This window comes from Streptomyces sp. NRRL S-87 (genome assembly GCF_000719335.1).
Taxonomy (GTDB): Bacteria; Actinomycetota; Actinomycetes; order Streptomycetales; family Streptomycetaceae; genus Streptomyces.
Genome location: NZ_JOGB01000069.1, coordinates 1 through 55,687, shown reverse-complemented (window position 1 = coordinate 55,687; position 55,687 = coordinate 1). Strand labels below are relative to the sequence as shown.

At 73.4% G+C, this 55,687-nt stretch carries 42 protein-coding genes and 4 pseudogenes; 23 read left to right on the top strand and 23 right to left on the bottom strand.

All coding sequences use genetic code 11. From position 1 onward, the window contains the following. Positions 1–163 precede the first annotated feature (163 nt). Positions 164–1,396: a glycoside hydrolase family 6 protein gene (locus IF43_RS0131010; protein ID WP_037890789.1), complete on the top strand. Its 1,233-nt coding sequence runs from the start codon at positions 164–166 to the stop codon at positions 1,394–1,396. 73 nt (positions 1,397–1,469) lie between these two features. Continuing rightward, a complete protein-coding gene (locus IF43_RS0131005; RefSeq protein ID WP_030208415.1) occupies positions 1,470–1,982 on the top strand; it encodes a hypothetical protein in 513 nt (170 codons plus the stop codon). A 148-nt stretch (positions 1,983–2,130) separates the two neighbouring features. Here IF43_RS0131005 and IF43_RS0131000 read toward each other — a convergent pair whose 3' ends face one another. Continuing rightward, on the bottom strand, positions 2,131–4,422 hold the full coding sequence (locus tag IF43_RS0131000; protein ID WP_030208411.1) for a geosmin synthase: 2,292 nt from the start codon (positions 4,420–4,422) through the stop codon (positions 2,131–2,133). A gap of 161 nt (positions 4,423–4,583) precedes the next feature. Beyond that, entirely contained in the window at positions 4,584–8,192 is a 3,609-nt protein-coding gene (gene cobN / locus IF43_RS0130995) for a cobaltochelatase subunit CobN (protein WP_030208408.1), read from the bottom strand. A 358-nt stretch (positions 8,193–8,550) separates the two neighbouring features. Between cobN and cobG the strand changes: the two genes are divergently transcribed. From cobG to IF43_RS0130975, 4 genes are all read left to right on the top strand, one after another. Next, positions 8,551–9,954: a precorrin-3B synthase gene (gene cobG, locus IF43_RS0130990; RefSeq protein ID WP_234332598.1), complete on the top strand. Its 1,404-nt coding sequence runs from the start codon at positions 8,551–8,553 to the stop codon at positions 9,952–9,954. A 24-nt stretch (positions 9,955–9,978) separates the two neighbouring features. Further along, complete coding sequence (locus tag IF43_RS0130985) at positions 9,979–10,626, top strand: precorrin-8X methylmutase (RefSeq protein WP_030208405.1); 648 nt, start codon at positions 9,979–9,981, stop codon at positions 10,624–10,626. Then, positions 10,623–12,221: a precorrin-2 C(20)-methyltransferase gene (locus IF43_RS0130980; protein WP_078910592.1), complete on the top strand. Its 1,599-nt coding sequence runs from the start codon at positions 10,623–10,625 to the stop codon at positions 12,219–12,221. Before IF43_RS0130985 ends, IF43_RS0130980 begins: the two co-directional genes overlap by 4 nt. Positions 12,222–12,868: 647 nt before the next feature. Then, positions 12,869–13,438: a hypothetical protein gene (locus IF43_RS0130975; RefSeq protein ID WP_158939588.1), complete on the top strand. Its 570-nt coding sequence runs from the start codon at positions 12,869–12,871 to the stop codon at positions 13,436–13,438. A 771-nt stretch (positions 13,439–14,209) separates the two neighbouring features. Here the strand turns inward: IF43_RS0130975 and IF43_RS0130970 are convergent. The 5 genes from IF43_RS0130970 to IF43_RS0130945 form a co-directional block, all read right to left on the bottom strand. Further along, complete coding sequence (locus IF43_RS0130970; protein WP_030208398.1) at positions 14,210–14,566, bottom strand: carboxymuconolactone decarboxylase family protein; 357 nt, start codon at positions 14,564–14,566, stop codon at positions 14,210–14,212. A 301-nt stretch (positions 14,567–14,867) separates the two neighbouring features. Beyond that, positions 14,868–15,641: a cobalt-precorrin-6A reductase gene (locus IF43_RS0130965; RefSeq protein WP_030208396.1), complete on the bottom strand. Its 774-nt coding sequence runs from the start codon at positions 15,639–15,641 to the stop codon at positions 14,868–14,870. Then, a complete protein-coding gene (cobM, locus tag IF43_RS0130960; RefSeq protein ID WP_030208395.1) occupies positions 15,631–16,380 on the bottom strand; it encodes a precorrin-4 C(11)-methyltransferase in 750 nt (249 codons plus the stop codon). Before cobM ends, IF43_RS0130965 begins: the two co-directional genes overlap by 11 nt. Then, the gene (locus IF43_RS0130955; protein WP_030208393.1) at positions 16,377–17,654 is read right to left on the bottom strand and encodes a bifunctional cobalt-precorrin-7 (C(5))-methyltransferase/cobalt-precorrin-6B (C(15))-methyltransferase; all 1,278 of its coding nucleotides are present in this window, start codon (positions 17,652–17,654) and stop codon (positions 16,377–16,379) included. Before IF43_RS0130955 ends, cobM begins: the two co-directional genes overlap by 4 nt. Before the next feature lie 218 nt (positions 17,655–17,872). Continuing rightward, entirely contained in the window at positions 17,873–18,346 is a 474-nt protein-coding gene (locus IF43_RS0130945; protein WP_030208390.1) for a MarR family winged helix-turn-helix transcriptional regulator, read from the bottom strand. A gap of 132 nt (positions 18,347–18,478) precedes the next feature. Between IF43_RS0130945 and IF43_RS43200 the strand changes: the two are divergent. Both IF43_RS43200 and IF43_RS43195 read left to right on the top strand, forming a co-directional pair. Continuing rightward, positions 18,479–19,624, top strand: a pseudogene (locus IF43_RS43200) (MFS transporter); the annotation flags it as partial. Positions 19,625–19,639: 15 nt separating this feature from the next. Next, a complete protein-coding gene (locus tag IF43_RS43195; protein WP_234332600.1) occupies positions 19,640–20,623 on the top strand; it encodes a phosphatidylinositol-specific phospholipase C domain-containing protein in 984 nt (327 codons plus the stop codon). Positions 20,624–20,666: 43 nt separating this feature from the next. On the opposite strand, the gene IF43_RS0130935 is transcribed toward IF43_RS43195, so the two are convergent. From IF43_RS0130935 to IF43_RS0130915, 5 genes are all read right to left on the bottom strand, one after another. Continuing rightward, positions 20,667–21,593, bottom strand: coding sequence for an AEC family transporter (locus IF43_RS0130935; protein WP_030208386.1), 927 nt, complete (start codon positions 21,591–21,593; stop codon positions 20,667–20,669). Positions 21,594–21,681: 88 nt separating this feature from the next. Next, positions 21,682–22,362, bottom strand: coding sequence for a hypothetical protein (locus IF43_RS0130930; protein ID WP_030208383.1), 681 nt, complete (start codon positions 22,360–22,362; stop codon positions 21,682–21,684). 252 nt (positions 22,363–22,614) lie between these two features. After that, the gene (locus IF43_RS0130925) at positions 22,615–25,116 is read right to left on the bottom strand and encodes a SpoIIE family protein phosphatase (RefSeq protein ID WP_078910589.1); all 2,502 of its coding nucleotides are present in this window, start codon (positions 25,114–25,116) and stop codon (positions 22,615–22,617) included. Then, positions 25,113–27,698, bottom strand: coding sequence for a SpoIIE family protein phosphatase (locus IF43_RS0130920; RefSeq protein WP_078910595.1), 2,586 nt, complete (start codon positions 27,696–27,698; stop codon positions 25,113–25,115). The genes IF43_RS0130925 and IF43_RS0130920 overlap by 4 nt, the downstream gene beginning before the upstream one ends. Before the next feature lie 162 nt (positions 27,699–27,860). Continuing rightward, on the bottom strand, positions 27,861–28,673 hold the full coding sequence (locus IF43_RS0130915; protein WP_234332599.1) for a S1 family peptidase: 813 nt from the start codon (positions 28,671–28,673) through the stop codon (positions 27,861–27,863). A gap of 304 nt (positions 28,674–28,977) precedes the next feature. Between IF43_RS0130915 and IF43_RS0130910 the strand changes: the two genes are divergently transcribed. The 9 genes from IF43_RS0130910 (at position 28,978) to IF43_RS0130870 (ending at position 39,003) form a co-directional block, all read left to right on the top strand. Then, positions 28,978–29,712, top strand: a complete 735-nt coding sequence (locus tag IF43_RS0130910; RefSeq protein ID WP_051796496.1) for an RNA polymerase sigma factor — start codon at positions 28,978–28,980, stop codon at positions 29,710–29,712. After that, positions 29,709–30,683 carry a hypothetical protein gene (locus IF43_RS38450; protein WP_158939586.1) on the top strand — a complete coding sequence of 325 codons (975 nt, stop codon included), beginning with the start codon at positions 29,709–29,711 and terminating at the stop codon, positions 30,681–30,683. Before IF43_RS0130910 ends, IF43_RS38450 begins: the two co-directional genes overlap by 4 nt. Before the next feature lie 159 nt (positions 30,684–30,842). Beyond that, positions 30,843–31,601 (top strand): hypothetical protein, encoded by a 759-nt coding sequence (locus IF43_RS0130900; RefSeq protein WP_030208363.1) that lies wholly within the window; start codon positions 30,843–30,845, stop codon positions 31,599–31,601. 206 nt (positions 31,602–31,807) lie between these two features. After that, entirely contained in the window at positions 31,808–34,015 is a 2,208-nt protein-coding gene (locus tag IF43_RS0130895; RefSeq protein WP_234332597.1) for a bifunctional polysaccharide deacetylase/glycosyltransferase family 2 protein, read from the top strand. Positions 34,016–34,374: 359 nt separating this feature from the next. Then, complete coding sequence (locus IF43_RS41845; protein WP_158939584.1) at positions 34,375–34,482, top strand: keywimysin-related RiPP; 108 nt, start codon at positions 34,375–34,377, stop codon at positions 34,480–34,482. Positions 34,483–34,596: 114 nt separating this feature from the next. Beyond that, positions 34,597–36,471: a lasso peptide isopeptide bond-forming cyclase gene (locus tag IF43_RS0130885; RefSeq protein ID WP_037890783.1), complete on the top strand. Its 1,875-nt coding sequence runs from the start codon at positions 34,597–34,599 to the stop codon at positions 36,469–36,471. Between the two features lie 4 nt (positions 36,472–36,475). Further along, positions 36,476–36,733, top strand: coding sequence for a lasso peptide biosynthesis PqqD family chaperone (locus IF43_RS0130880; protein ID WP_030208356.1), 258 nt, complete (start codon positions 36,476–36,478; stop codon positions 36,731–36,733). Positions 36,734–36,767: 34 nt separating this feature from the next. Then, the gene (locus tag IF43_RS0130875) at positions 36,768–37,184 is read left to right on the top strand and encodes a lasso peptide biosynthesis B2 protein (RefSeq protein ID WP_030208353.1); all 417 of its coding nucleotides are present in this window, start codon (positions 36,768–36,770) and stop codon (positions 37,182–37,184) included. 58 nt (positions 37,185–37,242) lie between these two features. Continuing rightward, the gene (locus IF43_RS0130870; RefSeq protein WP_078910594.1) at positions 37,243–39,003 is read left to right on the top strand and encodes an ABC transporter ATP-binding protein; all 1,761 of its coding nucleotides are present in this window, start codon (positions 37,243–37,245) and stop codon (positions 39,001–39,003) included. 94 nt (positions 39,004–39,097) lie between these two features. On the opposite strand, the gene IF43_RS0130865 is transcribed toward IF43_RS0130870, so the two are convergent. Next, entirely contained in the window at positions 39,098–39,760 is a 663-nt protein-coding gene (locus IF43_RS0130865; protein ID WP_030208348.1) for a response regulator transcription factor, read from the bottom strand. Next, positions 39,757–40,890, bottom strand: a complete 1,134-nt coding sequence (locus tag IF43_RS0130860) for a sensor histidine kinase (RefSeq protein WP_030208346.1) — start codon at positions 40,888–40,890, stop codon at positions 39,757–39,759. The genes IF43_RS0130865 and IF43_RS0130860 overlap by 4 nt, the downstream gene beginning before the upstream one ends. A gap of 224 nt (positions 40,891–41,114) precedes the next feature. Between IF43_RS0130860 and IF43_RS0130855 the strand changes: the two genes are divergently transcribed. Then, the gene (locus tag IF43_RS0130855; protein ID WP_051796491.1) at positions 41,115–41,561 is read left to right on the top strand and encodes a DUF6223 family protein; all 447 of its coding nucleotides are present in this window, start codon (positions 41,115–41,117) and stop codon (positions 41,559–41,561) included. A 3-nt stretch (positions 41,562–41,564) separates the two neighbouring features. Here the strand turns inward: IF43_RS0130855 and IF43_RS43190 are convergent. The 3 genes and pseudogenes from IF43_RS43190 to IF43_RS0130845 all read right to left on the bottom strand — a co-directional run. Next, positions 41,565–41,722 (bottom strand): annotated as a pseudogene (locus tag IF43_RS43190) (CorA family divalent cation transporter); the annotation flags it as partial. A gap of 399 nt (positions 41,723–42,121) precedes the next feature. Then, positions 42,122–42,793, bottom strand: a complete 672-nt coding sequence (locus tag IF43_RS0130850) for a hypothetical protein (RefSeq protein ID WP_030208342.1) — start codon at positions 42,791–42,793, stop codon at positions 42,122–42,124. 200 nt (positions 42,794–42,993) lie between these two features. Then, positions 42,994–43,221, bottom strand: a pseudogene (locus IF43_RS0130845) (CorA family divalent cation transporter); the annotation flags it as partial. 860 nt (positions 43,222–44,081) lie between these two features. On the opposite strand from IF43_RS0130845, the gene IF43_RS0130840 reads away from it, so the two are divergent. The 4 genes from IF43_RS0130840 to IF43_RS0130825 all read left to right on the top strand — a co-directional run bounded on the left by IF43_RS0130840 (position 44,082) and on the right by IF43_RS0130825 (position 49,738). Next, on the top strand, positions 44,082–45,320 hold the full coding sequence (locus IF43_RS0130840; RefSeq protein ID WP_030208340.1) for a helix-turn-helix transcriptional regulator: 1,239 nt from the start codon (positions 44,082–44,084) through the stop codon (positions 45,318–45,320). A 316-nt stretch (positions 45,321–45,636) separates the two neighbouring features. Beyond that, entirely contained in the window at positions 45,637–46,431 is a 795-nt protein-coding gene (locus tag IF43_RS0130835; protein ID WP_030208338.1) for a toll/interleukin-1 receptor domain-containing protein, read from the top strand. Further along, positions 46,428–48,407, top strand: a complete 1,980-nt coding sequence (locus IF43_RS0130830) for a hypothetical protein (RefSeq protein ID WP_030208334.1) — start codon at positions 46,428–46,430, stop codon at positions 48,405–48,407. The genes IF43_RS0130835 and IF43_RS0130830 overlap by 4 nt, the downstream gene beginning before the upstream one ends. Continuing rightward, a complete protein-coding gene (locus tag IF43_RS0130825) occupies positions 48,404–49,738 on the top strand; it encodes a hypothetical protein (protein WP_030208331.1) in 1,335 nt (444 codons plus the stop codon). The genes IF43_RS0130830 and IF43_RS0130825 overlap by 4 nt, the downstream gene beginning before the upstream one ends. 218 nt (positions 49,739–49,956) lie before the next feature. On the opposite strand, the pseudogene IF43_RS40015 reads toward IF43_RS0130825, so the two are convergent. Next, positions 49,957–50,777, bottom strand: a pseudogene (locus tag IF43_RS40015) (serine hydrolase domain-containing protein). 195 nt (positions 50,778–50,972) lie between these two features. On the opposite strand from IF43_RS40015, the gene IF43_RS0130810 reads away from it, so the two are divergent. Then, positions 50,973–51,995: a phosphotransferase gene (locus tag IF43_RS0130810; protein WP_234332596.1), complete on the top strand. Its 1,023-nt coding sequence runs from the start codon at positions 50,973–50,975 to the stop codon at positions 51,993–51,995. Here IF43_RS0130810 and IF43_RS42245 read toward each other — a convergent pair. From IF43_RS42245 to IF43_RS0130785, 5 genes are all read right to left on the bottom strand, one after another. Next, a complete protein-coding gene (locus IF43_RS42245) occupies positions 51,992–52,174 on the bottom strand; it encodes a hypothetical protein (protein ID WP_030208322.1) in 183 nt (60 codons plus the stop codon). The genes IF43_RS0130810 and IF43_RS42245 overlap by 4 nt on opposite strands. A 944-nt stretch (positions 52,175–53,118) precedes the next feature. Beyond that, positions 53,119–53,355, bottom strand: a complete 237-nt coding sequence (locus tag IF43_RS0130800) for a hypothetical protein (RefSeq protein ID WP_030208319.1) — start codon at positions 53,353–53,355, stop codon at positions 53,119–53,121. 46 nt (positions 53,356–53,401) lie between these two features. Continuing rightward, positions 53,402–53,602, bottom strand: coding sequence for a hypothetical protein (locus IF43_RS38440; RefSeq protein ID WP_030208315.1), 201 nt, complete (start codon positions 53,600–53,602; stop codon positions 53,402–53,404). A gap of 172 nt (positions 53,603–53,774) precedes the next feature. Beyond that, entirely contained in the window at positions 53,775–54,305 is a 531-nt protein-coding gene (locus tag IF43_RS0130790; protein WP_030208311.1) for a hypothetical protein, read from the bottom strand. A gap of 327 nt (positions 54,306–54,632) precedes the next feature. Then, positions 54,633–55,687: magnesium and cobalt transport protein CorA (locus IF43_RS0130785; RefSeq protein ID WP_030208308.1), on the bottom strand; the 1,055-nt coding region annotated here is incomplete at its 5' end.

Genomic DNA, 55,687 nt, shown 5'->3' with positions numbered 1-55,687 from the left:
CCGCACGCACGCCCACCCCCCACGCAGGCCCTCCCTCCCTGCACCTCCCTGCACCTCCCTGCACCTCCCTGCACCCCCCCACCAACCCACAAGGGTTGCCCCCTTGAGCCGCTCGGGTAACGACGCTTGCGCGCGGGCCGTCCGCTCGGCCACCGTACGGCCCGTGCACCGCCGAACCCTCGCCAAGGCCCTGGCCGCCCTCACCCTCGCCGCCGTCCTCGCCCCGGCGCCGTGGAGCACCGCCCACGGGACGGCGACCGCCGCCCTCGCGGTCCACACCGCGTCCGACGCCGCCGCCGAGGCCGGCACGGTCCTGTACGTGCCGCCCCCGAACCCCGGCGCCGCGCGCCAGGCACGCGAACTGGCCGGCGCCGGCCTGACGGCCGACGCTGCCGCGGTCACCGCGATGGCCGGCACCCCGCACGCCGTCTGGCTCGGTGACCCCAGCCCGGCCCGGGCCGAGTCCCAGACCCGCACCACCGTGCTGGCCGCCGCCCGGCAGGGCGCCCTGCCCGTCCTGGTGCTCCACAACGTGCCCGGCCGCGACTGCTCGCAGTACTCGGCCGGGGGTGCCACCAGCTCCGCCGCCTACCGCTCCTGGGTCGACGCGGTCGCCCGCGGCATCGACGACCACCGGGCCCTGGTGGTCCTCGAACCCGACTCGCTCGCCCTGCTCCCGCGCGAGTGCGCCGACGGCGGGGGCGCCCAGGGCGGGACCCGTACGGCCGCCCGCTACTCCCAGATCGAGTACGCCGTGGAGGCCCTGGAGGCCAAGCCGGCCGCGGACGTGTACCTCGACACCGGCCACGCCACCTGGCACCCGGTCACCACCATCGTGCCCCGGCTGCGCCAGGCCGGCGTCGCCCGCGCGACCGGCTTCGCCGTCAACACCTCCAACTACGAGACCGACGACGCGGGCGCCTGGTTCGCCCACCTCGTCTCCGCCTGCCTGCTGTACGCCGACCGCGGCGGCGACCCCGCCGCCTGCCCCGACCAGTGGCGGCCCCGCAACGAGGCCGCCGCGTGGTTCGCCGCCCGCCTCGGTACCCCGGACCCTGCCGCCATGAAGCACTTCGTCACCGACAGCAGCCGCAACGGGCAGGGCCCCTGGACCGCCCCCGCCGACCGGTACGCCGACCCGCAGGAATGGTGCAACCCGCCCGGTCGGGGCCTCGGGGCCCGCCCCACCACCCGCACCGGCGACCCCTTGCACGACGCCCGGCTGTGGATCAAGACCCCGGGGGAGTCCGACGGCGCGTGCCTGCGCGGCACAGCGGGCCCGACGGATCCGGAGCGCGGCACGGTCGACCCCCCGGCCGGGGTCTGGTTCCCGGAGCAGGCCCTGGAGCTCGTACGGCTGGCGCGCCCGGAGTCCGCCCGGCGCGCGTCCTCCTGAGCGCCCGTCAGGCCTGGACAGTCGGGAACCGTCCCCCCTAGCGTTCCCGCAACGGACGGGACAGGGGGCCGGTATGTGGGTCACGCTCGTGGCGACGCTGTGCGGTACCGCGGCGGGCGTCACCTCGACGATCGTGGTGGACAAGGTCCGCTGGCGTCGGGAACGGGACCAGAAGCGACTGGACCGCGACGCCGAGCTGGCGGCCGAGTTCATCCTGACGACGATGGTCGGCTACGAGGCCCTGATGGTGCTGGCCACCCACCGCAGCCGGGCCGCCGAGCGGAACCCGGCCCGGGTGAAGCAGATCGTCGACGAGTCGGGCGCCGCCAGCGCCCGGCAGAAGGTCAAGCTGCTGGCGCCCGCACCGACGGCGGAGGCGTGCGAGGAGGTCTGGCGGGCGCTGCGGGAGCTGCGCGGGGCCGTGGCCGCCGGGTACGCCGCCGACACGGAGCCGTTCCAGGCCTGCGACCGGGTGTTCCGTGCCCGGCTGCACGCGCTGAGGGTGGAGGTCCGCCGCGGCCAGGGGCTGCCCGATGCCGAGGCGATCTCCGTCCCCCGGGTACCGGGGTACGACCTCCTGCCCTGAGGCCGCCGCCCCGGCCCGCCCCGGCGCCCCGGCACCGCCTGGCCCGCCGCCCCGCCGCCCCGCCGCCCCGCCGCCTCGCCACGCTCCCCCGGCCACCAGCACGCCCCCCGCACGGCCCCCACCCCGCCGCCCCCGCACCGTCGTGGTGTCAGCGCCCGGCGCGGGTGAAGAGCGTGGCCGGCGGCCGGGTCGCCGCCGTGCCGATGACCGCCGAACGGCCGAAGTCGGCGGGCAAGGAGGCCGTCCGGCGGGGTGCGGGGGCGGTGGCGTGCGGCTCCGCCTGCCGGTAGCGCTGCGTCGACGCGTGCCAGTGGAGCAGGCCGGCCATCCAGTCCTCCAGCTCCCGCACGTACGCGTCGACCGCGGCGCGGGCCGGAGCGTCCAGGCCGTTGTCCTCGTAGAGCAGCGGGAGTTGGTGGTCGCGGACGTGCACGAACTCCTCGGCCCGCCGGCGCACCAGGTCCGCGACGATCGGGACGGCCCGCTCGTAGTCGATGCCGAAGAACGTCTGCGCGACCAGGACGTGGTTGAGCAGTTCGCCTGCGACCTCGACCTCCTTCTCGTACGAGTACAGGTCGTTGATCATCGCTCCGACGTCCGAGGCGGCGTTCTCCAGCTGGCGGATCACCCCGTCCCCGAACAGCTCGGCCGGCACCCCCTTGCCCTCGTGCCCGAGCCGGGCCATGAACATCGTCATGGCGCAGCCGAAGCTGCGCCGCCGCATCTCCGCGTAGTCGACCGGGTCCGGGACGCGGTGCGCCGTGGCCGTGTCCACCTCCCACACCCAGCTCTCCAGCATGTCGACGAGCGTGGCCCGGAACTCCTTGCGCACCGGCACGGTCATGCCCGCGGCCGTGCGCGCCCACAGCTCCTTCAGCCCGCGCTCCAGGACCGTGACCGGCTCGGGGGCCGGCTCGGGCGCCGGCTCGGACCCCGCGTCGGACGCGGTCCCCGACCCGACGGGCATCATGGCGATCAGCCGCTGCGTGGCCGCGCGCGCCGCGTCCGGGGACCGCGTCTCACCGAACGCCTTCGGGTAGTAGTCGTCGGCGTACGTGCCCCAGGCCAACCACAGGGCGCTGAGGACCAGCTCCTCCCGCGTGGCGTCGGGATCGATGGCGGCCGAGGCCAGCGCGAAGTCGAAGCCGACCAGCTGGTCCTCCGTCCACAGGTCCGAGGCGGGATCGCCCGGCTGCGGCCGGAGCAGCCCCGCCTCCCTGCACCACTCGACCACCGCGCTGCGGGCGTGGTCGAGGTGCGGGCTGGTCCCGAGGGCGAACGGGAGGTCGAACTCGGGCAGCAGCGCCGGCCCGACGCGCCGGACCGGGACGTGCGCGTAGGACCGCCGGCGCAGCTCCACCGACCGCGGCGTGAACACCGACCGCACGTCGAGTGCCGTGGTCCCGAGCCCTTCCGGCATGAAGGGCAGCCGGACGGCGGCGGTGGGGCGGGCCCCGGCGTTCATGTAGCGGCTGGAGACCATGTGCCACTCGTGGCCGCCGGACTGCCAGTCCTGCAGGCCCTTGGCGTACGCGGCCACGGCCGCGGACTCGCCCAGGGTCAGGCCCGCTTCGGCGGCCAGGACCGGGACCTCGGTGAGCGCGGTGTGCTCGAACTGCTGGATCCGGGAGGTCAACAGGTCGTTCGCGAGCTCGGCCGCCTCCTGGGTCGGGCAGCCGAGGAACGTCTCCAGCACCAGGACGGCGTTGGACAGTTCGCCCTCGTCCTGCACCTCGCGCTGGTAGGAGAACAGGTCGTTGCGGATGTGCACGGCGTCGGAGAAGGAGTCGCGCAGCACCTCCAGCGGGCGGGACCGGGCCACCCGCGCGGGCAGTTCGGCCGCGACGTACTCGACCAGGCCGGCCGACCACGGCGCGCCGCCGACCTTCCGGCGCATCTCGATGTACTCCAGCGGGTTCGACACCCGGCCGATGTTGATGTTGTGCAGCTCCCACATCGACTCGTTGAGCAGGTTGCGGGTGCTCTCCGAGAACCGGGCCCGCCAAGCCATCGACATCGCTGGGACGGTGCGCAGCCACAGGTCCTTCAGGCCCGCCTCGACGGGGTTCGAGGGCTCCGGGAAGCCGTCGGCGAGGTCCATGGGCATGAAGGCGGCCAGCCCTTCGAGGTAGGCCTTGGCGCCCTCCCGGTCCCGGGTGCGCTTGTAGTACTCGACGAAGTGGTCGTCGAAGAAGAACACCCACACGTACCAGTCGGTGACCAGCGACAGGGCCTCGGCGTCGCAGTCGGGGTGCGTGTACGCGCACAGCAGCGCGTAGTCGTGGGAGTCGAGGTCGCTCTGCTCCCAGACGCCGGAGCCCTCCAGCATCCCGAAGTCCCGTGCCCACCGCGTGGTGTGGGACCGCGCGGTGTCCACGTGGGGGTTCAGGCGCGCCGGATAGGGGACGTAGAAGTCCGGCAGGCGGAACGGCTGTGTCACGTCGGGCTCGGCCCTTTCTCGCACGGAGCGGCGGGGGACCGTTTCGGCAACAGTCCCCCGCACAGAGATCGTGCGAGCCCTACCCGTGACTTCCGTACTGCATGGGGGAGTTCACCCGATCGAGTGGGTGCCCCGCGAAGCAGCCGCCGCGGACGGATCCGCTACTCGCCGCCCTCCAGGTCGCCCTCGGTGTCGAGGAACACCTGGCGCAGCTGCTCGATCACCTGCGGGTCCGGCTTCTCCCACATGCCGCGCGACTCGGCCTCCAGCAGCCGCTCCGCGATGCCGTGCAGGGCCCAGGGGTTGGCCTCCTTCAGGAAGGCCTGGTTCTCCGGATCCAGGACGTACGCCTCGGTGAGCTTGTCGTACATCCAGTCCGCCACCACGCCCGTCGTGGCGTCGTACCCGAAGAGGTAGTCGACCGTGGCGGCGAGTTCGAAGGCACCCTTGTAGCCGTGGCGGCGCATCGCCTCGATCCACTTGGGGTTGACCACGCGGGCGCGGAAGACCCGGGAGGTCTCCTCCACCAGGGTCCGGGTGCGGACCGTCTCCGGCCGGGTCGAGTCGCCGATGTACGCCTCCGGGGCGGTGCCCCGCAGCGCGCGCACGGTCGCGACCATGCCGCCGTGGTACTGGAAGTAGTCGTCCGAGTCGGCGATGTCGTGCTCGCGGGTGTCGGTGTTCTTCGCCGCCACCGTGATGCGCTTGTACGCCGACTCCATCTCGGCGCGCGCCGGACGGCCGTTGAGCTCGCGCCCGTACGCGTACCCGCCCCACACCGTGTAGACCTCCGCGAGGTCGGCGTCGGTGCGCCAGTCGCGGCTGTCGATCAGCTGGAGCAGGCCGGCGCCGTACGTGCCCGGGCGGGAGCCGAAGATGCGGGTGGTGGCCCGCCGCTCGTCGCCGTGCTCGGCCAGGTCGGCCTGGGCGTGCGCCCGTACGTAGTTGTCCTCGGCGCTCTCGTCCAGCGAGGCGGCCAGCCGCACCGCGTCGTCCAGCAGGCCGATCACGTGCGGGAACGCGTCGCGGAAGAAGCCCGAGATGCGCAGCGTGACGTCGATGCGGGGCCGGCCCAGCTCGGCGACCGGGACCGCCTCCAGGCCGGTGACGCGGCGCGAGGCCTCGTCCCAGACCGGGCGGACGCCGAGCAGCGCGAGGGCCTCGGCGACGTCGTCGCCGGCGGTGCGCATGGCGCTCGTACCCCACAGGGACAGGCCCACCGAGGCCGGCCACTCGCCGTTGTCGGTGCGGTAGCGCTCCAGCAGCGAGTCGGCCAGCGCCTGGCCGGTCTCCCAGGCCAGGCGGGAGGGGACGGCCTTGGGATCGACCGAGTAGAAGTTGCGGCCGGTGGGCAGCACGTTGACCAGACCGCGCAGCGGCGAGCCGGACGGGCCGGCCGGCACGAAGCCGCCGTTCAGGGCGTGCACCGCGTGGTCCAGCTCGTCGACGGTCGCGGCCAGCCGCGGAACCACCTCGCGGGCGGCGAAGGCGAGCACGTCGGCCACGCCGGCCGGGTGCCCCGCGGCGACCGCGGCGACGGCCGCCGGGTCCCAGTCGGCCGCCTCCATCGCCTCGACCAGCGCGCGGGCGGTGTCCTCCGCCTCGTCCGCCGAGGTCCGGGTGGCCTTGGACTCGTCCAGGCCCAGTGCCTCGCGCAGGCCCGGCAGGGCGGTGGTGCCGCCCCAGATCTGGCGGGCCCGCAGGATCGCCAGGACCAGGTTGACGCGCTCGGGGCCGGTCGGGGCGCCGCCCAGGACGTGCAGGCCGTCGCGGATCTGGGCGTCCTTGACCTCGCACAGCCAGCCGTCGACGTGCAGCAGGAAGTCGTCGAAGCCGTCGTCGTCCGGACGCTCCGCCAGCCCGAGGTCGTGGTCCAGCTTCGCGGCCTGGATCAGCGTCCAGATCTGCGCGCGGATCGCGGGCAGCTTCGCCGGGTCCATGGAGGAGATCTGGGCGTACTCGTCCAGGTGCTGCTCCAGGCGCGCGATGTCGCCGTACGAGTCGGCGCGGGCCATCGGCGGCACCAGGTGGTCGACGAGGGTGGCGTGGACGCGGCGCTTGGCCTGGGTGCCCTCGCCCGGGTCGTTGACCAGGAACGGGTAGACCAGCGGCAGGTCGCCCAGGGCGGCGTCCGGGGCGCAGGCGGCCGACAGGCCGGCGTTCTTGCCGGGCAGCCACTCGAGGTTGCCGTGCTTGCCCAGGTGCACCATGGCGTCGGCGCCGAAACCGCCGTCCTCGCGGGCCGCCTGGATCCAGCGGTAGGCCGCCAGGTAGTGGTGCGACGGCGGCAGGTCCGGGTCGTGGTAGATCGCGATGGGGTTCTCGCCGAAGCCGCGCGGCGGCTGGATGAGGACCAGCAGGTTCCCGCGGCGCAGCGCCGCGAGGACGATGTCGCCCTCCGGGTTGTGCGTGCGGTCCACGAACATCTCGCCCGGGGCCGGGCCCCAGTGCTCCTCGACCTGCTCGCGCAGCTCGGCGGGCAGCTGGGCGAACCAGCGCCGGTAGTCGGCGGCGGGGATGCGCACCGGGTTCCGGGCGAGCTGCTCCTCGGTGAGCCAGTTCTGGTCGTGGCCGCCGGCCTCGATCAGGGCGCGGATCAGCTCGTCGCCGTCGCCGGAGACCAGGCCCGGGATCTCCGCCTCGGGCCCGAAGTCGTAGCCCTCGGCGCGCAGTCGGCGCAGCAGCGCCACGGCGCTGGCCGGGGTGTCGAGGCCGACGGCGTTGCCGATGCGGGAGTGCTTGGTCGGGTAGGCGGACAGGACGAGCGCCAGACGCTTGTCGACGTTCGGCACGTGGCGCAGGCGGGCGTGGCGCACGGCGATGCCGGCCACGCGGGCGGCGCGCTCGGGGTCGGCCACGTACGCGGGCAGGCCGTCCTCGTCGATCTCCTTGAAGGAGAACGGCACGGTGATCAGCCGGCCGTCGAACTCCGGCACGGCGACCTGGCTGGCGGCGTCGAGCGGGGAGAGGCCCTCGTCGTTCTCCTCCCAGTCGGCGCGCGAGCCGGTCAGGCACAGGGCCTGCAGGATCGGCACGTCCAGCGCGGCCAGCGCGCCGGCGTCCCAGGACTCGTCGTCGCCGCCGGCCGAGGCGTCGGCCGGGCGGGTGCCGCCCGCGGCGAGGACGGTGGTCACGATGGCGTCGGCGGCGCCGAGTTCGGCCAGGAGCTCCGGCTCGGGGGCGCGCAGCGAGGCGACGTACAGGGGCAGCGGGCGGGCGCCGGCCTCCTCGACCGCGTGGCACAGGGCCTCCACGAAGGCGGTGTTGCCGCTCATCTGGTGGGCGCGGTAGTAGAGCACGGCGACGGTGGGGCCGGTGACGTCCTCGCGGGCGGTGCGCTCCAGCGGACCCCAGGAAGGGGCGGCGGCGGGCGCCTCGAAGCCGTGGCCGGTCAGCAGGACGGTGTCGGAGAGGAACCGGCCGAGCTGCTCCAGGTTCTCCGGACCGCCGTGCGCGAGGTAGGCGTGCGCCTCGGCGGCGATGCCGATCGGGACCGTGGAGGCCTCCATCAGCTGGGCGTCGGGGGCCTGTTCGCCCGTCAGGACGACCACGGGCCTGTCCTGGCCGGGGGCCAGCAGCACGTCGAGGCCCTCCTGCCAGGCGCGCAGGCCGCCGAGGAGGCGTACGACGACGAGCTCGGCCTCCGCGAGGAGCGCGGGCAGGTCGTCGAGGGGGAGACGGCTGGGGTTGGCGAACCGGAACGGGACCGGGCCCCCCGCAGCACGGGCGCTCAGCAGGTCGGTGTCCGACGTCGACAGCAGCAGGATCATGCGGCGTCTGGCCTTCCTCGGGGTTTCCGCGCCCCGGGCAGTGAAGGACGGCGGGAGTTCCTGACTCACCCGGCTGCCGCGCCGCGCGCGTCACGTCTCCCGAAGAGGTCTTCCACCCCCGTCGGGTCGCTACGCGCCCTTCGCTGCCGCCCGGCTCACAGTGGCGGGACCGCGCCGGAATCGCACCGGGCTTCCTCCCATGACGCCGCCTTCGGCGGTACCGGGCCAGACGGCCCGGTGAGGGGCATCCTATAGCGGCCCCGAGACGATCGGCACAGGTGGCCGCCCCTCTCCCGCCCCGCGGAGGGTGGTGACGGCCACAGGCCGGGGCCCCGGAATCGTGGGTATGCTCGCCGCCATGCCACCGCCCCCCTCCGCCACGCCCCGGGACGTACCCGTCATACGGGACGGCGGCGACGCCTGCCCCGGTGCGCTGCGGCTGCACGCGGCGGACGACGGGCACCTCGCGCGCGTCCGGCTGCCGGGCGGTCTGCTCACCACCCGTCAGGCGGCGGCCCTCGCCGACGCCGCGGACCGGCACGGCGACGGGCACCTGGAACTCACCTCGCGCGGCAACGTCCAGCTCCGCGGCCTGCCCGACGCCTGCGGCGCGGACCTGGCCCGCCTCCTCGACGCCGCCGGGCTGCTGCCCGCCCCCACCCACGAGCGGGTCCGCAACATCGTGGCGACACCGCTGTCGGGATGCGGGGGGTCCACCCGTCCCGATGTCCTGCCGTGGGTGCGGGAGTTCGACCGGCTGCTGTGCGCGGACCCGGGGGCCGCGGCCCTCTCGGGGCGCTTCCTGTTCGCCTTCGACGACGGCCGCGGCGACGTCGCCGCCCTCGACCCGGACGTGACGGTCCTGGCGGGGGCCGCAGACCGCGCCCTGCTCCGGCTGGGCGCCGCCGTCGACGCGGTGGAGGTCACCTGGGCCGACGCGCCGGGCGCCGCCCTGCTCGCGGCCGCGTACTTCCTCGACACCGTGGCCGCCGCCGGCACCAAGGCCTGGCGGGTGGCCGAGCTGCCCCCCGAACAGACGCTCACCGCCGAGGAGTTCGCGGTCCGGCTGACCGAGTCCGGCGTCGCTGCCGGGTACGTCCAGGACGCCGCCCGCCCGCACGCGGCGCCGCCCCGCCCCGGGCCCCACGGTCCGCAGAGCCTCTGCAGCCTGATCCCCCTCGGCCGTCTGAGCACCGCCCAGTGGCGCACCCTGCTCGCCGTCGCGGAGGAGGGCGCCGGCGAACTGCGCCTGACGCCGTGGCGCAGCGTCGTCCTCCCGGACGCCCCCGCCGACGCGTCGGCCCGACTGGCCGCGGCCGGTCTCGTCGTGGCGCCGGGCAGCCCGTGGGAGACCGTCACCGCCTGCACCGGCCGCCCCGGCTGCGCCAAGTCGCACGCCGACGTGCGGGCCGACGCCCGCGCGGTCGCGGAGCGGGCGGCCGGTCCCCTGCCGGTGCACTGGTCCGGCTGCGCCCGTCGGTGCGGGCACCCGCGCGGCACCGCCTGGGTCGACGTCGTGGCCACGCCCGACGGCTACACCGTGACCCCGCCCGCGCCCGGCCCGCGAGCCGTACGCGACGACCTGGCCCCGTACGCCGACCGGGACCCGCACGGAGCCCAGGCCCGATACGGCGCCCAAGCCCCACCCGGCCCCGAGCCCTCGCACGTCCCCCGGGCCATGGACGGCCCGACGGCCGCGGAGCGCCTCGCCGCAGCAGTCACGGCCGCCCGTACCCTCCCGCAGACCCCTCAGGTTCCGTGACCCCTCACCGACCGCAGTGAAGAAATGAGCGAGTACACAGTGTTTGAGTACGAGAAGGACGGCGCGGCCATCTACCGCCAGTCCTTTGCCACGATCCGCGCCGAGGCGGACCTCGCCGGGCTGCCCGCCTCGGTCGCCCAGGTCGCGGTGCGCATGATTCACGCCTGCGGGATGACCGACCTCCCCCGCGACCTCGGCTACACCCCCGAGGTCGTGCTGCGCGGCCGGGCCGCACTGCACGCCGGCGCGCCGATCCTGTGCGACGTACAGATGGTCGCCAGTGGCGTGACGCGCAAGCGCCTGCCCGCCGACAACCGCGTCGTGTGCACGCTCTCCGACCCGTCGGTCGCCGAGCTGGCCCGCAAGATGGGCACCACGCGCAGCGCCGCCGCGCTCGAACTCTGGCGCGACCAGGGCCTGCTGGAGGGCTCGGTGGTGGCCGTCGGCAACGCGCCCACCGCGCTGTTCCGCCTCCTGGAGATGATCGAGGAGGGCGCGCCCCGCCCCGCCGCCGTCATCGGCGTCCCGGTCGGCTTCATCGGCGCCGCGGAGTCGAAGGACGCGCTCGCCGAACACGGCTCGGGCCTCGACCACTTGATCGTGCGCGGCCGGCGCGGCGGCAGCGCCATCGCGGCCGCCGCCATCAACGCGATCGCGAGCGAGGAAGAATGAGCGAGCCGACCCCCGGCGCAGTGCCCCGGCCCACCCCCGGCGCAGTGCCGCGGCCCACCGCCGAGCCCACCGCCCGGCCCGAACCGGGTTCGCCCGGCCGGCTGTTCGGCGTCGGACTCGGCCCCGGCGACCCCGCCCTGATGACCGTGCGCGCCGTGCAGGTCATCGGCGAGGCCGACGTCGTGGCGTACCACAGCGCCCGGCACGGCCGGTCCATCGCCCGCTCGATCGCCGCGCAGTACCTGCGCGCGGACCACATCGAGGAGCCGCTGGTCTACCCGGTCACCACCGAGACCACCGACCACCCCGGCGGCTACCAGGGCGCGATGGAGGAGTTCTACGAGTCCGCCGCGGCCCGGCTCGCCGCGCACCTCGACGCGGGCCGCACCGTGGCCGTGCTCGCCGAGGGCGACCCGCTCTTCTACGGCTCGTACATGCACATGCACAAGCGGCTGGCCGACCGCTACCCGACCGAGGTCGTCCCCGGCGTCACGTCCGTCAGCGGGGCCGCAGCCCGGCTCCAGACCCCGCTCGTCGAGGGCGAGGAGGTCCTGACGATCCTGCCCGGCACCCTGCCGGAGGAGGAGCTCGCGGCCCGGCTGGCCGCCACCGACTCCGCCGTGGTGATGAAGCTCGGCCGTACCTTCCCGGCGGTCCGCGGGGCGCTGGAGACCTCCGGCCGGCTGGCCGAGGCGCGGTACGTCGAGCGGGCCACGATGGCGGGCGAGCGCCTCGGCGACCTCGCGGACGTCGACCCCGGCACCGTGCCGTACTTCGCCGTGGCCGTCGTGCCGAGCCGCGTGGGCAACCCGGGCGAGGCGGCGGCCCGTACCGCCACCGGGCGCGGCGGGGTCGTGGTCGTCGGCACCGGGCCGGCCGGACCGCTGTGGCTGACCCCCGAGACCAAGCGGGCCCTCGCCGACGCCGAGGTGCTGGTCGGCTACACCACGTACCTCGACCGGGTCCCGGCGCGGCCGGGGCAGGTGCGGCACGGGTCGGACAACAAGGTCGAGTCCGAGCGAGCCGAGTTCGCGCTCGACCTCGCCCGGCGCGGCAAGCGCGTCGCCGTCGTGTCGGGCGGCGACCCGGGCGTCTTCGCCATGGCCACGGCCGTGCTGGAGGTGGCGGCCCAGGACGAGTACCGCGACGTGCCGGTGCGGGTGCTGCCGGGCGTGACGGCCGCCAACGCCGCCGCGGCCGCCGCCGGCGCCCCGCTGGGCCACGACTACGCGGTGATCTCGCTCTCCGACCGGCTCAAGCCGTGGGAGGTCATCGCCGAGCGGCTGGCCGCGGCCGCCGGCGCCGACCTGGCGATGGCCCTGTACAACCCCGGCTCGCGCAGCCGGACGTGGCAGGTCGCCAAGGCGCGGGAGCTCCTGCTCGAGCACCGTGCCCCGGACACGCCGGTCGTGCTGGCCCGCGACGTGGGCGGCCCCGAGCAGTCCGTACGGACCGTCGCCCTGGTCGACCTGGACCCGGGCCAGGTCGACATGCGCACGATCCTGCTGATCGGCTCGTCCCAGACCCAGCTCGCCCACCGCGCCCCGGACGCCCCGCCGGTGGTGTGGACCCCGCGCCGCTACCCGTCGGCGTAGCACGGGCGACCGCACATCGGGCCCCCGTCCGCTCGGCGCGGACGGGGGCCGGGCGCATGCCGGGGCCCGGCCCCCCTAAGGCGTGGCCAGTTCGGCGAAGAGGGAGCCGATCCACGAGCCGCTCGCGATCAGCGGCAGCGTGTCGAAGTACAGCTCCCGCGCGCCGTCCGGCCGAACCGCTCGACGATGCCGAAGGGGACCGTGCCGAAGGCTCGGTGGTGGCGGTGCCGTGCCACTCGAGGTACGTCGTGGTGCGGCCGAAGGCGGCCTGACCGGCCCGCAGCCGGAGGTCCGCGGTGGCGAGGAACCGCTCCAGGTACGCCCGCTTGCCCGCCTCCGTCACTAGCGGCGCCGCCAGCCGGGCGCCCCGCGTGCGGGCCAGCAGCCCGGCCGCGTCCTCGCCGTTCCACATCGCCAGCCGCGCCGGGATCTCGCCCGCCCGCAACCGCTCCGCAGACCGCCGGTCCTCCCCTCCGCCCGGGCTGCCCGGGGCCGGGTCGGCGACGCCCGCGAAGAGGCCGGCCGGCGCGCTCGGCACGGTGTCCGCGAACAGCGCGTGGCGGTCGTAGTAGCGGCGGGCCTGGAGGGTCCTGCCGTCGTCGCCGAGCACGTTGCGGGCGACCTGCGGGTAGGCCACCTTGCGGCCCTTGAGCGTGACCTCGTTCCACTGGCCGAACATCATGGTGCTGCCCTCGGCGACCGCCTGCGTGCCCTGGTACGCCGCCAGGTCCGGCGCGATCGGCAGCGAGCGCGCGATCGACGTGCCGATGACGGCCTCGCCGCGCTGGGCGTCGGCGCCCGCCTCCCAGAGCGAGGCCTCCGGGTCGAAGATGTCCAGGTATGCCCGCACCCGCGGGTGGCCGAGGTCGCCCGGCACCGGCAGCGCCCCGGTGGGCAGCTCGCCGAACGCGATCTGCCGCTGCATGAACGCGCACGCGTTGGGCGTGATCCGGCCCTCCAGCCGTTCGACCTTGCCGCGGACCTCGGGGCAGTCGCCCGCCCCGATGCCCGCCATGACGCCCGCCCCGCCGCCCGCGCCGCCGCTCGGGAGCGCCGCGGCCGAGGTGGAGACCCCCACCGCGGGCGCCAGTACCGCGAGCCCGACCGTGCCCCGCCGACCGGTGATTGCGAACATGTCCCGTACCCCCTCTCGTTGCCGCCTGCTTGACGACAACCCTGCCGGGACGCCCCGACGTCCGCGCTTACTGGCGAGGTAATGGCCCGCCACCCGGGCCTGCCTGCCCCGTCCCGTCACACGTCCCTGTCACGGCCCGAAGTCCACCCTTGCGGGAGCGGGGCCGGTTGCATCAGGACCGCCTTCGCGAGTCCGACGGCGACGCCCGCGCAGATAGATCGCCCCACCCGACGACACTGTCGGACTGCCCCTTCGCTGTCCTGCATCAACACTCAAGTTGCTTGTAGATTAGGGGCTTCGTTTTCAGATCACGAAGGTCGTCCAGGCCGCCACGTCCACCGAGCCGAGCTGAGATCGCCCGCCTGTGCGCCCTGGGTACCCCGGTAGGCTGAAGCCTCATGCCGAGAAATCTCTATCCATAGCCTTGACCTGCTTGCTAGACCTCTTTGGCGGTCCGGCATTTGGTTTCTTGGGCGCTTCGAAGCGAATAGGTCGCACGGTCATGACGTACTTCAACCGTAGGCCTGCGCAGGTCTCACTGCATCCCGACTTCCGGGATGTGAAAATGATCCAAGTGGCAATTGTTGAGTCGAAAACGGAATTCGACGCCAGTCCTGCAGGTGCTACACGGTAGAGATGTGGAGCGGCTTTGGATCAGAGCCTTCTAGGCGCTAATGATCATAAGGGGAAAAAATCATCTGCCGTAGAGCAAGGATTAGCGAGCGCCGCAGCGGGCCCCGTCCACCGGGCGTGGACGGGGCCCGCGGTGCTGCCGGCCCGAAGGGGCCCCGGGTGTCCCGGCGCTCCTGGTCACGGACGACGGGCCCGCGCGAGCGCGGGCCCGCGGCGGTGGCTAGGAACCGCTGCGGCTGTCGGCCTCGGCCTGCGCGATGGCTTCGGCCTCGCTCTCGGCCATGGCCATCGCGACGCCGAACGCCTGGGCGATGTGACCGGCGGCCGACATGACGCGTGCCGTTCCCACGACGGGCGCGATGGCGACGAGCAGGTCCTGCAGCTGCTCGACCGTGAAGTCGGCCTTGATCGCGGGGTTGATGTGGGCCATGTAGGAGATCGCGGGCGCGTCCATGGCCACGAGTGCGGCGAGGCGGGCGAGGATGAGCGTCCGCTCGTCCATGTGGCAGTGCTCCAGGGAGTCGATCGTCATGGCGGCGATCGTGTCGAGGACCGGGGTGTCGGATGTAGTAGCCATGGTTGTCCGCCTCGCTGTGGTGAGAGGAGTCGTGTCCACCCGTCGACGCGGGCCCCCTTGTGCCCCCGACGGTTGCGCATCCAGCGTAGGCACGCCGGGATGGTCGCGCGCGCCGAGCGGCATGCGGGGCCGAGGCGGCCGGTCGGGCGGCCGGTCGGGCGGCGGAGCGGGGCCGCGAGGCGGGCGGCGGCCGGTGGCGGCACGGACCCGGTGGAGGCGGTGGCGGTGTCCGGAGGCGCCGTGCCTTCCGGTGGCGCGGCGCACGTCAGGAGCGCGGCGGTGTCCGGAAGGCGCGGTGCCGTCAGGAGGGGGCGGCGGTGTCCCGTACCCAGTCGGCGGCGGCCGGGACGTCCGGGGCGGTCGGGACGCCCGGCGGGGTCGGCGGGCGGCGGACGACGACCACGGGGATGCCGGCCTCGCGGGCGGCGGCCAGCTTCGGTGCGGTGGCCGCGCCGCCGCTGTCCTTGGTGACCAGCACGTCGATGCGGTGCGCGCGCAGCAGCGCACGCTCCCCGTCGAGGGTGAACGGCCCCCGGTCCAGCAGGACTTCGGTGCGCGGCGGCCGGGCGCCGTCGGGTGCGTCGACGGAACGGACCAGGAACCAGGGCCCGTCCAGCCCGGCGAAGGCGGCCAGCCCCATCCGGCCCGTGGTGAGGAACACGCGCTCGCCGAGGCGGCCGTCCGCGAGCAGCGCGGCCGCCCCCTCCAGGGAGTCGACCGGGTGCCAGTCGTCCCCCTCGCGCGGTTGCCAGGAGGGCCGGCGCACGGCGAGCAGCGGCACGCCCGCGGCCCGGGCCGCGGCCGCGGCGTTGAAGCTGATCCGTTCCGCGAACGGGTGGGTCGCGTCGACCAGGGCGGACACCCGGTGCTCGCGCAGCCAGGCCGCCAGGCCCTCGGGCCCGCCGAAGCCGCCGATGCGGACCTCGCCGGGCGGGAGCACCGGCCGGGCCACCCGGCCGGCCAGGGAGGTGGTCAGCCGCAGGCCGGGCAGCCCCGCGAGGACCTCGGCCAGGCGCCGGGCCTCGGTGGTGCCGCCCAGCACCAGCACGTGCCGGGTCGCCGCCTCAGCAGACATGCCGGTCGCGCTCCGGCGAGTACAGGTGGCTGTCGCGGAACTCCTCCGCCGCCAGCGTGCGCCCCACGATGATCACCGCCGTCCGCACCACCCCGGCCGCCTTGACCTGGCCCGCGATGTCGTCGAGCGTGCCGCGCAGCACGAGTTCGTCCGGCCTGCTGGCCATCGCCACCACCGCGGCCGGGCAGTCCGCGCCGTAGTGGGGCAGCAGTTCGGCCACCACACGGTCCACGTACCGGGCCGCCAGGTGCAGTACGAGCAGCGCCCCGCTGCGCCCGAGCGTGGCGAGGTCCTCACCCGCCGGCATGGGGGTGGCCTGCTGCGCGATCCGGGTCAGGATGACGGTCTGGCCGACCGTCGGCACGGTCAGCTCCCGCTTGAGCGCGGCGGCCGCGGCCGCGAAGGCCGGGACGCCGGGCACGACCTCGTACGGCACGCCCGCCGCGTCCAGCCGCCGCATCTGCTCGGCGACCGCGCTGAAGACGGACGGGTCGCCCGAGTGCAGCCGTGCCACGTCGAGACCGGCCTCGTGGGCACGGACGATCTCGGCGACGATCTCGTCCAGGTTCAGCTGCGCGGTGTCCACCAGCCGGGCGTCCGGCGGGCACTCGGCCAGCAGCTCGCGGGGGACCAGGCTGCCGGCGTACAGGCAGACCCCGCACGCGGCCAGGGTCCGCGCGCCCCGCACGGTGATCAGGTCCGCGGCGCCGGGGCCCGCGCCGATGAAGTACACGGTCATATGTGCTCTCCCGAAGTGACGTCTTCCGACCCGGCCGGCGCGGCCGCCGGCTTGGTGACCGACCACTGCGTGATCGGCATCGCCTGTCGCCAGCCGGTGAAGCCGCCGACCCGCACCGCGTGCGAGACCGCCAGCTTCACCAGTTCGCCCCCGTGCTCCCGGTACCAGCGCGCCAGCAGCGCCTCCGACTCCAGCGTGACGGTGTTGACGACCAGTCGGCCGCCGGGCCGCAGCGCCGCCCAGCAGGCCTCCAGCATGCCGGGCGCGGTCAACCCGCCCCCGATGAACACGGCGTCGGGTGCCGGCAGTTCGGCGACCGCCGCGGGGGCGGCCCCGCGCACCACCCGCAGGCCCGGCACGCCCAGGACGTCCGCGTTGCGGCGGATCCGCTCGGCGCGCACCTCGTCGCGCTCGACCGTGACGGCCCGGCAGGAGCGGTGCGTGCGCATCCACTCGATGGCGATCGAGCCGGAGCCGCCGCCGATGTCCCACAGCAGCTCGCCGGGGGCGGGCGCGAGCGCGCTCAGCGTCACGGCGCGCACGTGCCGCTTGGTGAGCTGGCCGTCGTGCTCGTACGCCGCGTCCGGCAGGCCCGGGACGGCGCCGAGCCGCAGTGCGTCCGGGGCGCGCCGGCACTCCAGCGCGATGACGTTCAGGGCGTCGCCGGGCGGATGGGGCCAGTCCGCGGCCCGCCCGGATACGTACGCCTCCTCCTCGGACCCGAGCTGCTCCAGCACCGTCATCCGGGTGGGCCCGAAACCGCGTTCCCGCAGCAGCGCCGCCACGTCGCCGGGCGTGGCCGCGCCCGCGCTCAGCACGAGCACCCGGCGGCCGTCGTGCAGGGCCGCGGAGAGGGTGCCCGCCGGGCGGCCGACCAGCGTCACCACTTCGGTGTCCTCGACCGGCCAGCCGAGGCGGGCGCACGCGTACGAGACGGAGGAGGGGTGGGGGAGCACCCGCAACCGGTCGGCGCCGAGTTCCTCGCTGAGCGCGCGGCCGATCCCGTAGAACATGGGGTCCCCGCTGGCCAGTACGGCGATCCGGCGGCCGGCGTGGGCGGCGAGCAGCCCGGGGACCGCCGGGCGCAGCGGCGACGGCCACCCGACGCGCTCGCCGGTGACCTCGCCCGCGGGCAGCAGGTCGAGCTGCCGCTTGCCGCCGATGACCACCTCGGCCTCGGTGAACGCGCGGCGGGCGGCGGGGGAGAGCCCGGGCCAGCCGTCGGCGCCGATGCCGACCACGCTGACGGGTGACGGGTGCGCTGCGGAGCTCACGTGCCGGGTCCTCGGGGGGTCGCTGGAGGGGAGGAGGCCGACTCTACTGGCCGCTGACCAGCACCGGTGCCGCGGGGCGTGTGGCTCCCCTCACCCCGGCCGGCCCGGCCGGCGGCGGGTGACCGGGACGGCAACGGAAGCGACACGACCGGTGCGTACCGGCCGGGCGACCAGGCGTTCTAGCTGACGAACCGACAACGCGAACGTGGCGGGGACGGCTACGCGGTCATGCCCGCCCGGGCCGTGCCCACCGACGTGAGCGCGGCCACCAGCGGGGCCAGTTCGGGATCGGCGGCCGCCGTGTCGAGGGCCTCGCGCAGGGCCGCGTCGTTCGTCGGGCGGGCCTCGGCCAGCAGGGCCGCACCGGCCTCGCTCACGTTCGTGTAGATCCCGCGCCGGTCGGTGGGGCACAGGTAGCGGGACAGCAGTCCGCGCTCCTCCAGCCGCGTGACCAGTCGGGTCGTCGCGCTCTGACTGAGCACTACGGCGTCGGCGACCTGCTTCATCTGCAGGTGCCCGCCGGGTCCGTCGTGCTGGCGGCTGAGCACGTCGAGCAGCGAGTACTCGCGGACGCTGAGCCCGTGGGCGGACTGCAGCACCCTCTCGATGTGCGCCTCGATCCGCCCGTGCAGCAGCGACAGGGCGCACCAGCCCTGGGCGAGCCCGGTCGGTGCGGGGTCCGTGGCGGTCATCGGTGCGCTCCTCTCCTCGGGGCGGGGTGCCTCCCCACCCCAAATATAGCGCGCTTGCAAATAACCCGCGTCTGCAACTATTGTCGACGCCTGTTAAAAGCTCGTGCAATCAATCTGGGAAGGCTGCGATCCATGCCTCTCGCCCTCCTGGCCCTCGCGATCGGGGCCTTCGGCATCGGCACCACCGAATTCGTGATCATGGGGCTGCTGCCGCAGGTCGCCGGGGACTTCGGGGTCTCCATCCCGACCGCCGGACTCCTCGTGACCGGATACGCGCTCGGTGTCGTCGCCGGCGCCCCGCTGATGACCGCCCTGGGCACCAAGGTCCCGCGCAAGCGGATGCTGATGCTGCTCATGGGCCTGTTCATCGCCGGGAACCTGATCTCCGCCCTCGCCCCGGCCTTCGGTGTGATGCTCGCCGGCCGGGTCGTCGCCTCGCTCGCCCACGGCGCGTTCTTCGGCATCGGGGCGGTGGTCGCGGCCGAGCTGGTCGCCCCCGAGCGGCGGGCCGGCGCGATCGCGCTGATGTTCACCGGCCTGACCGTCGCCAACGTCCTCGGCGTCCCGCTGGGCACCTGGCTGGGTCAGGGCGCGGGCTGGCGCGCCACCTTCGCCGTGGTCGCGGCCCTGGGCGTGGCCGGGCTGGCGGGCGTGGCCAGACTGGTCCCGGAGCTGCCCCGGCCCGAGGGCGTCCGGCTGCGCGACGAGCTGGGCGCCTTCCGCAACGTCCAGGTGCTGCTCGCCATGGCGATGACCGTGCTCGGCTTCGGCGGGGTGTTCGCCGCCGTCACCTACATCGCCCCGATGCTGACCGCGGTGTCCGGCTTCGCCGAGGGCTCCGTGACCTGGCTGCTCGTCCTCTTCGGCCTCGGCATGGTGGGCGGCAACCTGGTGGGCGGCCGGTTCGCCGACCGGGCCCTGATGCCGATGCTGTACGCCGCCCTCGGCGCCCTGGCCCTGGTGCTGGCCCTCTTCACCGTCACCGCCCACCACAAGGTGCTCGCCGCGGTCACCGTCGCCCTCGTCGGCGCCCTCGGCTTCGCGACCGTGCCGCCGCTCCAGAAGCGGGTGCTGGACCAGGCCGCGGGCGCCCCCACCCTCGCCTCCGCCATGAACATCGGCGCCTTCAACCTCGGCAACGCGCTGGCTGCCTGGCTGGGCGGCCTGGTGATCTCCGCCGGGTACGGCTACACCGCCCCGAACTGGGTCGGAGCGGCCCTCGCGACCGCGGCCCTCGCCCTCGCACTGCTCTCCGGAGCCCTGGAGCGGCGCGGGTCCCGGCGCGACGGCCGCGTGGTGGCCCGGAGTGCGCCCGGGGCCGCGGCGGGGGTCAACCTGCCGTACGCCCAGTCCACGGGCGTCGGCGTGCACAACGCCTACGAGAAGGCGAAGTACCCCTACCTCGCCGACGCCCTGGACTCCGGCGCGGCCCTGCTCGAACTCGACGTGTGGACCAACTTCTTCGGCAGTTCCTGGCGCGTCTCGCACAGCAATCCCATCGGGAACGACAACAACTGCGAGAACGCCGCCACCGCCGCCCAGCTGCGCACCAGGTCCCGCAACCAGAACCTCGCCGGCTGCCTCTCCGACCTGCGCGCCTGGCACGACGCCCACCCCGGCCACCGGCCGATCGTCATCAAGATGGAGCTCAAGGACGGCTTCGCCAGCAACCTCGGCCGGGGCCCCGCCCAGCTCGACGCCCTGATCACCGGCAAGCTCGGGGACGCCGTCTACCGGCCCGGCCAGCTCGCCGCCGGCCACCCGGACCTCGACGCGGCCGTCCAGGCCCGCGGCTGGCCGACCCGCTCCGCCCTGGCCGGGAAGTTCCTCTTCGAGCTCATCCCCGGCACGGTCGAGCAGGGCAACCCCAGCGACACGCTGTGGACCGACCGCGAGTACGCCCAGTACCTGCGCGACCTGGCCGCCACCGGCCGCCTCGGCGAGGCCGCCGTCTTCCCGACGGTGCTGGGCGCCGCCGCCGGCGACCCGCGCACCCGGTACGCCGACACCTCGATCCGCCCCTGGTTCGTCCTCTTCGACGGCGACGCCAACGCGTACGTCACCCAGGGCATCGACACCGCCTGGTACGACCGGCGCCACTACCTGCTGATCACCACCAGCGCCAACGGCGTGGCCCCCGCGATCGACGGCACCAACCCCACCGAGGCCCAGGCCCGCGACCGCCTCGCCCTCCTCGCGGCCCGCCACGCCAGCATCATCACGGCCGACTGGTACCCGCTGCCGTCCGTCCTGTCCACGGTCGTCCCGCGCGGCTGACGCCGAGCCCCTCCCCGGGGTGCGCTCCGGCACCCCGGGCCGACTACGCCAGCAGCCAGGCGATGGCCGACAGGGAGACCATCGAGCACAGCGTGGACAGCAGGACGGTGTCCCGGGCCAGATCGGTGTCCAGGTCGTACTCGGACGCGAACAGGAAGGCGTTCTGGGCCGTCGGCAGGCCCGCCACCAGCACCACCGACAGCAGTGCGTGACCCTCGAGGCCGAACGCCCAGCGCCCCAGGGCGTACGCCAGCAGCGGCTGCGCCACGACCTTCAGCGCGACGAGCACCTGCCGCTCCGCCCGCCCCTCCGCATCGGGCCGGACCCGCGCGTGCAGGGACAAGCCCAGCGCGAACAGCGCGGCCGGTACCGCGGCCCCGCCCAGCAGGTGCAGCGGCGCGGTGACCTCGGCCGGCAGCGGCCGGCCCAGCGCCGCCACCAGCAGGCCGCCACCGGACGCGGCCACGATCGGGTTGCGCAGCGGCAGCGTCAGCAGCCGCCGCCACCGGCCCTCGGCGCCCGGCCGCTCACCGAGGTCGATCAGGGTCAGGATCAGCGGGGTCACCAGCAGCGTCTGGAACAGCGCGACGGGGACGATGAACGAGGTGTCCCGCAGGACGTGCACCGCCACCGGGATGCCCAGGTTGGCCGAGTTCACGTGCGCGGCGGCCATCGCGCCTATGGTCCGCTCGGCCGGCTTGCGGCGGAACACCAGGTGCCCCACCAGCAGGGCCACCGAGAACACCGCGAACAGGCTCAGCGCGAAGACCACCACGCCGGGCTGGGCGAGGTCGGAGACCCGGGAGCGCGACATCGTCAGGAACAGCAGTGCCGGCATGGCGAACGCGAACGCGAACCGCCCCAGCACGTGCTGCGCCTGCGGGCCGAGCACGTCCTTCCGGCCCGCCGCCCAGCCCAGAGCCGTGATCCCCCAGATCGGCAGAAAACCGCCGAGCACGCTCCCCGTCATGGGCCCCAGTATCGATCACCGCCGGCGGCCTCCCGGGCCGGCCCGTAGCTCGCCGGCGCCGACCGGGTTCAGCCGGGCCCGACCGGGATCAGGGGGTGAACTCCTGGTCCAGGTCGTAGATGACGCCGTGGCTGTTCACGGTGTACTTGAAGACCAGCCCCGAGTTCGGGTGGGCCTCCAGCCAGTCGAGGAACTCCTGGACCCCGATGGGCTGGTTCTCCGTGGACTCCACGATCGGGTTGGTGACGGTGATGGACGCCGCCTGGTCGAGCGGCATGAAGATCTCCTTGCCCACCGTCTCGAACACGCCGCCGTCGGTGTTCTCCGGCGTGCAGGCCCAGTTGCCCAGGTTCACGATCAGGCTGAGCGTCCCGCCCTCGGGCGTGTAGCGCTGCACCGCGAACTCGTCCGGAGAAATGGGCATCTTGTGGTCGCAACCGGGCTTCGGGCCCGGCTCCGACCCCGGCTTCGGCTTCGGCGCGCTGCCGCCGCCCACGGGCTTCGCGGAGGCCGAAGCGCCCGGCGCGGGCGCGGTGGTGGGCTCGGCGGAGGGCTTCGCAGCCCCGCCGCCCGCCGGGGTCCCGGTCGCGGTGGGCTCCGCGGACGGGGCCGCCGAAGCGCCCGCCCCGCCGGCCGGGCTGCTCGCCGTGCCGGCTCCGGGCGCTCCGGCCGCGTCGCCGCCGCCGTCCCCGTTGCACGCGGTCAGCACCAGCGCGCCGCACAGCACCGCCGCCGCGATCCCGGATCTCCGGCCCACGCTCCGCTTCATGTCCTGCTCCTGCTCCCTGCGATGTCCGATGTGACGCGGAGAACCTAGCGCGGACGAAACCCGCAGGGTAATCCCCGTCCACCCTTCGTCACCCACCCGCGATTGCGCTGTTGCCGATCGCGGACCTTGTGGACCCGGGAGTGACCCGAGGCCGGCACGGGCCGGGCGCAGGATGACGGAAACAGCCCCAAGCAGCCCCAAGCAGCCCCAAGCAGCCCCAAGCGGCCCGAAGCAGACCGAAGCAGGACCGGCTCAGGACGGCCGCGTGACGGGCAGGGCCTGCTCGGCCCAGATCGTCTTGCCGGTCGCGGTGTACCGGGTGCCCCACTGCTGCGTCATGTGCGCGATGAGGAACAGGCCCCGGCCACCCTCGTCCTCGAGGGCGGCCCGGCGCAGGTGCGGCGAGGTGTGCCCGGTGTCGGAGACCTCGCAGATCAGGGTCTGGTCGCGGATCAGGCGCAGTTGCACCGGGCCCGCCCCGCCGTACCGCACGGCGTTCGTCACCAGCTCGCTCACCACCAGTTCGGTGGTGAACCCCAACTCGTCCAGACCCCATTCGGTGACCTGCTGCAGCGCCAGTTCGCGGGCGCGGGCGACCAGCCGGGGATCGGAGGCCAACTCCCAGGACGCCACCTGGTGCTCGTCCAACGTGTGGGTGCGGACCAGGAGCAGGGCGGCGTCGTCGTCCACCGGCCGCGGCAGCAGCGTGGCCACCGCGTCGTCGCACAGCTCGTCCAACGGCCGCCGGTGGCCGACCAGCACGGCCCCCAGGGCCGCCAGCTGCTCGTCCACGTCCCGGTCCCGGCCCCGCACCAGACCGTCGGTGAACAGGGCCAGCAGGCTGCCCCGCGGCAGCACCAGCTCCGTCGACTCGAAGGGCAGCCCGCCCAGCCCCAGCGGGGGCCCGGCCGGCAGGTCGGGGAAGGTCACCGCGTCGGTCTCCGGGTCCACCACCGCCGGCGCCGGGTGCCCGGCCCGGGCCATCGTGCAGGTGCCGGCGACCGGGTCGTACACGGCGTACAGGCACGTCACCCCGAGCGCCTCGTCGTACGGCACGCTCTCGCCCTCGACGAGCACCGCGGCCCGCTCGTTGGCCGCCTGGGCCACCAGGTCGTCCAGGCGGCCGAGGAGCTCGTCCGGCGCCAGGTCGAGCCGGGCCAGCGCCCGTACGCTGGTCCGCAGCCGCCCCATGGTCGCCGCGGCCCGCAGCCCGTGCCCGACGACGTCGCCGACGACCAGTCCCACCCGGGTCCCGGACAGCGCGATCACGTCGAACCAGTCGCCGCCCACCCCGGCCCGGCTGTCGGCCGGCAGGTAGCGGTAGGCGAGCTCCACCGCCGTCAGCCGCGGCAGCAGCCGGGGCAGCAGACTGCGCTGGAGCATCAGGGCCGCGGTGTGCTCGCGCGTGTAGCGGCGGGCGTTGTCCACGCAGACGGCCGTACGGGCCACCAACTCCTCGGCGACGGCGAGCTCGCCCGGGTCGAACGGGTCGGAGCGGTCCTCCCAGCTGAAGGTGACCACGCCCAGCACCGCACCCTCCACGCGCAGCGGTACGGCGACCAGCCTGACCCCGTCGCCGGTCTCGCGCACCGCGGCGGCCGCCGACAGCGCCCGGGCCTGGGGGGTGCCGGCCGCCGGCCGCGGGGCCGGCCGGTCGTCCGGGGCCGCCGCCACCCGTACCAGCGGGCCTTCGGGGACCTCGCCGGGAGCCGGCCGCTCGCCCTCCAGCACCTGCTCCAGCAGGTCCACCGCCACCGCGTCGGCGAACCGCGGCACCGCCACGGCCGCCAGTTCGCGCGCGGTGCGGGCCATGTCGAGCGTGACGCCGACCGTGCTGCCCGCCCGTACCAGCAGGTCCAGGCGCTGCTGGGCGAGATAGCGCTCGGTGATCTCCACCGACTCCTCGCACACGCCGAGCGGGGTGCCCGAGGCGTCCTGCAGCCGGTAGTACGAGCAGGACCACACCCGGAAGCGGTCCGGATCGACCGGGGCGCGGCCCCGGTAGTGCAGGTCGATCACCGGCTCGCCGGTCTCCAGAACCCGGCGCAGGGTCTCCACCAGGGTCGGCGGGCTGCCGGGGGTGAGCACCTGGCCGTGGGTCACCATCTCGTCGGGGGACCGGCCCACGTACTGCGTGCTGCCCATCTCCTCGACCAGCGCCTGGTTGGTCCACACGACGCGGAGCCCGATGCCGTAGATCGCCAGGCCGATGGGGGACTGGGTGGCCAGGCCGGCGAGCATGGACTGCAGCGCCTCCCAGCGCTCGTTCTCGGCGGCGTCGGCCATCGCGACCAGGCGCGCCGGGGCGGCCGGATCGGGCGGGGAGGCGTCCGCAGTGGTCAGCGGCAGGACCGTCAACCGGACCCGCACCCCGTGGCCGGCCCGGTGCCGCAGCGCGACGGTACGCGAGCCGGGGGCGAAGGCGACGGCGGGAGCCGGGCCGTCGCCCGCGCGGACGACGTACGCCCCGGCCGGGCGGCCCAGCACGTCGCCCGCCGGGTAGCCGAGCAGGGCCTCGGCGGCCGCGCTCCAGCCCAGCACCCGGCCGTCCGCGCCGAGCACCGCGGTGGCCGCGTGGGCCACGTGGAGGGGGCCGCGCGGGTCGCCGCCCGGCTCGGTGCCCCCGCCGGGGTCGGGCCCGGGGACCCGGCCGTCGCCCGGTCCGGCCACGGGCCCGCGGCCGGGCGGGGCAGCCGCCCCGGCGGCCGGGTGCGCCGCCGCGCCCGCGGCTGGTTCCCGGTCCGGTCGCCTCACGTGCCTCCGCCCCCTTCGCGTGCGGACCCGCCCCAGCGGGCGGCGAGCAGGAGTGCGATGTCGTCCGGCCGCTCCGGCGCCCGCCCGGCCTCGGCGATCAGTCGGTCGGCGGTGGCGGCCAGCGGCGTGTCGCCGGCCTCCGCGAGTGCCCGGCGCAGCCGCTCCACGCCCTCGTCGATGTCCTCACCGGCGTGCTCCACCAGCCCGTCGGTGAACAGCGCCAGCACCGCGCCGGGGTCGAGGTGCAGCTCGGTGACGGGGTAGCTCGCCCCGTCGTCCACGCCGAGCACCACTCCGCCCGCCAGGTCGAGCACCTCGGTCCGGCCGTCCGGCCGGCGCAGCAGCGGCGGCGGGTGGCCGGCCCGGACCGCGTGCGCCTGCCCGGTCGCGGGGTCGAGCACCACGTAGCAGCAGCTGGCGAACTGGCCGGGATCGAGGTCGATCAGCAGCCGGTTCGTGCCGCTCATCACGGTCTGCGGATCCTCGCTGCTGAGCGAGAAGGCCCGTACCGCACTGCGCAGTTGGCCCATCGTGCCGGCCGCGTTCACCCCGTGGCCCTGGACGTCGCCGATGACCAGCGCGAGCAGTCCGGTGCCGGTCTCGATCACGTCGTACCAGTCGCCGCCCACCTCCATGCCCTGGGTGCCCGGCAGGTAGCGGCCGACGGTGTCGACGTTCTCGCGCACCAGCAGCCGGTGCGGCAGCAGCGCGTCCTGCAGGCCCCGGGCGAGCGCGGCCTCGGTGTCGTAGCGCTGGGCGCGTTCGAGGGCCTGGGCGATCAGGCCGGCCAGCGCCGTGAGCACGGTGCGCTCCTCGAGGCTGAAGCCGCGCGGCGCGTCGAAGCCGAGGATGCACGAGCCCACCGGCCGGCCGGAGGCGATGAGCGGCAGGAAGGCCCGGGCGCCGATGTGGGCGTCGAGGGGGATGCCCGGGTAGGCGGCGGCCAGGTGCTCCATGGACTCGAAGAACAGCGGCCGGCCGGTCGTCAGGGTCTCGACCCCGGGCAGCCGTGCGTCGAGGGACACCCCGTCGAAGCGGTCCAGGAAGCCCTGCGGGAAGCCGGTCTCCCAGGCCAGGTACAGGTGGCGCTCGTTGAGCAGGTAGATCGCCAACTGGCGGCCGCCGAAGGCGGGCAGCAGCTCCTCCGTGACCACGGCGGAGACCTGGCGTGCCGTCACCGCCTCGGTGAGCGCGATGGCCAGGGCCACCGGGCGGTAGAGCGCGGTGGCGCGGTCGGCCGGCGAGCCGAGCCCGCTCACCGGCCGGACCACGGAACTCGGTGCGTACGCGGAGCGCTCGGTGGCCGCGAGCATCACGGTCACACCGCCCGGCACCGGGTGCAGGGACACCGCCACCCACTCGTCCGGGGTGCTGCGGGCCAGGAACTGGACCGGGTCCTCGGCGATCAGCGCGGCCCGGAAGAAGTCCTCGTACGCCGCTTGGCCGAACCACGGAAGGGCCTCCCACAGCACCCGGCCGACGAGGGTGGGACGGCTCCGGCCGAGCAGGGCGACGGCGGCCTCGTTCACGTACGTGATGCGGCCGAGGCGGTCGAGGCCGAGGAAGGAGTGCGGCAGCTGGTCGGTGATCTCGCCGCCGAGCGGCTCGTCGCCGAGGTCGATCAGGCGGCCGGACAGGGGGAGGGGGGTGGCGGCCGGGGTTCTCGGGGCGGTCGGGCCCCCGGGAGTGGCGGTCGGAGCCCCGGGGGCGACGTCCTCGGTGGGTGAGAGCTCCAACAGCCGGATGCGGCCGGCGGGGCCGGACAGCCGCAGCCGCAGGGGCACGCCGGGGCCGGGGGGCGGCCCGTCGGGGCCTTCCGGGCCGCCCGTCAGCTGCCTGGCCAGGACGTGCAGCGCCAGCACCTCCGCCGGAGCCCAGCCGGCGGTCAGCGCCTCGACGGTGCCCGGGAAGCGGTCGGGATCCGTACCCAGGGCGGCGCACAGCTGCGCGTCGGCCGTGACGACCCCGCTCTCCGGGTCCCAGGTGAAGCCTCCCACCGGTGCGGGCGGCGCCAGCGGGGCGGGCAGCTGCACGGCCACCGGCTCGTCCGCCCACGTCACGGCCGTGCCCCGGCGTGCCAGCCGGTCGAGGTGCTCGGCCAGTCGGTGCGCGACCCGCCGCATCCGGGCCTGGTCGGCCTCGGCCACCTGGGCCCCCGGGGTGTCACGGCGCAGGACCATCAGGACCCCGTACTTCTCGCCCGTCGCGCCCGGCCCGCCGACCAGCGGCTCGTACGAGGACCCGAAGGTGTAGGGCAGCCCGGCCATCAGCTGCGGGAAGCGCCGCATGGCCTCTTCGGCGTCCGCGAGGTGGACGCCCTGGCCCGTGCGGTACGCCTCCGCGACCGGGAACGGGCGGTTCACGTGCATCCGCCACCACGGGCGGAACAGGGGTGCGGGCAGCCCCGCGAGCACGGCCAGCCGCAGCAGTCCGGCGGTCTCCGTGCGCAGGAACACGCCCCCGGCGTACCCGCCCACGGACTCGATCGCGCCCACGACGGAGTGGGCGAGCACCAGGGCCAGTCCGTCCGGAGCTCGGCCGTTCACACAGCCAGCATGCGCCAGGGCCACCCGCGCCCGCATCTCGCGCGCACCCGCGTTCACCCGCCTGCCCGCACGCGCCGCGCCTTCGCCCCTGTGAAGCCGTGGCGGGTCGGCGGGTGGGCGGCCTCGATCCGTCGGCCACCGGTCCGCGGGCCGGGCGGGCGCCGGTCCGGGGGCCGGAGCGACGCCCGCCGGCCGGGCTCAGTACAGGGAGACCTTGTACTTGGCGAGGGCCTCCGGCACCGGCTGGTAGAAGGTGGTGCCGCCGGTCGAGCAGTTCCCGCTGCCGCCGGAGGTGATGCCCAGCGCCTTCGTGCCGTCGTAGAGCGCGCCGCCCGAGTCGCCGGGCTCCGCGCAGACGTTCGTCTGGATCATGCCCCGCACGGTGCCGCCCCCGCTGTAGTGGACCGTGGCGTCGAGGGCCGTGACCGTACCGCTCCTGGTGCCGGTGGTGGAGCCGCTCCGCTTTACCGGCTCACCCACGTAGGCGTTCGCGGCAGTGAATCCGCCGGGGTGGCTGAGGGAGGTGTTGTCGTAGCGCACCAGCGCGTAGTCGTTGCCGGGGAAGCTGGAGCCGGTGGTGGGCCCGATCAGGGTGGTCTGGGACGCGTTGGCGTACCAGGTGTTCGCGACGTTGCCGCAGTGGCCCGCGGTCAGGAACGAGTACGTCCCGCCGCTCACGACGTTGAACGCCACCGAGCACCGGTAGCCGCCGCCGTAGACGGCGTCGCCGGGGCCGAGGAGTGGCGTGAACCTGCCCGGGGTCCGCTCGATCCGGAGGGCTCCGGGGGTGGCGCCGGCGGCCCTGCGGAGCTTCGCCAGGCCGGCCCGGGTGACGGTGCTGTCGGCCGTGACCACGACGGTTCCGGCGGCCCGGTCCACGTACCAGGCGGTGCCGCCGACGTCCGCGCGGAGCACGGCCTGGTCGACCGCGGCGAGCTGGGTGGCCTCGGGGGCGCGGGGGGCTGCCTGGGCCGCGGGCAGCCCGAGCGCGGTGGACGCCAGCAGGCCCACAGCGGCGAGGGCCGTGGCCGCGCGGCGTCCGCGCGGGGCGGGGCGGGGAGCGGGGGTGGCGGTCCCGTCGTGGGGGAAGGGGGAAGCGGTGCGCGTGATCCTCACGTTCTCCTCCTCGGAGCGTCGCGGTCCGGTGGGTGGCCGGGCCCTGTGAGGCGCAGTCAGAATGGCGTGTTCCTGACAAGTGCGCTGCCGGCTGAGTATCGCGGCGGACCGGGAGGCGCACAAGAGCGGGCGCGGCCCGGGGCCGGGCATGCCGCATCATGTCCCGGTGCAGTATGCGGAGGAGTTCGGCGATGCCGACATGGGGGAGGAGTCGGGCGGTTCCGGAGTGCCGCGCCAGCGCGCACCCGAGGACCTGTCCGCACAGCTGATAGCCGCTCAGGAGGGCGATGAGGGGGCATTTGAGAAGGTTTTCCGGGCGGTGCAGCCGGGGTTGCTGCGCTACCTGACGGTCCTGGTCGGTGCGGACGCGGAGGACGTGGCCTCCGAGGCGTGGCTGCAGATCGCACGCGATCTGGGGTCGTTCCGGGGCGACTTCGACAACTTCCGCGGCTGGGCCGCGACCATCGCCCGCAACCGCGCGATGGACATGCTGCGCGCCCGTCGCCGCCGGCCGGCCGTGAGCGTGCCGGTGGAGGAGCTGCTGGACCGGGCGTCGGGCGACGACACCGAGGGCGCGGCCATCGCGGGCGCCGGCACCGCCGCCGCCCTCGCGCTGATCGCCACCCTGCCGCGCGACCAGGCCGAGGCGGTGCTGCTGCGGGTGGTCATGGACCTGGACGCCGAGAGCGCCGCGCGCGTCCTCGGCAAGCGCGCGGGCGCCGTGCGCATGGCCGCCCACCGGGGCCTGCGCAAGCTCGCCAAGCTCGTCGAGCGGAACCCGCCACCGTCCTCGGGCGCCGCCGCGTCGGCCCCGGAAGCGGGCCGGCGGGCCCCGGAACGGGGCCGCGGACGACGCTCCGGACAGCCGGAGGAAAAAAATTCCGCCAAACGAGTGACAAGAGTGAAGGCCTCAACGCTGAAGGGCGTGAGATGAGCACCAACCGACCCCGTCGGATCGACCGCGACACCGCTGAGCAGCTGCTCGGCGCGCGCGAGGTCGGAGCGGCGGCCGGCCACGAGGCCCTCGCCGGACTGCTCGCCGCCGCCAGCGCACCCGTGGCGGAGGGGGAGCTTCCCGGCCAGCGGGCGGCACTGGCCGCGTTCCGGGCCGCTCGCCTCGACGCCGAACACGCAGCCCTGTCCGTACGAGATCCAGCAGCAGTTCCACCGGTCCTCGCAGACCCACCTGTCCCACCTGTCCCAGCAGTACCGAGAGAATCCCGGAGGCGGCCGATGCCCGTGGCAGCGCTGGCGCAGCTCCTGAGCGTGAAGGTGGTGGCCGCGGCCGCCGTCACCGCGCTCGGCGGCTTCGCGCTCGCCGCCGGCACCGGCCACCTGCCCGCCGTGCTCGGCGGGGGCGGCGACGACCGCGCCGAAGCGCGGCCGACCGCCTCCACCCCCGGTGGCACCGCCTCCGGCTCCCCCGGCACGCGCCGGGACCCCGGCTACCGGCCCGACGCGTCCGCGCCCACCGGCGAGCTCGCCGCGCTCTGCCGCGGGTACGGCCGACTGACCGGGGCACAGGCCGCGCAGGCCCTGGCCGGGCAGCGGTACGCCGCCCTGGTCGCGGCCGCGGGCGGCCCGGACGACGTACCGGCGTACTGCGCCCCGGTGCTGCGCGGCCCGTCCGCGGGCCCCAGCCCGGCGCCCTCGCCGTCGCCCACGCACCCCGGCAAGGGGGGCGGTCCCGGGGCCCATCCGAGCCCCGGGGGACGCGGCAAGCAGCCCGGCAACCCGGCCCAACCGACGCATCCCGCCCACCCGACGCACCCCGTCCACACATCCCGTCCCGCCCACCCGACCCACGCACCGAAGGCACCGCGGACCCGTCCGTCGAAGCCGTCGGAGCGCAAGCCCGCCCCGCCCGCCAAGGGCCGGGACCCGGGCGCCGACCCCGCCCGCTGACGTACGGGGGCGGGGGCCGCGCCGCCGCGGCCCCCGCCCCCCGTACGCCCCGCACCACCCGACACGTCCAGCCCGCCCGTCCCGTCCCCTCCGGGGCAGCGGCTGGTCCCCGGTCCGGCCGCCATCCACGGCCGCGACCCCCGACCGCAGAGGCCTCCCATGCAGCCACGCCTTGCCGATCCGGCCCCGGACACCCTGCCGATACCCCTGGCGGGCGGTGCCGGGCCGGACACCGCCACGACGCCCGACGCCGCACCCGCGGCTGGGGACGAAGCCCCGACCGCCCTCCTCGCCGCCGTGCCCGACGTCACCGCCGCCCTGCCCGCTCCCGCGGACCTCGGGCCCGCGCCCGCCGCCGCCCCCGCAGACGCCGCGCCCGCCGCAGCGCCCGGGACCGGCACCGCCGACCGGCCGGTCTTCGTCGACGCCTCCGGGCGCCGCCCGCGCCGGGTGCGCCGCATCGGACGCCTGCTCGTGCTGCCGGCCGCCGCCTACGTCGTGGTCCTCGTCAGCACCCTGCTGGGCGGACCCACCGTCCACCTGCCCTTCCTGCCGCTGCCCGCGCCCCCGGCCGCCGACATGGCCGACGCCGAGCCGGACCCCACCACCACCCCGACCGCGGCCGGTGCGTCCCACGGTTCCGCGCGGCACCACGGCCCCTCCCGCCCCGGCCTGCTCGTCCCGGCGAAGGCAGGCCGCGGCACGAAGCCACGGCCGAGCACCGGCCCCTCCGCCTCCGGCTCCACCACGCCGTCGGCCTCCCCGTCCGCGACGCCCTCGCCGACCGGTACGGCGGGCCCGTCCCCGAGCCCGGACGCCAGCCCGACGCCCGCGGCGACCGGTCCCGGCCGTTCCGGGATCGCCAAGTCCAAGCCCAAGCCCTCGCGCAACCCGCACCAGCCGACCCCCACGCCGTAGCCGGGCCGCCCCCTCGGCCCGCCGGCCCGCCGGCCCGCGGCCGGGACCGGGGTGCGGCCATCCGCGTGCGCAGCAGCGCCGCGCGCCGTACGGCACCCACCCCAGGGCCCCCACCACAGGGCAACCACCCCAGGGCACCCACCCCACGGCACTCACCCCCCCACCGCCACTTCCCTTCACCGCACAGCAGCAGGCAGGAAACACCCGTGTCCCCCATCCGTCGCCGTTCCCGACAGCACTCCGGCCGGCGCCCCTCCGTACGCGACGTCACCCCGCGAACCCACTGGCTCCTGCTCGCCACACTGGTCCTCACGCTGTCGGCCGCGCTGCTGCTGCAGGGGTACTCCCGGCACATGTTCGACAGCACGGCCGACGGTGCCGTCCAGGCCCAGGGCCCGGACACCGGCGTACCGGACGGGATCGTCGAGGGCGGCCCGGTCATCGACGGCTCGGCCGCCCGCACGGCCGCCCCCGCCGCCCGCACCATCGCGCTCACCTTCGACGACGGGCCCGATCCGGTCTGGACCCCGAAGGTCCTCGACGTGCTGCGCCGCCACCACGTGAAGGCGACCTTCTTCACCGTCGGCACGCGGGTCGCCGAGCACCCGGAGCTCGCCCGCCGGATCGTCGCGGAGGGCCACCAGATCGGGGTGCACTCCTACACCCACACCAACCTGGGGCAGTCACCCGCCTGGCGGCGCTCGCTGGAACTGCGCCAGACCCAGCTCGCCATCGTCGGCGCCACCGGGGTGACCACCCCGCTGATGCGGCCCCCGTACTCCTCCTCCAACGCCGCGCTCACCGACGCCGACTGGCGGGCGGTCCAGGCTGCCGGGCACGAGGGCTACCTCACGGTCCTGACGACCCTCGACAGCGAGGACTGGAAGCGGCCCGGCACCGACCGGATCGTCGCCAAGGCCACCCCCAGGGGCACGGCCGGCCAGATCGTCCTCATGCACGACGCGGGCGGCGACCGCAGCCAGACGGTCGCCGCCCTGGAGCGGCTGCTGCCCCGGCTCCAGGCCGCCGGCTTCCGCTTCGCCACCGTCGGCCAGGCGGTCGCCCTCCCCGCCGCCGAGCGGCCGGCCGTGGCCGCCGACCAGTGGCAGGGGCGCGCACTGGTGACCGCCGTGCGCAGCACCGACTGGACCCTGGACGTGATCACCTGGCTGCTGTGGGCGGCCGGCGCGATCAGCCTGCTGCGCGCGATCGCCGTCTTCGCGGCGGCCCGCCGGCACGTGCGGCTGCGGCGGCGCGGGCCGTGGGGCGAGCCCGTGACCGAACCGGTGAGCGTCATCGTGCCGGCGTACAACGAGAGTGCGGGCATCGAAGCGGCGGTCCGCTCCCTGGTCGCTTCCGACCACCCGGTCGAGGTCATCGTCGTCGACGACGGCTCCACCGACGGCACGGCGGACCTCGTCGAGTCCCTCGGGCTGCCCGGCGTACGGGTCATCCGGCAGCTCAACGCGGGCAAGCCGGCCGCGCTCAACACCGGCATCGCGGCGGCGACGAACGAGCTGCTCGTCATGGTCGACGGGGACACCGTCTTCGAGCCGGACGCGGTACGGATGATCGTCCAGCCCTTCGCGGACCCCGCGGTCGGCGCCGTCTCCGGCAACGCCAAGGTGGTCAACCGGGGCGGCCTGCTGGGCCGCTGGCAGCACATCGAGTACGTGGTCGGCTTCAACCTGGACCGCCGCCTGTTCGACCTCGCCGAGTGCATGCCCACCGTGCCCGGTGCCGTCGGTGCCTTCCGGCGCTCGGCCCTGCTGCGGGTGGGCGGCGTCGGCGACACCACGCTCGCCGAGGACACCGACCTCACCATGGCGCTGTGCAGGGCCGGCTGGCGGGTGGTCTACGAAGAGCGCGCGAAGGCCTGGACCGAGGCCCCGGCCTCGCTCGGCGCGCTGTGGAAGCAGCGCTACCGGTGGTGCTACGGCACCCTGCAGGCCATGTGGAAGCACCGCGGCGCCTTCGTCCAGCGCGGCCAGGCCGGCAAGCTGGGCCGCCGCGGTCTGATCTACCTGCTCCTCTTCCAGGTGCTGCTGCCGCTGCTGGCGCCGATCGTGGACGTGTTCGCCGTGTACGGCCTGGTCTTCCTGGACCCGGTGCGGATCGTCGGGCTCTGGTTCGGGTTCCTGGTCCTGCAACTGCTGCTGGGGCTCTACGCGTTCCGCCTCGACGGGGAGCGGCCCGGCCCGCTGTGGAGCATGCCGCTCCAGCAGTTCGTCTACCGGCAGCTGATGTACCTCGTGGTCATCCAGTCCGTCTACACGGCCGTCGCAGGCTCCCGCCTGCGCTGGCAGCGCATGGAACGCTACGGCAGCCTCCCGCCCCAGCAGGGCACGCAGGCAACGCAGGGCACGCAGGGCACGCAGGGCACGCAGCCGCGCGAGGCGTCCGGCGCCTCCTGACGACCCACCACGACGGGGCCCGCCCGGTTCTCCGGGCGGGCCCCGTCGTGGTGCGGCGCCGGAGGGGACCGGAACGCGTGAACGCGGACGGGCCGGACCGAAAAGATGCTTTTACGTCGTCGCTGTTGCGGGCGTTGCGTACGTGGCCGGGTTCCAGCCGGTCCGACGGCGGGGGGAGGGTTCGGGTGGCGCGCAGGGCGACGCGCGCGCCGCGGGCGCACTGCGGACCGGCCGAACACGCCGTTGTGATGATTCGCTCACCGTACCTAGCGTGGCCAAGCGGAACCGGTCTCCGGACCGGGAAACCACCGCATGCGCATGCACGTCACACATCCCCCGACGCGAAAAGGAGTTCGACCATGACGTATGAGCGCCCCACCCTCACCAAGGCCGGCAGCTTCCGCAAGCTGACCGGGATCAAGAACACGGGACCCAAGGACGTCCTCGGCGGCAAGCAGCTCCTCTGATGTGAGGGCCCGGCCGCGCCGCTGAGAGCGGCGTCCGTGCCACCGGGTGGCGGCTCCCGGCCGCCACCCGGCCACACCCCCCTCCCCGCACGTCGCCGACCGGAGGCCGTTGCCGTGGAAGACTCGCTGTCGCTCCAGGCCCTGCCCACCTGGTTCACCGTCCTGCCCGACACCGACGAGGCCGCCGCCGTCGCCGCCAGAGCGCTCGCCCACGCCACCCAGTGCCTGCACCACCGGTCCGGGCGCCCCTGGCTGGTGGGGCGCTGGGCACCCACCGGCGCGGTGGTGGGCGAGTGCGGAGGAACCCGCATCGCCGTGCTCGGCGAACACTCCGTCACCGCCGAAGCGGCCCGGCGCGCAGCCGCCGCCGCCGAGGCCACGTCCCTGTCGGCACTCGACCGCATCAGCGCCACGTGGGCCGGCAGCCTCCACCTGGTGGCCAGCAGCGGCGGCCGGGTCCGGGTCCAGGGCGGCGTCGTCGGCCTGAGACGGGTCTTCTTCACCGACGCCACCTTCCCGGCGGCGGGCGGCGTCAGCGTGGCCGCCGACCGGGCCGACGTACTCGCCGAGCTGGTCGGCGCCGAACTCGACGAACGCAGGCTCGCCCTCGAACTGCTCACCCTGGGCGTGCCGCACCCGCTGTCGGGCTCCTCCATGTGGAAGGGCGTACACGCCCAGCCCGGCGGCCACTACCTGACGCTCGACCCCGACGGGCGGGCCCGGGCGACCCGCTGGTGGTCGCCCCCCGACCCGCACCTGTCCCTGGCCGAGGGCGCCGACCGCTTCCGGGAGGCGTTGACCGCCGCCGTCGCCGTCCGCACGCGCGGGCGCGAGCTGGTCACGGCCGACCTGGGCGGGCTCGACTCCACCGCCGTCTGCTGCGCCGCCGCCCGCGGGGACGCGAAGGTCGCGGCGTACACCGCCGCCATCCACGACGAACTCGGCGACGACGTGTACTGGGCCCGCCGGACCACCCGGGCGATCGGGACACTCGAACACCACGTCGTCCCCGCGTCCGACCTGGCCATGACGTTCGACGGGATCGACACCCTCGACGACGTCCTGGACACCCCCAGCATCCTCACGGTCGACCGCAACCGCCGCATGCACATCATCGACCTGGCGGCCGCCCGCGGATCGAGCCTGCACCTGACCGGCCTGGGCGGCGACGAACTCCTCGCCGGCGCGCCCGCCCGCCTGCACGCGCTGGTGCGTACCCGCCCCCTGACCGCGCTGCGGGACGTGCGCGGATACACCGCCAAGTACCAGTGGTCCCGGCGGCGCGTACTGCGCCAGCTCCTGGACCGCCGCTCCTACCGGGCCTGGCTCGGCAGGGTCGCGCGCGACCTGGACGCGCCCCCGGCCCCGGCGGACGAACCGCTGCTCGACTGGTCGGCGCCGCCCCGCATGCCGGAATGGGCCACGCCCGAGGCCGTGGACGCCGTACGCGAGCTGCTCCGCGCCCACCTCCCGGAAGCGGAGCCCCGCGGCCGCGGGCACGGCGAGCACCGGGAGTTGGCCGCGATGGACGGCATCTCCCAGTGGACCCGGCACATCGGCCAGATGGCCGCGCCGCTGGGCGTCACGGTGGCCGCCCCCTACTACGACGACCGGGTGATCGAGGCGGCCCTGGCCGTCCGGCCGCAGGAGAGGATCACCCCGTGGCGGTACAAGCCGCTGATCGTCGAAGCCATGCGTGGCGTCGTCCCCGACGCGAGCCGCACCCGCGGCACCAAGGCCAACGCCACCTTCGAGGAGGAAGTGGGGCTGCGCCGCCACCGCGCCCGGCTGCTGGCGCTGTGCGAGGACTCGCGCCTCGCCCGGCTCGGCCTCGTCGACGCGGAGGTCCTGCGCGCGTGGTGCCGCCGGGCCCTGTCGGCCGAGACGGAGAGCTACCTGCTGCACCCGACCGTGGCGTGCGAGGTATGGCTGCGCTCCAGGGAGACGACACCCGCCCGGACGCGACCCCTGACGGAACGGGAAAGGTGAGCCGATGTGCACCCTGAAGTCCGGAGTGCTGCTGACCGAGACCGAGTACGGCATGGCCCTGCTCGATCAGAAGAGCGCCGAGTACTGGACCCTCAACCCCGCGGCAGCCGTCGTGCTCCGTACGCTCCTGGACGGCCACGGTGCCGAGCGGGCCGCAGCAGTCCTCGTCGAACGGTACGAGGACGTGGCCGCCGACGTGGCCGCACAGGACGTCGCGAGCATCGTCGAGGACCTCCGCTCCGCGGGGCTCATCACCCCGTAGCCGGACCCGGCCGCCCCGGAGAAGGGATACGCAGATGTCGACCCCGGAAGCCGTCCCCTACCGCCCCCGATCCGTCCCCCCGGCCCGCCGCCTCGGGGCGCGCGTCCTGATCGGCTGCGCCCACGTGCTCGCCGTCCTGCCGCCCGGGCGGATCCGCGCCGTCCTGGCCCGGCTCCGCCGCGGAGCCCGGCCCGCCACCCTGGCCGAGGCGACGGCGGCCCGGGAGACGGTGCTCGCCGTGAGCCTGGCCGCGGGCGGGCACAAGGGCTGCCTGCCGCGGTCGTTGGCCACGGTGCTGCTGTGCCGCTGCCGCGGCCAGTGGCCCACCTGGTGCGTGGGCGTGCGCACCCGGCCGCCGTTCGCCGCGCACGCCTGGGTGGAAGCCGAGGGCGAACCCGTCGGCGAGGGCACGCCCGCCGGATACTTCCAGCGCTTCTTCGCGGTGGAGTGAGCCCGTGACCCCTGCCTCGCTCGCCCTCCTCGGGCACCTCCGACCCCAGCGCGGCCGCATGGCGGCGGGCGTCCTGCTGGGCCTGCTCGGCAGCGTGCTCGGCCTGGCCCAGCCCATGGCGGCCAAACAGGTGATGGACGACATGGGGCGGGGAGCACCTGCTTACGGGCCGGTGATCGTCCTCAGCGTGCTGGTGGCGGCGGGAGGGATGCTCGCCGGCCTCGGCCACTACGTGCTGGACCGGTCCGCGGAGTCCGTCGTCTGCAGCGCGCGACACCGGCTGATCGACCGGCTGCTGGCGCTGCGCGTACCGGTGGTGGACCGCATCGAACCGGGGGACCTGATCTCCCGCGTCACCTCCGACACGGCGCTGCTCCGGCAGAGCGCGCCCCAGGCCGTGTCGGCCGCGGTCACCGGAACCCTGGTCACCGTCGCGACGGTGGTCATGATGGGCCTGCTCGACGCCGTACTGCTCGGCGTCACGCTCGGCGTGACCGCGTTCGTCGGCCTCGCCGTCGCCGTCGTGGCCCCCCGGATCGGCCGGGCGACCCGGCACACGCAGGAGGCGGTCGGCCGTATGGGCGCCGCACTGGAACGGGCCCTGGGCGCCTTCCGTACGATCAAGGCGTCGAGTGCCGAACACCAGGAGGCCCAGGCGCTCTACCGGGCCGCCGAGCACGCCCGGCGCACCGGCGTCCGCGCCGCCACCTGGGAAGCGGTGTCCGCCACCCTGTCGGCGGTCGTCGTACAGGTCTGCTTCCTGGTCGTGCTGGGCGTCGGGGGCGCCCGCGTCACCTCGGGCGCCATCGGCGTCTCCACCCTGGTCGCCTTCCTCCTCTACGTCTTCGCGCTCGCACCCCGGATCGGCCAACTGGTGGAAGGAGTCGTCCAGTTCCAGATCGGCGCGGCCGCCGCCGCCCGGATCCGCGAGGTCGAGACCCTGGAGGTCGAGGCCCTGGGGGGTGGTTCTCCGGGACCCGAGTGTCCGGGACCCGAGTGTCCGGGGGGCGAATCTCAGGCGGTCGAGGACGCGCACCGGGGGAGGGAGGGCCGTACGAGGCGCCCGCCCGCGGATCCGGCGCCCGCCCGCGTGGCCTTCCGCGACGTCTGCTTCGCCTACCGCCCCGGCCTGCCCCCGGTCCACCACCGCGTCTCCTTCACCGTCCCCGGCGGGGGCCTGACCGCGTTCGTCGGCCCGTCCGGCACGGGCAAGACCACGGTCTTCTCCCTCATCGAACGCTTCTACGACCCGGACGCCGGCCACGTACTGCTGGACGGCAGGGACCTGCGGGAGTGGCCCCTGGCCCAACTCCGCGCGGCCATCGGATACGTGGAACAGGACACGCCCGTCCTCGCCGGCACCCTGCGCGAGAACCTGACGCTGGGCGCCGTCGACGCCACGGAGGAGGAACTCCGCCGCGTCCTGCGCCTCGCCCGCCTCGACGCGGTGACGGACCGGTTGCCCCACGGCCTCGACACCGACGTCGGACACCGCGGCAGCAGGCTCTCGGGCGGCGAGCGCCAACGCGTCGCGATCGCCCGGGCCCTGCTGCGCGGCCCGCGACTGCTGCTGCTCGACGAGGCCACCTCGCAGCTCGACGCCGCCAACGAGGCGGCACTGCGCGACACGATCGCCGACGTCGCGGGACGCACCACCGTCCTCGTCGTCGCCCACCGCCTGTCCACGGTCACCACGGCCGACCGCATCGTCGTGATGGAGGCCGGCCGCGTACGGGCGGTGGGTACCCACACCGAACTCCTCGCCACGGACGCCCTCTACCGCGAACTGGCCGCCACCCAGCTCCTGGACGGCCGGTGACCGATGCCGCCCAGGAGCGCGGGGGCGGGCCCGCCGCATGCACGCGCGTCAGGCCCCCCCCGCGGCCGCGCCGGCCCTCGACCGGCGGAGGCCGTCACGGGCCGCGTGGCGCGACCAACCCGGATTCGTAGGCGAGGACCACGAGTTGGGCCCGGTCACGGGCGTGGAGCTTGGCCATGGCCCGGTTGACGTGGGTCTTGGCGGTCAGCGGGGTGATCGCCATGTGAGCGGCGACCTCGTCGTTGGACAGGCCCCGCGCGACCAGTGCCACGGCCTCGCGTTCGCGGTTGGTCAGCTCGTCCAGACCCCTGCCGGAACCGGCGTGGAGCGGCTCGGTGATGTACCGGTCGATCAGCTTGCGGGTGATGGACGGCGCGAGCAGGGCGTCCCCGCGGGCGGCGACGCGCACGGCGTGCAGGAAGTCGTCCGGCACGATGTCCTTGACGAGGAAGCCGGCGGCGCCGGCGCGCAGCGCGTCGAGGACGTGTTCGTCGAGGCCGTAGTTGGTCAGGATGACGACGTGCACCCCGGCCAGCGCCGGGTCCGCGGCGATGCGCCGGGTGGCCTCGATGCCGTCGACCACCGGCATCTGGATGTCCATGAGCGCGATGTCGGGCAGGTGTCGCCTGGTGAGCGCCAGGCCCTCCGCGCCGTCGGCGGCCTCGGCCACCACCTCGATGTCGTCCTCGAGATCGAGGAGCGCACGGAAGCCGCTGCGGATGAGGGGCTGGTCGTCGACCAGCAGGACACGGATCACGAGGCGGGGTCCACGGGGAGCTCGGCCTGGACGGTGAAGCCGCGCCCGCTGCGCGGCTCAGCGCGCAGCCGGCCGCCGAGTGCGGTGACGCGCTCCCGCATGCCGAGCAGCCCCAGACCGGGCGTCGGCACCGTGTCCGGAGTGGCCCTGCCGTCGTCGTCGACCCGGATGGCGAGTGAGTCGGGCCGGTAGTCGATCCGGACCGACGCGGTCGCGGCGGCGGCGTGCCGGGCGATGTTGGTCAGCGACTCCTGGACGATCCGGTAGGCGGTCCGGCCGACGGCGGCCGGCAGGTCGGTCCGCTGTCCCCCGATCGTCAGGGTCGCCTCCAGGCCGGCCCTGCCCGCCTGCTCCACCAGCTCCGGGATGTGGTCGAGTCCGCGGGGCGGGGCGGGGGCGGCGTCGTCGTCGCGCAGCGCTTCCAGGGTGGCGCGCAGTTCCCTCGACGCCTCACGGCCGGCCTCCCGGATCGCCAGCAGAGCCTCCGGCACCTGCTCGCCGCGCCTGAGGGCGAGGTGGACGGCGACCTCTGACTGCACCTTGACGACCGAGATCTGATGGGTGAGCGAGTCGTGCAACTCCCGTGCGATGTGCAGCCGTTCCTCGTCGGCGCGGCGCCGTGCGGTCTCCTCCCGGGTGCGCTCGGCCTCGTCCGCCCGCGCCTCGGCCTGGCGCACCGCCTCCCCCGCGGCGAACGCCGCGATCAACCAGGCGAGCTCGAGGACGTGCCGGGCCTGTGCCAGCACCTCGCCGGCAGGCCCCTCGCGGAAGACCAGGGCCGTCAGGGCGAGAACGACCAGCACGGCCACGGACGCCGCCACCGCGAGGGCGCGGTGCCCGGCCCGTACGGCGCCGTACACCGCGACCAGGTACGCGACGGAGAGTACGTCGAAGCCGGCCGCCTGGTACCCCACCGCACACAGCCCCGTGACGGCCAGAACGGCCAGCGGAGCGCGGCGACGCGCGACCAGCGCGAGGCCGCCGACCGCCAGCAGGGCGTAGCCGAGAGGGTCGGGGCCCGTGCCAAGGTGCCCCCCGGACAGTCCCGTGCCCAGGAGCAGGGCCGCCACACCGACGGCGATCGCCCCGTCTCCGACCCGGGCGGGGATGCCGTACCGCCGTCCACTCATGCGCGCACCCTAACCGGGTTGCCGCCGCGGGCGCGTCGTGCTCGGGGACGACCGGCCTCCTACCGTGCCCGCGGTACGTCCCGGGCTGCTGCCGCGGCCGCGGTAGCCGGCTGCGGCAGCGGCGGCAGCGCGAAGTGTCTGCGGCTGCCGGACGACCGGAGGCGCGTCCGGCGGACACGATCGGTCGAGACCAGTCGTAGGTCCAGGAGGAAGAGGAGCACCTCATGTCCGTCGGATTCGTACTTGCCGCCCCGGTGGCCGCGCACGTGGCGGCCCAGTCGGCCCCCGTCGATGCCTATGCCCTGACCACCGGCCGGCTCGTGGGCGGCGCGGCCGCGCTGGTGGCCTTGGCCGGCGTGATCATCGGAGGGCTGGCCCTGGCCCGCTCCGCGGGCCGCACCGGCCGCACCGGCCGCACCGGCCTCTTCGGCGGAAGGAGGGGAGCCGTCATGTCCCTGGTGGCCGGCCTCACCGGCACGGTCGTCGGCGCGCTGAACCTGGCCGTCGCCGACGGCGGCCCCGGCACCGGCAACGGAGTCATCGGCGGCGCCATGGCCGTGCTGCTGGGGCTGCCCGCCCTGGTCCTCGGGAGGCTTACCCTGGTCCGCCACCCCCGCACCGGACGACCGACGTCCCGCAGCGGCGAGGAGCGCGCCGAGCCGGTGCGGTGAGTCCTACAGCCGGTCCCGCTTCTCGAAGACGACGAACAGGCTCGTGCGACCACCGCCATCAGCAGGATCGCGAAGGGGTAGCCCGCCGCCCAGTGGAGTTCGGGCATGGTCTCGAAGTTCATGCCGTAGATCGTGTCGACGAGGGTGGGGGCGAAGGGGATGCGGCTCACGAGGGGATCTCTTGAAGTCACCACCCTCGCGGCGCTGACCTGCAAAACTGAACTGACCGGGTCTGGTTCCGCCGGCCCGCCATGGCTTCTCTGTTGTCCCAAGAAGCCCCTGGCCATGCAGCGTCAACAGCTTGGGCGTGCTGCATTGGGAGTCCCAGCGTGACGGAGCCGCAGTCCAAGCTCTTCTATGCGTCGTCGTGCGCCGCCGGGATCGCTGGCGACGTCGGCAGACTGATCACCGCAGCACAGCTACGAGCCCGACCGTCCGAGTTCCGGCGGCGAGGCCGACCGCTTCCCCTGGGAGGAAGCGGTTGATCTATTCGCGCCGTTCTCCACGCCGGGGCCGAGCCGCAGTAAATCTGTCGGCGCGCAGGAGAACACTGCCGCTGGCTACTTCGTACCCGGGGTCCATTTCATACCGAGCCGGTACGCCCGGGAGATCACGTCCTGGATGCCTGGGCCGTCCTCAGGCGTGAACCACCGCACCTCGCGCGCGATCACGAGTTCCCCCTTCTGGCGCTTGATCAGGGCGATGGCGCAGGCATGGGCCCGGGGCGGGCAGTCGTCCAGGCTGACCCGGAAGCGGTCTCCGGAGTCGGAGGTGAGGTTCACCACCGCGTCGAGTCCGCGGAAGTCACCGGCGCCGTCGTAGATATAGACGAACAGCAGCAGTTTCTGGAACTCGGCCTGGTGGCCGAGATTGATGACGAGGTTCTCGCCGTCGGACCCGGCTCCGGTCCGGTCGTCCGAATCCAGAGCCACGTACGGGAAGTCGTGGACCGATCCGAAGGCGTTGCCCAGGGCTTGGACCACGGTCTTGGTGCCGTCGTTGAACCGGATCATGCAGCCCAGGTCGAGGTCCACGTCCTTGGCCGCCGCAGACTGCAAGGAGGCCCGTAGCCGTCCGAACAGCCCGCGCTTCTCAGGGGCTGCGCGCTCGGCGGCGGCCCGCGGGGGCGTCCAGTCCAGATTGACCTTGATCAGCCCCGAGGTGACGCCGTGCTTGTCCAGAGAGACCGTGGGCGAGGCCTTGGTCAGGTTCACGGTGGCGGGTGGGGTCATGGGGCGCCCTTCTGTCGACGGCCGGTGCTTCGGTGGCGGCCGGGGACTGGGCTTGTGGGCGTTGCCATGGCCGTCGGAAGAAGCGAAGTGCATCGGCTGGAATCAGACAGCCGGATTTCCGGAGCTGAGACCCTTTCGTCACACCGGCCGAAGCGGTCCGCCGCCGTCGGCGCGCGGGTGCCCCCAGGCCGGTCGGCCCCCTACAGCCAGTCGCGCTTCTTGAAGACGACGTACAGGCTCGCGCACACCACTGCCATCAGCAGGATCGCGAACGGGTAGCCCGCCGCCCAGTGGAGTTCGGGCATGGTCTCGAAGTTCATGCCGTAGACGGTGCCGACCAGGGTGGGGGCGAAGAGGATGGTGGCCCAGGCGGAGATCTTCTTGAAGTAGTCGCCCTCACGCTGCCCACCTGCAGAAATCGCCCGAATAGACGGTCCGACCTGCGACGATTGGTCTTTCCGAGCCTCTCCCCCGTGCTGCCCGTTTGTATGGCCGATCCTGCCCAGCCGCTCCCCAACGGGCCTTCATTCTCCCGAGATTCTCCCCAGCGGCGCCTGCCTCTGAAGGAAGATCGCCGCCGGTCGGGACTGTGATCCCCGTGCCATGGCGGGCTACGGGGCGTAGTGGCAGCGGGGCAGGAGCAAGTGCCCGCTGTTGCACGGCGGTGCTCGCGGTTGGGTGTGGGCGTCGTGTACGGCGCGGCTCGGGGCCTCCATGAGCGCGTACCAGCGCTCACGCAGCTTCTCGTGGCGGAGTTGGTAGCGCTATCCAGACTGCGCAGGCAGTGGTATCGCCCTGCCACGAGAACTTTCGCAGCTGCTTCCGATGGCTGCAGGCGCCCCCCGCCTCACCTGTTTGCTGGAGGCAATCGATCGGGGCGCAGCCGACCAACGCGGCGATCAGTCGACCGTCCACCGCCTCGACTGCGGTCGCGTTGCCGCTGGCCACCGGGGCATCTTCCTTGATCAAGAGATACACCGAACGACTCAGTGCCCTTGGCGGCGTGATCGGACGAAGCCATAGACCCTGGCATTTTCGACCGCTTCGTTCCGATCATGCTCGACTCCGGTCCCAGCGAGGAACAGACGAAGAACAACGGAGAACGTAAGAGGCAACGGGCAACGCCGCCGAACCTTGATTCTCAAGGCAGTCCTCGTGTCAAACTCGCTCTCGGATGCGAAGCGATACGGACCGTCACGACGGAGGTTCGCCATCGTGTCCAGCGGTGAGACAGAGTTCCACGTAACAGCTACGACCCTCACGTTCGCTATGCAAGGGGAGACTAGTGATGAGTGAAGCTTTACGGTTCGGCGCAGAACTTCGTCGCTTGCGACAGGAAGCAGGTCTGACTCTCACCGAGTTCTCCGTCGCGCTCAACTACGACAAGGGGTACCTGAGCAAGGTCGAACGCGGGGAGCGTTTTGCGTCCCCCGAACTGGCCCGGCGGTGCGACGCATTCCTCGGCGCGAACGGCGAGCTGCAACGCCTGGTCGTGCGCCCCGAGACCGAATCGGACACCACTACCGCCACCCCGAGCCCCTGGGTTGTTGGGCGCCGAGAAGTTCTGGCGGCGGGTACGGGAGCACTGATCGACCTCGGCCTGAAACTCGGCGGTCCGGCGTTTTCTGCCCCTGATCCACTCCTTCCCTCCTTCCGTGCGCAGTTCGACCAGCTACGAAAGCTCGGCCAGTCCACCGCGCCAAAGGTCTTGCTTCCTCTGCTGGAGGCCCAGACACGCGTGATCGCCGCCCTGGCCGCCGACACCCGGTCCGCCGCTCGGGCCCCCGCGCTCCTGCTCGCATCGCGGTTCGCTGAGTTCACCGGCTGGATGGCCCAGGAGGCCGGGGACAGCGCCGCGGCCCTCGCCTGGACCGGTGAGGCCGACGGACTGGCACGTGCTGGAGGCGATCCATATCTCGGTTCCTACGCGCTTGTACGCCGCGCCCTGGTCACGCTCTACGGCGGGGACGCCGCGGGCACCGTAGCCCTGGCCCGACGGGCCCAGAGCAACGAACTTCCGCCACGCATCCGGGGACTCGCGGCCCAGCGAGAGGCACAGGGTCATGCGCTCGTCGGCGAGGAACTCGACTGCCTCCGCAGCCTCGACAGGGCACGGGATCTGCTCGATCGCGACGACGCCCGCAGCACCGCCGACCCCACGATCGGCACCACCCACGTGAGCGATCCGGCGGCGATGACGACCGGCTGGTGCCTGTACGACCTCGGTCGTCCCAAGGCCGCCGCTGAAGTCCTCGACCGGGAGTGCCGCCGCCTCCCGCCGCACGCGCTGCGGACCCGCACCCGGTACGGCTTCCGCAGGTCCTTGGCCCACGCGGCCTCCGGGGAGGTCGAGCACGCGTGCACCATTGCTGGGGAGCTCTTGGCGGTGATGCCGGCCGTGCCCTCGGCGACGGTGAACAGCGACGTCCGCCGTCTCGCGCGGGAACTCTCACGGTTCCGGAGCAGCCGGGCCGTACATGATCTGCAGCCGGCGTTGGCACGGGTGCTCGCCTCCGCGCACGACTGACATGGGCCACGACCGATACCGGCTAGAGCCGGGAGGCTCGCAAGACTGCCCGGTCCCTCCGGATCCGGCTATCCCCGGCGAGCCTCTCTGATCCCTGCCCGATGCGTCGCGCTGTGCCCCCTGGCTTCCTGGGGCTGCCCGCGGTCAATGACCAGTTGGGCGGTGCACGTTCGTAGGCCTCCCGTGGACTCCATGCCGCCGCACGGTCGGGACTTCATCGCCCGGGTGGACCGGGGCCTCGCGGCCCCGGTGCTCGGACGCGAACTTGTACCCGTTCTCCACTGTCTTCCGTCTACCTCAAACGAAGGGAACCTTCATGCCCAACGTCTTTGTCAACTACCGCACAGGCGACGAGGAGTCCGCGGCGACCATGATTGCTCGGGAGCTAGCTCGGCGGTTCGGCGGCGAGCGGATTTTCTTCGCCAGCAATTCGATCGAGCCCGGGCACCGCTTCCCAGCGGAACTGGTCAGGGCAGTGGAGGAGTGCGAGGCGCTCCTCGCCGTGATTGGCCCCCGCTGGGCGGAAGTACGGGGGGAAGACGGCCGCCCCGCCCTCGAAGGCGCTCAGGACTGGACTCGCCGTGAAATCCAGACCGCGCTCAACCGCGGGATTCTGGTCATCCCAGTGCTCGTCGGAAAGGCCACACGGATCGACCGCGCCGTCCTCCCAGACGATCTACAGGAGCTGGCGGACTGCCAGTACAGGCGGTTCGACCACCGCAACGCCGAGTCGGACCTTATGGTGCTCGGGGACGCCATCGCCCGACTGCTGCCCGAGCTGGGCGCAGTGGACCGCGACGCTCATGCTGTGCGGGAGCGGGCAGAGGCGAAATCCCGCAAGGAGTCAGCCCAGGATGCCGGCCACACCAGGATGCGGACGCGCGATGTCGAGCAACGCGTGCGCGGCGGCGTTGGAAACCTCAATGGAGACCTGTCCGGCACTTTTGTCAACGAGCCGCAAGGGCCCGTGAACACCGGTCCGGGACACCAGTACAACGCGCCCCACTTCCAGGGTGACAACACTGGGGTCCAGTTCACGGCGGGCGACAACAGCGGTACAGTCCACCAGCGCTTCGAGCGCGAGCGCCGGCGCTCGGATGACGGACGATGACCGAGCAGGACCGCGTCACCGTCAATGATCCGCGCGGCCCAGTCAACAACGGTGAGGGGCACCAGTACGTCTTCTACGGCGCCGCCGCGGACTGGATGATCCGCAAAGGGGTCGAGCCCCTTAGGGTCGCCCACGATGATCGGGTACGCCTGGCCGACCGGTTCGTGCCACCAGTGGGCTACCGCGTTGCCGCCGAATGCCTGGAAAAGCCCGGGTCGGTGGTGCTGCTGAACGCTCCGCCCGGCAGTGGTCGCCGCGCGGCGGCGATCATGCTGCTGCACGGGCTCGGTGAGGACGCCGAGGAGGATGGTGTCCGGTTCGAGGAGCTTCCAGCCACAGACGAGGATACGGACAAGGAGGTGAGACCTCTCGCCCCCAACGAGGGGGACCGGTTCCTCCTCGACCTCTCCGGGATCGCCGACGAGGAGGCGTACGCCAGGGCCCAGTACCGCCTGGCCCTGCGTCGGTCACAGGTCCAGGCGGCGGGGGCCCACATGGTCGTCGTCCTTCCGTGGGGTATGGAGCACGCCCGTTCGTCGGACCTCGAACCGCACACGGTGAAACTGGGGCGTCCCCGGGGGATCGCCGTTGTCACCCGGTACCTGCGCATGGACCGCATGCCTTTCCGTCCTGCGGACCTGCGGAGCAACGAACTGCAGCGCCTGTTCGACCGTTCACCCATGCGGGAGTTGGCGCGGCTTGCGGGGCTCGTGAAGTCCGCTCGCGACGGTGGACGGTTCGGTGCCGACTTCGCGGAATGGCTCGACCAGGCGATGCACGCGGTGACTGATCATGCCGGTGAAGTGGGCAGACAGGTGACCACGTTCCGCACCGCGCCCGAGCGGGCCCTGCTGCTCGCGACGGCGGTGTTCGAGGAAGCACCTGCCGACACCGTGTACGAGGTGTGGCACAGCCTGATGAGGATGGTGAGGCACGAGGAAGACGCGACGACTGAGCTCGCGCGGACGGATTTCGGGGAGCGTTTGGATGCGCTGGGGATCGAGCGAGACGCTGACGGACGGCTCCGCTTCGAGCGGCTGGCCTACGCCGACGCGGTTCTGACCTACTTCTGGGCCAACTTCCCTGGGTTGCGCGATGACCTCAGGGACTGGATCGGTCATGCCACCGATTTACGCGGTCTGACCACTGACGACAAAGTGAACGCCGTCGTCCGATTCGGCGAGCGGTCTCTTACCATCGGGCGGCCCGACCACCTCTTCGACCTGGTAGTGCGCTGGGCGGACCGCGCAACCGGGGCATCCTGCGACCGGCGAGCCGTGACAGCCCTCGAACTCGGTCTCAGCCACGAGAGGTTTGGGGGATGGTTCCGCAGGCGGATATACGAGTGCGCGCGGTCCGGCTCCTTGTCGGATGGTCTCACCCGCGTTTTGACCAACGCCTGCCGCCAGAGCCTCGGCGCGACACACCCGGATCAGGCGATGGTGCGGCTCCATTACCTCGCCGTACGGAAAGAGGCGACCGGTGAGGCCCGGGAGGCACTTCTGGACCTGGCCAGCCGCGACCGTCGGCTCTATCGGCTACTCCTTGACCGCTTGCGGGAGCGGACGCGCCGGGAGATGCGCGGAGCGGATCCTCATCTCCGCCTGCTTACAGAGTTGTTGAGTAGTGGCCGGGCACCGGACCCGCCACCGTGGCCGGACCTGTTTCTGGGCTGGGAGACAGTCTTCTCCCAGCCGCCGACGGAGCTTTGGAGCCTGCTGGCGAGTAGTTGGCTGAACGCAGTGGCTGACGACAGTACGCGGGAGATCGCGCTGGGCGTCATGGTCAGGGCTACGCACGGCCGTGGAGTCGCCCTCCACCGCCTCTACGCCATCGCTTACGACTGGGCGGGATCCGCGCACCACCCGTCTCGGGCGGCTGTCGCCGCCCTCTTCTGGCAGCACATAGACCAGGCGCAGTACGCCCGCAGGCAGAGTGTGGGCGGCGCACCCCGGACCACGGAAGAGGCTCGATGAAACACCGCTTTCCCCGCATGCTGTTTGTCGCTCTCTGCGGCTTAGCGCCTGCTGTGCTCGGAAACCAACTGAACTGGTCGGCGTGGCTGTGGGGCTTCATGTGCATGGTCACAGCCTCGGGCTCTCTGTTGCTCGTGATGGTGGCCCCGAGTGGTGGCCGCGCGTCGGTCGATCGGCACGAGCCAAGTGAACCCGAGCCTCCCACGGCGCCGACAGAGCAGCCGTACCAGGAGACGCGGGTGGTCGACGCGGCCCTGCCGAGCGCGGCGGATGGTTACGACTTCCTCTTCTCGGCCACTGTGTGGTGGAGGCCGGTCCCCGGCCACGCCGACCGGTCCGATGCCGTCTCCCCGGCCCTCGCTGTGTCCTCGGTCGTCCGCCGGGCCCTGGAGGTAGTCCAACGCGAGGAGCCCGGCCGGGCGAGCTTCGCGCAGTATCTTCTGGAGGGGGAGCTCGGCGTCCCGCTCCCGGACCAGAGCGGACGGGTAAAGGCCCTGGCGGTGGATGTGACGCTGGCCCTCGCCTCCGCTGACCGCGAGCGCCTGCGGAAGTTGAACGACCTTCGCAAGGACGAGGAGGTCTGGGAGTACGAGCGTCACCACGAACGTAACAAGCGGCGCTACCTCGGTGAGGATGTACTCAAGAGCGCGGGCAGCGCGGTGGTGTGGTGGCTGGCCCGACACGAGAACGAGATCGAGAAGGCGGTCGACATGATCGGCCCGCTCGCCCAGATCGCGGCGGCGGCCAACGACGAGGAGGTACCCGAGCTCTTCCGTCACCTGTTGGTGCCGCCTTTGGGCGCGCGGAGCGAAGCGACAGTCGGGGGCCCGCTGTGGGACGGACACGGCCAGGGAGGAGGGACGTTCGACCGCGAGGAGGAAATCGGGGTCTCGGATCGGCTGCTCCTGTTGCTGGCGGCAGTAGGCCTTAAGCCGGACATGGATGAATACACGGTGTTCGTGCACCGTGTGGTGCGGAGCCTGGAAGCGGCCGAGTTGTATGAGGCCGCCGAGGAGATCAGGGGGACCCTTCTCCCGGCTTCCGACGAGAGCGGGGGAGAGGGGCCGGCGGGGAAGGCTCCGGATGACGGGGACACCACGGGAGCCTGGTCACCGCGCTCCCAAGCCCGCGAAGACTCGCGGTTCACCGACCCGGGCGCGGGGACGTTCATGCCGTGGGAGGCGCAGAGCGGCGAGGGCGAACGGAACCAAGGCTGGCAGGAGGCGACCGAGGACGATACAACACCCACGGACCTCTGGGACACCTCGCAGAACCCGCACGGCCCCGCCGCACCTCATGCACGCGACTCGGACGACGAGGACAGCAGCTGATCTGGTGGGTAGTTGGCTCTCTTCAGAGGGGTTCTCTTCTGCACGCCGGACGGGGCGCCTCCTGACCTGAGGAGGGGGCTAGGGAAGGTTGGCCGGGTTCCTCCCCTATATTCGCGACCCCGCTGATGCCCCCACGGCGATGGGCGGGTGAGCTGGGGCCGCCAAGGCCTCCCTACCGACAACGGCTGGCTCAGTCTGGCGGTGCAGGTCGTCCGGGTTCACCTATGAGCATCTGGCTCTGTGCTGCCATCAGGATCCGGCGTGGTGAGTGCGGAGGCGCGGAAGTTGCGGATCTCTGTCAGGCGTTCGCGGTCGCGATGGAAGCGGAGCTTGTTGGTGAGGAGGACAGGCCCAGTGGCCCTGGGTGGGGCTGATCCACATGCCGGTGCCGGTGAAGCCGTAGTGGCCCCAGATGTCTTCGGTGGGGTCGGCGCCGGGGGCGGGGTGCCAGAAGAGGCCGCGGGCGGGGGTTAGGTCGCCAGTTTCGATGCGGAGGGATCCCTTGATCCAGGCTGGGCCGAAGGCCGCTTGGGTGGGGGCGAGCATGTGGCGGAGGAACCGGGCCAGGTCGTCGAGCACCGAGAAGGTGCCGGCGATGCCGCAGACGCCGTCGAGGAGGCGGGCGGAGAAGTCGTGGGCGGTGCCCTTGAGGTGGGTGCCGGTGGTCTCGTCGTACTCAGTGGGAGCGCTGCGGGCCGCCTCGGCATCGGGGAGGGGCCGAAGCGGGTCTGCGTCATGCCCAGGAGGCGCCAGATGCGGTCGGTGGCGAGCTTGTCCAGGGGCTGGCCCGACAGGTGCTCGGCGAGGTAGCCGAGGACGAGGGCTGCCCGGACTGTGTACTCGACTGCTTCGCCCGGCGGGCGGTGGAGGGCCTCGTGGAGGACGCCGTCGCGGATGTCCTGTCGGGGTCTAGGAGGTCGACGGCTCCGCTGGCCTGGGTGCCGTAGGCGTTCCCGACCGCCCACACCGCGCCGGGGTAGACCTCGTCGCGCACGCCGGTCTGGAGGAGGTCTTCGATCCGGTCGGTGGTGTGGGTCATGGTCTCCCGATCGTCGTACGGCCGCGGGTCGTCCGTCGGTCAGGGTAGTGAGGCCGCCGGGATGGTTCCGGCTCCGCCACGAGCGGAGTTGGGTGATCCGGTGGCGATCGCGGCTCGCTTCTCCCTCCGACTCTCCGTGGGGACCTGGGTGACGAATTTGGGTGCGGGATTCGGCGTCGGCGTACCGTGCTGGGGGTGACGGATAGCACTCGAGAAGATGGTCTGGCGGCAGTGTTGCCCGCGCTGTCCGACGCGTTCGGGCTGGGCGTGGTGAGTGATCGGCGGTTCCTTGCCCATGGCCTGATGAACCGGAACTGGCGGCTTGTGACCGCTGCCGGGGTATTCGCGCTCAAGGAGATCACCGACGTTCCTCTTCCGAAGGTCCGCAGGAACCTTGCGGTCCTCGTGGATCTGGCTCGCGAGGGCATCCCCGTGCCGGCGCCGCTGAGCGCGGCCAACGGTGACCTCCTGGCGGAAGTCGGTGGTCACGGCTACTGCGTCCTGCCGTGGGTGGACGGCGAGCACCTTCAAGGGACGGATCTCCCGCTCGACCAGGTGCACGATCTCGGTGCTCTGCTGGGCCGCCTCCACGAGGGCTTGCGGCGGCATGGTCCCGGCCCAGTCGCGGAGCAGGCGCCAGTGGCGAAGGTCCGCGATGTGACCGAGGCCGACCGTGCGGCTGCTGCCCTCCTGAGCCGCTTGCCGTCCGCTCCGGTGACGGACTTCGACAAGGTCGCCGCCGAGGCCGTGCACGACCGGCGCCGCCTCCTCGCGCGGTACGCCGATGCCCGACCGGACGACGAGGTGCCGGCCGGACCCTACGGGTGGACGCATGGCGATTTCCAGTACCGCAACCTGCTGCGCAGGGACGGTCGGGTGGTGGCTGTCCTGGACTGGGACCGGCTCGGGGTGCGTCCGTACGGGGAGGAGGTGGCACGGACCGCGCAGGTGCAGTTCGGAGTCGGTGGCGTCTTCGACCTCGACCGTATCGTTGCCTTCTGCGCCGGCTACCGGTCCGTGATCGATCTGTCGGAGGAGGGCCTCGCCGACGCCGTGAAGCGGCTGTGGTGGAAGCGGCTGACCGACTTCTGGCAGCTGGAGTTCTACCTCGACCGCCAGGACCCCACCTTCGGCGAGATGTTCCTGACGGACGAGGCGCTGCTGAACTGGTGGACCGACCGTGCCGACGAGGTGCAGGCCGCCTGCGCGGCCCGTTAGCCGGCGGCTGCTGCCGCCGGGATGAGCCCGGCGCCAGCCAGCTCGGGCAGGCACGGCCGGACCAGCGGCGCTGCCCCGGCGAGGGCCTTCGGGCCGAGGCCAGCCCGGTCAGCCGTCTCGATCGCCTGCACCCAGGCGTCCACGTCGTCGGGGTGGAGGATGATTCCGCCGTCTCTCACCGCCTCGGAAATGCCGCCGCGGGACGAGCCGATCGTGGGGACGCCGTGGAGCGATCACCCGGGGGAAGGCGTCCTTGACCTGGGAGGGCACGAGCAGCAGGTCGTTCGCGGTGTAGATCGGGCCCATGGCGGAGGTGCGGGGGACACAGTGGACATTCGGGTAGGAGGTGAACTCGCTGGCCGTGTCCCACCAGCCCTCGACGAGGGTGAACCGGAGGGTGGGCAACCGGCGGATCAGCTGATGCAGGAGGGCCGCACCCTTGGCGGGGAGGGGATTGACCATCAGCACGCCGCCGGGGACGCGGCCGGCTGTGCCGCGGCCCCGCGGCGGGGAGGGGCCCGGCACCTTCTGGGCACTACGCGCCCTGGACCGGGCCCACGGTGCCTACGATCGAGCAGACCCCGCCGAGGCCCGTCCCTCTCCGTCGCCTTCTACACCCGGGGTGAACTCCACGGCCTGACCGGCATCACCCACTACCGGCTCGGCGAAGCGGAGAAGGCCGAGTTCCACGCCCACCGGTGCATCGCGGCCTCCGCGACGACCAGCACCGCAACCGCGCCTACTACCTCTCCCAGGCGGCCCTCGCGCAGGTCGCGCAGGGCGACGTAGAACAGGCCGTGGCCACCGCCACCCGCGTCGGCTGCGTCCGTCCCGAGGTCTCAGGCTCCTCGTCAGGCGTTCCCCGGCGCCGGACGAGGCTCCGTCCCCCTGGGGCGGTGAGTCCTTTGGACACTCCGCCGGTGGGGGAGCGTCCAAAGGGATAACTTGCTCCGTCCGGGGATTGGGTGGGGGCGGCCTGCTGGTGGTCGTGGGCACTCGTGGCAGTGAAGTCGTCGTGCAAGAGCGTGCCTCCTGTTGGTCGGGCTGGGACGGCTTCGCTGCCGTGGGGATAGGTGGGCCCGCGTCGGATGCGCGGGTGAGCGGTGTGACTTCGGATGGGGGCTTACGCGGCGTCCGCTCTGCCGCTGTCGAGTTCGGCCTGGACCTGCCGGGTGATCTTGTCCCGGCGGTCCCTGCCGATGGAGAGGCCGCGGGTGCGGACAGCCGTCTCGATGTGGCGGCTTGACGCGCGTCCATCTCGTCCGAGCCGGGCGGTGCGGGCTATGGCGCGGAGTTCGAAGTCGGTGGCGGCGGGCTTGCGACCGGTGCGCTTCTTCGGCGGGACATGGGCTTCCGCCACTTGATCGGTCGCTTCCGCCACATCGCCGGATGCGTCCTGTAGGGCGTCAGCCGGAGCGAGCCCCGCGGATTCGGGCTTCGGCATCTGTCCGCGGCACTCCGAGGGCCAGACACAGAGCCAACGCGGAGGCGCCCCAGTCGCTGGTGCGCGCGGCCAGTTCGGCGAAGACCTCCCCCTCGTCCCGTCCGGTGGCCAGCATTTCGCGGGCCTCCAGGACCAGAATGTCCTCGCCTTCCCCTCGGCTCATGGCCAGAGGCTGCAGCGATGCTCGAACGCGGTAGAGGGGCGGACCTGAGTGAGCGGACCCATTCCCCTGCCGCGGAGACCGACCCGAAGCGCCGAGTTCGGTGGTGATCACTCGCGACCGATCGAGGTTAGTCCAGTGATTCCGGCCGGTCGCGTAGGTGGCGACGTTGGGTTCAGCGGCAGAGTCCCATGATGGTGTCGTCGAAGTCGGGGAACTCCTGGGCCGCCAGCTCGATCACGGCTGCTGCTGACCGGCGCTGGTTCGGTGCGAACCCTTCGGCGATCGATGCCAACTCCGGATTGGGGCGCGCCTTCCAGTCGGGCTCGTACGAAGTTGCGGCTTCCCAGGGGCCGAAGCCGTCGGCCAGTAGCCACAGGAAGTCGCCCAGGTCGCGGGCGACGACACCGGTCTCTCCCTCGGACCCGAGGAAGACGACGGGCTGTTCGGCCAGCGGCCGACCGGGGCGGATGAGCCAGATCGCCGCGTACCCGCCCGTGCCGTCCTGTCCGAACACGCGGAAGTCGTCGCCGTCCAGTTCGCTGTTCCCGGTCCATGCCTGGAACCAGTCGGTGGTCTCGGCAGCGGACAGGAAGGCGGGGAAGGGCTCGAAGTCGACCCCGGTCTGCCCGTCGGCGTAGTCGAATGGAACGGCCATCGCAGTGGCGAGCGCGGTGGGGAACTGGCGGTCATCGGTGGGCTTCACGGAGACAGGCTAGACAGGGGGTCGGACATCGGCGCCCTACGGGCATGGTTGTTGGACGACTGCCGGTTTGTAGTCGTCGGGGAGACAGGACAGACCTGGTCGCGACAACAGGTGGCACAGCATCTGCTGTGCCACCTGTTGTCGCTACCCTCCGCAACCGCGTGCGGTCGAAGGTGGTCGGCGGTGGGGGAGGGCCGGCCTCAAGGTGCGGGGGAGCACCCAGCGTGGGCGGGCTGCGGATTCTCCCCAGATTCTCCCCAGGGGATCCTGAGGGTCACTTTCGCGCATTCGCAAGAGCTAAGTTGATCAACGGAAGTGGTGTGTGGTCTACAGCCAGTCCCGCTTCTTGAAGATGACGTACAGGCTCGTGCAGACGACCGCCATCAGTAGGATTGCGAAGGGGTAGCCGGCTGCCCAGTGGAGTTCGGGCATGGTCTCGAAGTTCATGCCGTAGATGGTTCCCACGAGTGTGGGTGCAAAGAGGATGGCGGCCCACGAGGAGATCTTCTTGATCTCCTCGTTCTGTTCGAAGCCGGCTTCGGCCAGGGCGCGCATTTCGGCGTTCTGTTGCTGGGTGACGAGGGTGGCGTTGACGGTGAGGATCTCCGTGAGGGCCTGGCGGAAGGCGTCGACGCGTTCGCTGGTGTGCGTGACGTGGTCGGCCACGTCGCGCAGGTAGCGCTGGAGTTCCTCGTCCGTGCCGTACTTCGCGAAGCCCGCCATCAGGCCGTGCAGCATGCCGACCAGGGGGCGGGTGGCGCGCTGGAACTCGACCATTTCGCGGGAGAGTTCGTAGATGCGGCGGGAGACCTCGGGGTCGCCGCGGAAGACCTCGGTCTCGATCTCGTCGATGTCGATCTGGACGCCCTCGACGACGGGGGCGTAGCCGTCCACGACCGCGTCGAGGATGGCGTACAGGACGGCCTCCGGGCCCAGTTTGAGGAGTTCGGGGCTCTCCTCCATGCGGCGGCGGACGGCCGAGAGGTCAGGGGCGGCCGCGTGTCGCACTGTGATCACGAAGTCCGGTCCGACGAACACGTGGAGCTCGCCGAAGTCGACCTCCTCCGGGGCGTCCAGGTAGCGGGCGGCGCGCAGGACGACGAAGAGCGTGTCTCCGTACCGCTCCAGCTTGGGTCGCTGGTGGGCCTCCAGGGCGTCCTCGACGGCGAGCGGGTGGAGGTTGAACTCGTCCGCCAGGGAGTGGAGTTCGGCTTCGGTCGGGCGGTGCAGGCCGATCCAGGCCATGCCGCCGTCGTGCTGTTCGCGCAGCTGGCGGAAGGTCTCGGTGAGGGTCGTGGGGGAGGCCACGCGGCGGCCACCGCGGTAGAGGGCCGCCTCGACGACGCTGCGGTGGTCCGGGGGAGGGGCGGCGGGGGCCGGGG

Bases quoted from the DNA above. Each gene is read 5' to 3' on its own strand.
- IF43_RS0130945 (WP_030208390.1), bottom strand. From the start codon at position 18,346: ATGACCGCCACGGACCCCGCACCGACCGGGCTCGCCCAGGGCTGGTGC.
- IF43_RS0130870 (WP_078910594.1), top strand. From the start codon at position 37,243: ATGGCGGCGGGCGTCCTGCTGGGCCTGCTCGGCAGCGTGCTCGGCCTG.
- IF43_RS0130825 (WP_030208331.1), top strand. From the start codon at position 48,404: ATGAAACACCGCTTTCCCCGCATGCTGTTTGTCGCTCTCTGCGGCTTA.
- IF43_RS38440 (WP_030208315.1), bottom strand. From the start codon at position 53,602: ATGAGCCGAGGGGAAGGCGAGGACATTCTGGTCCTGGAGGCCCGCGAA.
- IF43_RS0130970 (WP_030208398.1), bottom strand. From the start codon at position 14,566: ATGGCTACTACATCCGACACCCCGGTCCTCGACACGATCGCCGCCATG.
- IF43_RS0130920 (WP_078910595.1), bottom strand. From the start codon at position 27,698: ATGCGGGCGCGGGTGGCCCTGGCGCATGCTGGCTGTGTGAACGGCCGA.
- IF43_RS0130855 (WP_051796491.1), top strand. From the start codon at position 41,115: ATGTCCGTCGGATTCGTACTTGCCGCCCCGGTGGCCGCGCACGTGGCG.
- IF43_RS41845 (WP_158939584.1), top strand. From the start codon at position 34,375: ATGACGTATGAGCGCCCCACCCTCACCAAGGCCGGCAGCTTCCGCAAG.
- IF43_RS0130965 (WP_030208396.1), bottom strand. From the start codon at position 15,641: ATGTCTGCTGAGGCGGCGACCCGGCACGTGCTGGTGCTGGGCGGCACC.
- IF43_RS38450 (WP_158939586.1), top strand. From the start codon at position 29,709: ATGAGCACCAACCGACCCCGTCGGATCGACCGCGACACCGCTGAGCAG.
- IF43_RS0130850 (WP_030208342.1), bottom strand. From the start codon at position 42,793: ATGACCCCACCCGCCACCGTGAACCTGACCAAGGCCTCGCCCACGGTC.
- IF43_RS0130900 (WP_030208363.1), top strand. From the start codon at position 30,843: ATGCAGCCACGCCTTGCCGATCCGGCCCCGGACACCCTGCCGATACCC.
- IF43_RS0130980 (WP_078910592.1), top strand. From the start codon at position 10,623: ATGAGCGAGCCGACCCCCGGCGCAGTGCCCCGGCCCACCCCCGGCGCA.
- IF43_RS0130840 (WP_030208340.1), top strand. From the start codon at position 44,082: ATGAGTGAAGCTTTACGGTTCGGCGCAGAACTTCGTCGCTTGCGACAG.
- IF43_RS0130930 (WP_030208383.1), bottom strand. From the start codon at position 22,362: ATGAAGCGGAGCGTGGGCCGGAGATCCGGGATCGCGGCGGCGGTGCTG.
- IF43_RS0130880 (WP_030208356.1), top strand. From the start codon at position 36,476: ATGTGCACCCTGAAGTCCGGAGTGCTGCTGACCGAGACCGAGTACGGC.
- IF43_RS0130860 (WP_030208346.1), bottom strand. From the start codon at position 40,890: ATGAGTGGACGGCGGTACGGCATCCCCGCCCGGGTCGGAGACGGGGCG.
- IF43_RS0130910 (WP_051796496.1), top strand. From the start codon at position 28,978: ATGGGGGAGGAGTCGGGCGGTTCCGGAGTGCCGCGCCAGCGCGCACCC.
- cobM (WP_030208395.1), bottom strand. From the start codon at position 16,380: ATGACCGTGTACTTCATCGGCGCGGGCCCCGGCGCCGCGGACCTGATC.
- cobG (WP_234332598.1), top strand. From the start codon at position 8,551: ATGCCACCGCCCCCCTCCGCCACGCCCCGGGACGTACCCGTCATACGG.
- IF43_RS0130875 (WP_030208353.1), top strand. From the start codon at position 36,768: ATGTCGACCCCGGAAGCCGTCCCCTACCGCCCCCGATCCGTCCCCCCG.
- IF43_RS0130835 (WP_030208338.1), top strand. From the start codon at position 45,637: ATGCCCAACGTCTTTGTCAACTACCGCACAGGCGACGAGGAGTCCGCG.
- IF43_RS0130830 (WP_030208334.1), top strand. From the start codon at position 46,428: ATGACCGAGCAGGACCGCGTCACCGTCAATGATCCGCGCGGCCCAGTC.
- IF43_RS0130935 (WP_030208386.1), bottom strand. From the start codon at position 21,593: ATGACGGGGAGCGTGCTCGGCGGTTTTCTGCCGATCTGGGGGATCACG.
- IF43_RS0130985 (WP_030208405.1), top strand. From the start codon at position 9,979: ATGAGCGAGTACACAGTGTTTGAGTACGAGAAGGACGGCGCGGCCATC.
- cobN (WP_030208408.1), bottom strand. From the start codon at position 8,192: ATGATCCTGCTGCTGTCGACGTCGGACACCGACCTGCTGAGCGCCCGT.
- IF43_RS0131005 (WP_030208415.1), top strand. From the start codon at position 1,470: ATGTGGGTCACGCTCGTGGCGACGCTGTGCGGTACCGCGGCGGGCGTC.